We start from the raw sequence: 57,671 nt of genomic DNA on the forward strand, positions 1-57,671 counted from the left end.
GCGTGGCTACGGATGCCACCGGCACGCCATCACCACCGGGGCTGCGGCGGTCAACGGCGTGGTCGGCGGGGCTGCCGCGGGCAGGCCATGACCACCGGGGCTGCGGAGGCCGACGGCGTGGTCGGCGGGGCTGCCGCGGGCAGGCCATGACCACCAGGGCTGCGGAGGCCGACGGCGTGGTCGGCGGGGCTGCCGCCGGCCGGGGCAGGCGTAAGGTGCCCGAGGCGTTCGCGGCGCGACAGGTGCGTCCCGCGCCGCACGCCGTCCACGCGGGCCCACCCGCACGCCACGACACCCAGGGGGACACGTATGACCGGCACCGCCGCCACCGCCCGGGCCCAGCTCGCCGACGCCCGGGTCTACCTCTGCACCGACGCGCGCAAGCGGCAGGGCGATCTCGGGGAGTTCCTCGACGCCGTGCTGACCGGCGGGGTCGACATCGTGCAGTTGCGGGACAAGGGCATGGAGGCCGCCGAGGAACTGGAGCACCTGGCCGTCTTCGCCGACGCCTGTGCCCGGCACGGCAAGCTCCTCGCGGTCAACGACCGTGCGGACGTCGCCCACGCCGCCGGCTCCGACGTCCTGCACCTCGGCCAAGGCGACCTCCCGGTCCCCGCGGCCCGCGCGCTCCTCGGCGACGACGTCCTGATCGGCCGCTCCACCCACGCCGAGTCCGAGGCCGCCGCGGCCGCCGTCCAGCAGGGCGTGGACTACTTCTGCACCGGCCCGTGCTGGCCGACCCCCACCAAGCCCGGCCGTCACGCGCCCGGCCTGGACCTCGTCCGGTACACCGCCGGTCTCGGCACCGACCGCCCCTGGTTCGCCATCGGCGGCATCGACCTCGGCAACCTCGACCAGGTCCTGGAGGCGGGCGCCCGGCGCGTCGTCGTCGTACGGGCGATCACCGAGGCCGACGACCCGGGAGCCGCGGCGGCCGAGTTCGCGAAGCGGCTGCGGGAGGCATAGGGCCGGTCCGAACGACAGGCCGGGGCGAGACGGTTGTCCAAGGGATGGACAACAAGTGGACAATCCGGTCAAATCGCGGCCCGCGGTTGGGGGACCGACCTCCCCTGGCTAACCTGCCCGTATGGCCCTCGGCACCGCATCCATCAGGTCGGACCACGCCCGCACCGTCCGCGACATGCTCGCGGCCGGCAAGACGACGTACTCGTTCGAGTTCTACGCCCCCAAGACCCCGAAGGGCGAGCGGAACCTGTGGAACGCGCTGCGCCGGGTCGAGGCGGTGGCGCCCGACTTCGTCTCCGTGACCTACGGCGCGGGCGGTTCCACCCGCGCGGGCACGGTCAAGGCGACCGAGGCGATCGCCTCCGACACCACCCTCACCCCGATCGCCCACCTCACCGCGGTCGACCACTCGGTGGCCGACCTGCGCAACATCATCGGCCAGTACGCCGACGCCGGGATCCGCAACATGCTCGCCCTGCGCGGCGACCCGCCCGGCGACCCGATGGGCGACTGGGTGCCGCACCCCCGCGGCCTGGCCTACGCCGCCGAACTCGTCGAACTGATCAAGGCCTCCGGTGACTTCTGCGTGGGTGTCGCTGCCTTCCCGGCGATGCATCCGCGCTCCCTCGACTGGGACACCGACGTCCGCCACTTCGTCGACAAGTGCCGGGCGGGCGCGGACTACGCCATCACGCAGATGTTCTTCCAGCCGGAGGACTACCTCCGGCTGCGCGACCGGGTCTCGGCCGCCGGCTGCGACACCCCGATCATCCCCGAGGTCATGCCGATCGCGAGCGTGAAGACGCTGGAACGGATCGGGTCGCTCACCAACGCCGCGTTCCCGGCCGCCCTGAAAGAGCGGATCCTCACAGCAAAAGACGATCCGGCCGCTGTACGCTCCATTGGTATCGAATTCGCCACGGAGTTCTGTGCGCAGCTGCTCGCCGAGGGGGTGCCCGGCTTGCACTTCATCACGCTCAACAACTCCACCGCGACACTGGAAATCTACGAGAACCTTGGCCTGCACCACTCACCGCAGGCCTAGACCGTTCGCACCGGTATACGACACACTGCGTAGCGGCCACTGGGAGAGGGGCGTACATGGGCTGGGCGGTCCTCTACATCGCGTTCGGCATCGTCGCGCTGTGGCTGCTGGGCGAGGTGCTGCTGCAGTACAAGGCGCGGCTGCGCTGGCGGCTGCTGGCCTTCGTCGGGTTCCTCGGTGTCGTCGTCGGTGTTCTGATCCCGTCGGTCGTCGTGATCGGCCTCGGCGCGGCCGCCTTCGCGGTCGGCCAGACCTACGTCACCCTGTCCTTCCGCAGCGGCTTCGCGTCCGGCTGGGCCATGAGCGCGCCCGCGCTGGGCGGCGGCAAGCGCCGCCCCCGTGAGCGCGGCCGCCAGGAGCCCACCCTGGAGGTCTCCGGCCTGGAGGCCGAAGGCGGCTACGACGGCGAGGCCGGTGCCTACCGCCGCGACCCCGCCCCCCACGGCCAGGACGACGACTACGACCGGGACGACGTCTTCACCCCGGCCCGCCCCCTCCACCAGCCGGCGTCCGCCGAGGCCACCGCCGTCTACGAGCCGCAGCCCATGCCCGAGGACACCGGCTCCTACGGCGTCTACGACCACGGGTACCAGTCGGGGGGACAGCAGTCCCACGACCAGTACGCGGCCCAGGCCGCCGACCAGTCCTACGGCTACGACTACTCCGGCCACGGCCAGCAGCAGGGCTACGACGCCACCGATCAGCAGCAGTACGCCGCCTACTCCGACCCGTACATCGGCTCGTCGAACTACGGCCAGGGCACGTACGACAGCACGTACGGCGACCAGCAGTACTACGACCAGCAGAGCTACGGCCAGCAGAGCTACGGCCAGGACCAGTACTCCGGCACCTACGGCGGCGACAGCCCGCCCGACGGGGTGTGGGTCCCGCAGCAGCGCAACACCGACGAGTACGGGCAGGAACTGCCGCCGGAGCAGCCGTACCCGTACCAGAGCGGTGGGCAGCAGCCGCAGGGGAACGGGTACGACGAGCAGTACCGTTTCTGAGAGCAGTACCGTTTCTCGAGCCACTTGAGCCCGAGCCCTTCCGGGGCACTGTGCTCATTGCGAGCCGCGGAACTCCGGCCCTTCCACGATCAGTCCCGCCACCAGCGCGCCCGACATGCCCGCGTGCGGCAGTCCGCCGCCGGGGTGGGCCCAGCCGCCCACCGTGAACAGGCCGGGCACCCGCGTGGTGTTGGACGGATGCAGCAGCCGCCCGCCGCCCGCCGCCAGGGCCGGCACGGGCACCGCGCCACCCTCCGCACCCGTCGTGTCCGCGATGTCGGCCGGGGTGCGCACCTCGTGCCAGAGGAGGCGGTCACGCAGGCCCGGTACGGCGCGTTCGGCGACGGTGATCATCCGGTCGGCGAGGTCGGCGAGGTCGGCGTGAGTCCGGCCGGGCCGCGTGGGCACCACCGTCGTGAGCGTGACCGCCTCGTGGTCCGCCGGGGCGGTGCGCGGGTCGTCGGGCCGTAGCACCGTGACCGTGGGACGGGAATCTCCGGCCGCCGTGCCGAACAGGGCGTCCAGCTCGGCCTCACGGTCCTGGGCGTGCACCACCGTGCGGTGTGCCGTGCCCTCGGGGCGGGCACCGCGCAGGGCCAGCAGGAGGGTCAGCCGAGAAGCGGCCGCCGGCTGCGGCGGCACTTCGCCGTCTCCCCGTACGACGGTGCCCGCCGTCAGCCGGGCCAGTGCGCCGGGCGCGACACCGGCCACCACGAAGTCCGCCTCCGCGACCGACCCGTCGGCGAGTTCCACCCCCGACACCCGGCCGTCCTTCTCCGGCACACCGATGACGTCGGCGCCGAAGTGAAACTCGACCCTCCGGGCCAGACACCGCTCGTACACCGCCCGCGCCAGCTCGCGCAGGCCCCCGCGCACGTACCAGGTGCCGAAGGCGTGCTCCAGGTACGGCAGGACGGCCGCGCTCGCCGGGGTGACCCGGGGGTCCAGACCGTGGCCGAGAGCGTGACTTTCCAGGAGGGCCGCGAGCCGGGGGTCGCGCAGCTCCCAGGCGCCGATCTCGGCGAGTGTGCCGGCCCGGCGGGTGCGCAGCAGCCGCTTGTGGGGCACGGCCGGGTAGGGCTCGCGCTCGGCCAGCACCTGCCAGTTCGGCCACAGCGGCTCCTCCAGCAGCGGCCGGCGGGTCCGGTCCCAGGCCTCGCGGGCCCGGACCAGGAAGTCGCCCCAGCGCTTCCCCGCGTCGGCGCCGAGCCCCTCGTCCAAGGCGGCGACGACGCCCGCGCGTGAGGCGTTCGGCAGCGAGACCTCGGTGCCGTCCGCGAACACGTGCCGGGCCGACGGGTCGACCTGGACCAGCTCGACACAGGACTCCAGCGGCTCCTTGCCGGTCTTGACGAACAGGTCGCGGTAGACGGCGGGCAGCGGCAGCAGGGCGGGGCCCGTGTCGAAGGAGAACCCGTCACGCTCGAAGCGGCGCAGGGCTCCGCCGTAAGTGTCCGTCCGCTCGTACACCGCCACCCGGTGGCCCGCGACGGCCAGCCGGGCGGCAGCCGTCAGCGCGCCCATGCCGGCGCCGATCACCGCAATACGTGCCATGCCAGGGACTTTATCGGCCCCCATCGACAGACCCCGCCGACAGCCCCACCGGCCGCCCTCGCCGAGGGCCCTGTACGCACGGGCGCGGAGGCGGACGTCACCAGGCGGCGACCGAGCGTTGTGGGTCTCTGTGCGCAGGACTGAGTACGTATACCTAGCCGGGGAGTTGAGTACGCGCGCGGATGGGGGACGACCTGCAAGGACGAGAGAGTGGAGACACGGAGAGGGGCACGGCTCCGGCACCGGCGACACGGGGCGCCGGAACGGAGCCGGCCCACGATCCGCTCCTTCCGCCGACGGTGTCGGCGGGAGCGAGGCACGGGGGAGAGCCGGGGGACGACCGCACGGGGGTCCTGCGGGGGGAACGTACGGGGGAGCAGGAAAAACGGGGGAGCACGGAAGGCGCCGGTTCGAGGTGGCCCGCGGGGGACGCGGCCACACCGGACCGGCGCTTTCACATGCGCACGCGACGGTGGGTCAGCGGCAGCCGCTCACCCGCCCCTGGAGCAGCCGCGACAGGGCCGCGTGGACGTCGTCCAGGGAACGCTCGGGCTGGAACGACTTCCAGTCGAGCGCGGCGACCAGGACCATGCCGACCAGTGCGGCCGCCGTCAGCGGCACGTCGATCTCCTCGCTGAACTCACCGCCCGCGACGCCGTCCCGCAGCACGTCCTCCACGACCGCGACGGCCTGCTGGCGGACCACCATCAGGGTGGACTGCCAGGTCCGGTTGGTGCGCCACAGCTCGGCGACGTACAGCTGGGTGAAGGCCGGGTAGCGGTCGATGAAGACCAGCCCCGCGCGGATCATCGCGTCCAGGGCGTCGACCTTGCCGCCGCCCTCCAGCGCGGTCCGCTCGGCCGCCTCGCGCAGGGAGGCGGTCAGCAGACCTACCCCGTGCCGCAGCAGTTCCTCGAAGAGGACGGACTTGCTCGCGAAGTTGTAATAGACCGTGCCCTTCGCGACCCCGGCACGCTCGGCGATCTCGTCCACGGTCGTGGCGGAGAACCCCTGCTCGGCGATGAGCGTGACGGCCGCCTCGTAGAGCTTCTGCCGGGTGGCCTCGCGGCGCGTGCTGCCGCCCGACGCGGCACTGCTGCTTTCCATGGCCCTGATTGTCACAGGAACCTTTCCGGGGGACGTGACGGTGGGGAGGCCGGCGGGCACGGCGGTGGGGCTCACAGGCTCAGCTCCGGGTGCAGCCGGTCCAGCGTCCACACCTGACGGCGGCGGGCCGCCACGGCGGTCAGCGCGAGGGCGCCCGCGGTGAACGCCGTCAGCACCACGCACGCCTGCCACACCGGTTCGAGTCCACCGCCGGTGATGAGCCGCCTGAGTGCCTCGACGACGTAGCTCATCGGCAGGAACGGGTGGAGCGCGTTGAAGAACCCGGGGCTGGTCTGCACGGGGTACGTGCCGCCCGCCGAGGTCAGCTGGAGCATCAGCAGCGCGAGGACCAGGATCCGGCCCGCCGCCCCGAAGCGCGCGTTCAGCCACTGCACGATCGCCGCGAAGCACGCCGTCACCAGGAACAGGAAGCCCACCGTCCCGGCCGCCCGGGCCATCTCCAGGCCGACCGCCCAGTGCAGCACCGACATCAGCGCCGCCGTCTGCAGCACCCCGATCGCCACCACCGGCAGCCAGCCCGACAGTGCGATGCGCCACGCCGGGGCGCCCGCGGCCAGCGCTCGCCGGTTCATGGGCGCGATCAGCATGTACGCCACCATCGCACCCACCCACAGGGACAGCGGGATGAAGTACGGTGCGAACCCGGTGCCGTAGTTGGGCGCCTTGTGCAGGTCCTGGGAGGCGAGCCGCACGGGGTCGGCCATGACCTCGGTGCGCCGGTCGCGGTCCTGCTCGTCGTAGTCGGGGATCTTCTCCGCCCCGTCGTGCAGGCCGCCGGCGAGCTTCCCGGAGCCGTCGACGAGCTTGAAGATGCCGCCGTTGAGGTCGTCCGCGCCCGTCTTCAGCTTGCCGACGCCCTTGTCCAGGCCGACGGCCCCGGTCTTGGCCGTGCCGATGCCCTTGTGCAGCTTCTTCGCGCCGGCGGCGACCTCGGCCGCCCCGTCGTTCAGCGCGTTGATCTTCTTGACGGCGTCGGTGAGGTCCTCGGAGAGGCGCGGTGCGCGGTTCGCGAGGGCCTGGGACTGCTTCTGGAGGGTGGCGAGGTTCTTGTCGAGCTTGTCGAGGTCGCCGTTCTGGTCCGCGATCAGCGTGTTGAGGTCGTCCGCGATGGTGGTCACGTCGGCGGCCGCGTCCTTGGCCTTCTTCAGGTCGGAGCAGGCCGCGTCGGGCAGGACGGGATCGTCACAGCGCCGGGCGTAGACGTCGTTCAGCGTGCCGGAGGCCGCCCGGGCGCCCTTGGCGGCGGTCGGGGCCGTCTTCACCAGGGTGTCCAGGTGCTTGCGGATCACCCCGGAGGAGTCGGCGACCAGCTGGGCGGTGTCCCCGATGGTCTTCTCGTTGCCCTTGAGGAAGGGGCCGACCTTGTCGGCGGTGCCGTTGACCCGGTCGGCGAGCTTCTGTGTGCCTTCCGCGACCTGTTTCGAGCCGTCCTCCAGGTCGCCCGCGCCCGTGTGGAGCTTCTTCAGGCCGGTGGCGAGCTTGCCGCTGACGCCCTTGGCGTCCTTCAGGCCGTCGGCGAGGTCCTTGGAGCCCTTCTCGGCCTTGTCGATACCGCCGTTGAGCCGGTCGGCGCCCTCCGCCGCCTTCACGGTCTTGCCGTGGATGTCGGAGAACGACACGAAGATCTTGTCCAGGAACGACCGGGACGTCTTCGTGGACGCCGCCTGCCGGACCTCGCTGAAGACCGTCCGGGAGATCTGCCCGACGATGTAGTTGTTCGCGTCGTTCGTGTGCACCTGGAGGGCGCCGGTCTCCGGGCTGTTCCCCGAGCTGGAGGCGATCCGCTCGCTGAAGTCGGCGGGCAGGGTGAGCGACAGGTAGAAGGTGCCGTCCTCGACGCCCCTGCGGGCCTCGGCGGCACTCACTTCCTGCCAGTCGAAGGTCTTGCTGTCGTGCAGGCCCTTCGTGATGTCGTCGCCCGCCGTGATCTTCTTCCCGTCGGCGGTCGCCCCCTTGTCGTCGTTCACCAACGCCACCGGGATCTTGTCCAGACGGCCGTACGGGTCCCAGAACGACCACAGGTACAGCGCGCCGTACAGCAGCGGCAGCACCAGCAGCGCGACCAGAGCGGCGCGCGGCAGCTTCCCGCGCCCGAAGCGGCGCAACTCAAGCGCGGCCAGTCTCGGCGAGCGCATCGGCCGTCTCCTCTCCCTGGTCAGCCTGGTCAGCCTGGTCAGTTTGGTCAGCCTGGTCCGGCTCATCGGCCTTCTCGGCCTGGTCCGGCTGGTCGGTCGTCTCGGCCTCGCCCGGCCGGTCGTCCCCGGGGGCCGGGTTTTCATGGCTCTGCGCGGTGGAGACCCTGACTGCACCCTCGGGGGCCTCGCCGAACACCGCCACCACCGTCGTCCCCGCGTCGGCCAGGGACCTGAGCAGCGCCCGGACCTCCTCCCGCTCACCGTCCGAGAGCTTGAGGTCGGCGTCGTCGACGCCGAGCAGCCGCGGCCCGCCGACGAGCGCGAGCGCGATCGACAGCCGCAGCGCCTCCAGGCGCTCCAGATCCCGTACGGCCGTGCGCGGCCCCTTGGGCAGGGACTCCAGGTCGAGCCCGGCCGCCTCCAGCGCGGCGTCGACGCGCCGTCGGGCCTCGGCCGCCCGCTCGCCGCGGGGCCGCAACAGCCCGCGCAGCGATGCGCCGAACCGCCGCTGCAGCAGCGCCCGTTCCCGCAGGTGCTCGCCGACGGTCAGTGCGGGGTCGAGGTCGGTGACCCCGGGGACGTGCGCCAGCGCGCTGATGCCGCGCACGGCCGCCATCTGCTTCGGCAGCCTCGCGTCGCCCACGGCTGCCGTGCCCTCCGAGACCTTCATCCGCCCCGTCAGCGCCAGCAGCAGGCACGTCCGGCCGGACCCGGACGGGCCCTCGACCGCGACGAGCGCACCCGGCTCGGCGTCGACGGAGACCTCGCGGACCGCCCACCCCCGTGGCCCCTTGATCCCGAGGCCGTCGGCGGCGATCCGCACCCCTCCCGCCTGTTCCCCCACGAGACTCCCCTGAATTTGAACTGACTGGTCAGTGCAAAAACTACTCCGAACCTACGAGCGAAGCAAAACAGCAGGTCAGAACGGATTGTCAGTGCCATACCTCACGATGGGTCACATACGGCACTCCGTGACCGGACGTGCCGTCACCCAGACGACAGGAGGTTCGTCATGGCCAGCTATCACGCAGCAGCCGCCCGCCGGCGCCGCGCCACCGGCCCTGCCCCCTCACTGACCGGCCCGGCGAGCGACGTGCACCCCGTGCTGCGCCGGGCCACGGCCCCGCCCGCCGCCCTCGACCTGCTCGCCCAGGCCCGCGCCAGCCTCGACGAGGCCACATCCCTGGAGACAGCGAACGAGCGCTACTCGAGGGCCCACCTCGCCGCCCTGCGCACCGCCGCGGCGGTGCTCGCGGCCCGGGGCCGCCCGGAGACCTCGCCCCGGGCCCGGGCCAAGATCCGGAGCGCCTGGGAAGTGCTCCCCGAGATCGCACCCGAACTGACCGAGTGGAGCGCGCTGTTCGCCTCCGGCGCCAGGCGCCGCGCCCGCGCCGAAGCCGGCATCGAGGGCGCGGCCACCGGCCGGGACGCCGACGACCTGATACGCGACGTGGCGATGTTCCTGCGCCTCGTCGAGCGGATGCTGGTCCTCCAGCCGGTCCTCCCACAGCCCCGCCCGGACCACGACCGGCCGGAGGGCCCCGGCGCGGGGAGTGACATGCCGGACGCGGGTTGACCGAGCCGCGCGGCAGGGATTCGGCGGTGCCCGGGTCCGGCGGTGGTTTGGGTCCGGCGGTGGTCCGGGTCGGGCGGTGTTCCGGGTCGGGCGGTGTTCCGGGTCCGGCGGTGTTCCGGGTCCGGCGGTGGCGGGCGGCGTCCGTGCGGGACGAGGCGCCGCGCTGCAAAGCCCGGGTCGTGGGCATCCCGGGACCGGGTCATCCGCACGCCCCGGCCTAGGCAATAGGGTGGGGGACGCCTGAAGTCTTCCCTCCCCGTGGCAGGGGCCGGGGAAGACGCCCCGTTCGCGCCGCCGTGCAAGAGGCGGTGCCGCGCCGAGGAGTCAACTGCCGTGTCGGACCCGATGCGCCCCCGCGCCTCACTCCGTACCGCCGTGGTCTGGGAGGTCCTCCAGGACGCCCTGGACCGCCGGGTCAAGGCCGCGGGTCGGGAGTCGCTGGACGTCCTCGACACCGGAGGCGGCAGCGGCAACTTCGCGGTGCCCGTCGCCCGCCTCGGCCACCGGGTCACCGTCGTCGACCCCAGCCCCAACGCCCTGTTCGCCCTGGAGCGCCGGGCCGCCGAAGCCGGCGTGGCCGACCGCGTCAAGGGTGTCCAGGGCGACGCCCACGGCCTCTTCGACGTGGCCGAGCGCGGTGGCTACGACGTGGTGCTGTGCCACGGCGTCCTGGAGTACGTGGACGACCCGGCCGAGGGCGTCCGCAACGCGGTGGCGGCCCTGCGCCCGGAGGGCGTCCTCAGCCTGCTCGCCGCCGGACTGGGCGGTGCCGTGCTGTCCCGCGCCCTCGCCGGGCACTTCAAGGAGGCCCGGCAGGCGCTCGACGACCCGAACGGACGATGGGGCGCGGGTGACCCCGTGCCGCGCCGCTTCACCACCGAGCAGCTCACGGGACTGGTCGAGGGAGCGGGCCTGCGCGTAGGTGCCGTGCACGGCGTTCGGGTCTTCGCCGACCTCGTGCCCGGCGTCCTCGTGGACACCGAGCCCGGAGCCCTGGAAGCACTGCTGAAACTGGAGGAGGCGGCCGCCGAGCTCCCCGCGTTCCACTCGGTGGCCATGCAGCTGCACGTCCTGGGTGAGACCGGTGAGGCGGCTGAAACAGGTGGGACCGGTGGGACCGGCGAGACCGATGGGGCGGTCGAGGCCTGAGCCTCCTCCTGAGGCACCACCGCTGATCAGCGCGTTGGCTGCGCATGGAGTACGCCACAGGCCCCCCGAATGGGGACGACGCGCCGTATGATCGAGGGAGACCGTTCCGGCATGACGGGTCGGCCGCCGGGGAATGGAAGCCTCAGCGAGCCGGATCCCCATGGCGGGTCCCGGTTGGTCAATTGGCGCAGAGGGGCGGGTTTCACGGGGGCGATTCCCTGCCTATCCTGAAGGGACCCCCCGGGTCGCCCCGGCGACTGCACGATGAGGAGGACTCCGTGCCGCTCTCGGAGCACGAGCAGCGCATGCTCGAGCAAATGGAGCGAGCGCTGTACGCCGAAGATCCCAAGTTCGCGACAGCGCTTGAGGGAAGCGGGCTGCGCACGTACACCCGGCGACGGGTCTACCAGGCGGTCGCGGGCTTCCTCGTAGGTATCGCGCTCCTCATGGCTGGAATGGTCGCCAAGCAGGTCTGGCTCAGCGTCGTGGGCTTCCTCGTCATGCTGGGCTGTGCGGTGCTCGCCGTGACCGGCTGGCGCAAGGCCCCCAAGCCGGGTGAGCAGGCGTCCGGTGCCGCCGGACACCAGGCCCGCCCCCAGGGTCGGCAGCGCCGCTCGGTGATGGACCGCATAGAGCAGCGCTGGCAGAAGCGCCGCGACGAACAGGGTGGCCATTAGCCCCCAGCGCAACCTCTCCAGGACCACATGAACACGTAGGTCAGGGGGTGACCACCGACCCGGTGGTCACCCCCTGACGTTTGCGTATGCCATGGTTCGGCCCTGCCAGGCCTCGGCAAGGCCGATTCTCGGCCCGCAGCGCCCAAGGCCGATTCTCGGCCTGCGGCGCCCTCAGCCTGCGGCGCCCTCAGCCTTGCTGCCCGAGGCCTTCCGCCACGTCGGCCGCAGCGCCACGGCGCGCTCCCGGACCCTCGTCCACCAGGCCGACGCCGCCCACACCACACGCGCGGTGGAGCGGGGGGCCAGAAGCGCGCGGAGCCTGGCCGGCCGGCCGGCCGCCGCGCCGAGGCCCGCCGTGGCACGGCGGACGTCGTCCGTGAGGCCCGCCACGGGACGCGGGTGCGGTGCGTACAGCACCTGCTCCACCGCGTTCGCCACCCGGTGCACCGAGGCCGCGGCCGTCGCGTCGAGATCGCCGAGGCGGACCATACGGGCGGCCGCCTTGCGCGGTGTCTGTGACTCGTCCGGCGTGATGCCGAAGTCCCACGCCGTGTCGGTCAGCTCCTGCCAGACGGCCAGGGTGTGCGGCCCCGTGTCCGCCTCGCCGCGGCCGTGCGCCCCCAGCCGTGCCGACCGTGTCCGCAGCCGCCACAGCATCGGTGCCAGGGGGAGCGCGAGAACGGCGAGACCGGCCAGGGCCCACACCAGGAACGCGTACCACTTCGGGCCGTCGTCGTCCGTGGGCAGCGCCGCCTGCGGTGATTCGCTCGCGCAGCCGCCCAGCTTCTTCTGCTCCGGCGTGCAGCTGTCACTCGCCGAGGGCGCGGTGGAGGGCGCGGCCGACGCCGACTGGGAGGGACGCGAGGGGTCCGGCACAGAACTGCCGGGGTTGTCGGGCAGGGTGTACGACGGTATCGAGCCGCGGTTCGGAGTCGGCTCGAAGCGGGTCCATCCCACGCCCTCGAAGTACAGCTCGGGCCAGGCGTGCGCGTCCCGCAGCCCCACCGACACCGAGCCGTCCGCCTGCGGGGAACCGGGTGCGAAGCCCACCGCGACCCGTGCCGGTATGCCCAGGGAACGGGCCATCGCCGCCATCGCGAAGGAGAAGTGCACGCAGAAGCCCTGCTTGTCCTTCAGGAAGCGGGCGATCGCCTGTGAGCCGCTGCCGACCTGCACCTGCGTGTCGTACTCGAAGCCGCCGGTCACGGCGAACCAGTCCTGGAGCTTGACCGCCTGGTCGTACGGGTTGGCCGCGCCCGCGGTGACCTTGCGGGCGGTGCGGGCCACCACCGACGGCAGCGAGTCGGGCAGCTTCGTGAAGTCGCGCTCGATGTCCCCGGGCGCCGGTCCCGCCGCGGCGAGCTGCTCCGCCGTCGGCTGCACGTTCAGGCTCTTGACCTGGTACGTCAGGCCGCGCGTGTTCTGCCCGTGGTCGCCGACCAGGGTCATGCCCTGCGGCTCGTACCGCCAGTTGCCGCTGATGCGCACGCCGCTCGGCGGGTACGGCATGGGCAGCCAGTCCTGGGCGTACCAGCCGGCCGCCGTGATCGTGGTGTCGAACTCCGTGCGCTTGACGTCCGGGCTGAGGCCGACCGGGGCCGGGAAGGTGCCGTCGGGGACGGCGGTGATGGACCGCCGGGACGGCTTCCACGTGGTGCCGTCGAAGTCGTCCAGGGACACGATCCGCAGATACAGGTCCGAGACGTCCGCCGTCTTGGTCCGCACGGACAGGACCTGCTGGTCCTCGTCCGCGTTCAGGCTGTCCCGCAGCGACACCAGCGGGTTGACGGCGGAGATCGTGCCCCCGCCGCCGGATCCGCCGCCCGCGCCCGCTCCCACGGTGTCCAGCAGGCCGCCGTTCATCGCGGGCAGGCCGAGCGGCACCACCAGGGCGATGCCCAGCGCGACGACGCCTATGCGCCGGCCGGTGCGGACCGGGGCGACCGCACCGCTCGGCTCCCCGCCCGCCGTGCGCGGGGCACCGCCGAAGACCCTTCCCCACTGCGAGAGCCGGTCCCGCCCCTCGGCCAGCAGCAGCATCAGATAGCCGGCCGCCGCCACCACGAACCACAGCCAGTCCGTGCCCCCGTCGGACAGCCCCGCCGCCACGGAGTACAGGGCGAGCAGGGGCAGCCCGGCCGGAGCGGCGCTGCGGAAGGTCACCGCGAGGGTGTCCACCAGCAGTCCGATGATCAGGACCCCGCCCAGGAGCATCAGCCGTATGCCGTCGGACTCCAGGGGCGCCGGGATCGCGTACCGCGCGATGTCGTCACCGCCCTGCTGGAGCAGGAGCGTGAAGCGGTCGAAGGCCTGCGGCCCCGGGATCAGCCCGGCCAGGGCCTGCTCACGGGCGAACACGAAGGTCAGCAGCATCACGGTGACCACGGCCTGCGCCGCCACCGTCAGCGGCCGGGCCAGTGGCACCCGGCGGGCGGCGGCTCCCACGCCCGACTGCAGCGCCAGCAGGAAAGCCGCCTGCACGATCCACGTGGCCGGCCGGACGAGGGGCAGCAGGGCGCACGCGGCCATCAGTGTGGCCGCCCAGGCGCCCAGCGTCAGTCGTACCCGCCCGCTCATCACGGTCCCTCCCCGCCGCTCGCGGCGGCCACACCCCTGCGCTCCCGGTCCGCCAGCCGCCACAGCTCGTCCATGGAGGCACCCCGCGGCACGCGCAGAGCCGTCCAGCCCGCCTCGCGCAGCATGCGCAGCCGGTCTCCGCTCCCGTCCAACGGGCCGGACACGTCGCTCGGTTCCCGCACCCAGGTGCCGCTGTCCAGCACGAAGGCGACCGCCCCCGGGCTGCGCTGCCGCATCCGGCCCAGCACGGCCGCCTGCTCCTCGTCCAGGTCGCCGAGGAACGCCACCAGCAGCCCCTCGTTCCCACTGCGCAGCACGTCGTAGGCCCGGGACAGGCCCGCGCCGTCGGAATGGTCGATCACCGCGAGGGTGTCCATCATCAGCCCGGCCGCGTCCGCCGACTCCTGGCTCGCGCCCGCGAAGCCGTCACCGCCCTCGCCGGGCACCGCGTTTCCGGTGTCCGTCAGCAGCCGTACCGAGTAGCCCCGTTCGAGCATGTGCACCAGCACCGAGGCGGCGCCCGACACGGCCCACTCGAAGGGCGAGTCCGGCCCCGCGCCCTGGTAGGCGATGCCGCGGGTGTCCAGCAGCACCGTGCAGCGGGCGCGTTGCGGCTGTTCCTCGCGGCGCACCATCAGCTCGCCGTAGCGGGCGGTGGAACGCCAGTGCACGCGCCGCAGGTCGTCGCCGTAGCGGTAGCCGCGCGGGATGACATCGTCCTCGCCGGCCAGCGCGAGCGAACGCTGCCGCCCGTCGCCGTACCCCTTCGCCTCGCCGCCCAGGCGCACCGGGGCCAGCGGCTCCACGCGCGGGATGACCGTGAGGGTGTCGTACGTCGAGAAGGACCGGGTCAGCTCGCACATGCCGAACGGGTCGGTCAGGCGCAGCTGGAGCGGGCCCAGCGGGTAGCGGCCGCGCAGGTCAGAGCGCACCCGGTAGGACACCTCGCGCCGGCCGCCCGCCTCCACCCGGTCGAGCACGAAGCGGGGCCGCGGACCGAGCACGTACGGCACCTTGTCCTGGAGCATCAGCAGGCCCGTGGGCAGCCGCGAGACGTTGTCCATCCGCAGGTGGACCCGGGCCTCGCTGCCCGCGGGCACGCGCGCGGGGGAGAGCCGGCGGCTGCCCGCGACCCGGTAGCGGGTGCGGTACAGCACCGCCGCGCACACCAGCGGCAGCACCGCCAGCAGCAGCCCCACGCGCAGCAGGTCGCTCTGACCGAGCACGTAACTGCAGATCGCGGCCGCGACGCCGGCGGCCAGGAAGGAACGTCCGCGGGTGGTCAGACCGGCCAGAGCGGTGCGGACGCCGCCCTTCTCGCCCCGGTCGGCTTCCGCCCGGCCCGCCCCCGCGGTGGTCATCACAGCCTCCGCGGCTGCTGCTGGGGATAGGCGGGCGCCGTACGGCCCAGGCCGCCGAAGCCGCTCTGCTGCTGCGGCCCCGCCGGCACCGGGGTGCGCTGCAGGATCTCCTCGACGACCTGCTCGGCCGTGCGCCGGTTGAGCTGGGCCTGGGCGGTGGGCAGCAGGCGGTGGGCCAGGACGGCGACGGCGAGGGCCTGCACGTCGTCCGGCAGCGCGTACTCCCGGCCGCTGAGGGCCGCGGACGCCTTCGCCGCGCGCAGCAGGTGCAGCGTCGCGCGCGGGGAGGCGCCGAGTCTCAGGTCGGGGTGCGTGCGCGTGGCGCCGACCAGGTCGACGGCGTAGCGCCGGACCGGCTCGGCGACGTGCACCCCGCGCACCGCCTCGATGAGCTTGAGGATCTCGTCCGCGTGGGCCACGGGCTGGAGGTCCTGCAGCGGCGAGACGCCGCCGTGCACGTCCAGCATCTGCAGCTCGGCCTCCGCGCTCGGGTAGCCGACCGAGACCCGGGCCATGAAGCGGTCGCGCTGGGCCTCCGGCAGCGGGTAGGTGCCCTCCATCTCGACCGGGTTCTGCGTCGCCACCACCATGAAGGGGCTGGGCAGCTCGTAGGTCTTGCCGTCGATGGTGACCTGGCGCTCCTCCATCGACTCCAGGAGCGCGGACTGCGTCTTGGGAGAGGCGCGGTTGATCTCGTCGCCGATCACCACCTGCGCGAAGATCGCGCCCGGCTTGAACTCGAAGTCACGGCGCTGCTGGTCCCAGATGGACACACCCGTGATGTCCGACGGCAGCAGGTCGGGCGTGAACTGGATGCGCCGCACCGAGCAGTCGATGGACCGCGCCAGCGCCTTGGCCAGCATCGTCTTGCCGACACCCGGGACGTCCTCGATCAGCAGATGTCCCTCGGCGAGCAGCACGGTCAGCGAGAGCCGTACGACCTCGGGCTTGCCCTCGATCACGCCTTCCACCGACTGCCGTACGCGCTCCACCACAGCGGTCAGATCGTCCCCCACCCGCGAGAAATCTCGGGCTGGGGGACCCCCATGGCTCGCTCGATCGTCATAGGTCGTCACCCGGCGCTCCTCGGCCTTTCCCGTGCTCCCAGGAAGCACGGAATACCCCATTTTCCCGGGCCGACGCCGCATGACGCGGACCGGCCCACCCCGAACCACGGACACCACGCGTGAAAGGTTCCGCGTGACGTCACTCCCGCATTCTTGCTGCCGTTACCGTTTCGTGTCACTCGACTGTGGACAACTGGCCGCGATATGTCGGTCTTACGGCCATTCGAACGCGTGACTGACAGGATTCCGACAGCTGCGGCGGGGTGGCGGGCCGGGGTGGTCGCGTCCGCCGCGCAGGTCAAGAGGCCGGGTCGACCTCACGCAGCAGGCCGGTCCGCACGTCGTAGACGAATCCGCGCACGTCGTCGGTGTGCGGCAGGAAGGGCGAGGTGCGCACCCGCTGCATGGACTGCCGTACGTCCTGGTCGGCGTCCTGGAAGGACTCCACCGCCCACGACGGACGCTGTCCGACCTCGGCCTCCAGATCGCCGCGGAAGTCCTCGGTGAGCGTCTCCATGCCGCAGCCGGTGTGGTGGACGAGGACGACGCTGCGCGTGCCCAGCTTGCGCTGGCTGATGGTGAGGGAGCGGATCACGTCGTCGGTGACCACGCCGCCCGCGTTGCGGATGGTGTGGCAGTCGCCGAGCTGCAGGCCCAGCGCGCCGAGCGTGTCGAGACGGGCGTCCATGCAGGCCACGACGGCCACGTGCAGGGCCGGCGCGGCCTCCATCCCGGCGTGCCCGAAGGAAGCGGCGTACCGGGCGTTCGCCTCGACGATACGGTCGGTGGCCGTGCCTCCGGCTGCTATGGCGCTCTCCGAACCCGTGGGTACCGATGCAGAAGTCGTCATAGGCATGACGTTACTGGTCACACCCGGTCCAGGCCTCCTGTGGAAGTGAACAAAGAATGCCTCCGCGGGGTGGTTGTGAGGTACCCCACAAGGGTCCTGTCCTGGTCGGCGGGCGAACGGCGGCGACGCGCAGGCCGGTTGATTGACCGGGCGACACCGTGGACTAAAGTGACGCGAAGCGGGAGGCGAGACTCTCCCCGCTGGACTGAATTCTTCGGAGATGACGGCGACGACCCGGCGATCTCCCCGCGTGCGCGGCGCGTACGTACGGCTCGGCCTTCTCCCGCTCCCGGTCGGCTGACGCTTCCGGCGCCGGCAGGCCACATGTCCACGAGCGGGCGGGGACCCGGCGGTGCGTACGGCCGTGCCGGATCTGAGAGGGCCCTTTGAGCCAGAGTCGACACGTCCCGGTGATGCTCCAGCGGTGCCTGGATCTGCTGGCACCCGCCCTGGAAAGCCCGGACTCCGTGGTCGTCGACTGCACCCTCGGCCTCGGCGGCCACAGTGAGGCGCTGCTCGCGAGGTTCCCCGAAGCCCGGCTCGTCGCCCTCGACCGCGACAAGGAGGCCCTGCGCCTGTCCGGCGAGCGTCTCGCCCCCTACGGCGAGCGCGCCACCCTCGTCCACGCCGTCTACGACGAACTGCCCGAGGTGCTCGACAGGCTCGGCATCGCGCGCGTGCAGGGCGTCCTGTTCGACCTGGGCGTCTCCTCCATGCAGCTCGACGAGGCCGACCGCGGTTTCGCCTACGCCCAGGACGCTCCCCTCGACATGCGCATGGACCAGACGACCGGCGTCAGCGCCGCCGAGGTCCTCAACACCTACCCACCGGGCGAACTCGTGCGCATCCTGCGGGCCTACGGCGAGGAGAAGCAGGCCAAGCGGATCGTCAGCGCGATCGTCCGGGAGCGGGAGAAGGAGCCGTTCAGCAACAGCGCGCGCTTGGTCGAGCTGATCCGCGACGCCCTTCCGCAGGCCGCCAAGCGCACCGGCGGCAACCCGGCCAAGCGCACCTTCCAGGCCCTGCGCATCGAGGTCAACGGCGAGCTCTCCGTGCTGGAACGCGCGATCCCCGCCGCCGTGAAGGCGCTCGACGTGGGCGGGCGGATCGCCGTGCTGTCGTACCACTCGCTGGAGGACCGGCTGGTCAAGCAGGTCTTCGCGGCCGGCGCAGCCACCACCGCGCCGCCCGGACTGCCCGTCGTCCCCGAGCGCTACCAGCCGCGGCTCAAGCTGCTCACCCGCGGTGCCGAACTCCCCACCGAAGAGGAGATCGCCGAGAACCGGCGGGCGGCACCGGCGCGACTGCGCGGGGCCCAGCGCATCAGGGAGGACGTCGAGTGACGCGTGTGCAGGCCGGACCGAGGGAGCGTGCGTGAGCGGCAAACCCGAACTGAAGGGGAGGGCGGCCCGACTCGCGCGGCTCCTCCCGACCGGCCCCGGGCAGGCGGCCCGCACGCCTTTCGTCCTCCTGGTCGTCCTCCTCCTCGGCGGCGGTCTCATCGCCCTGCTGGTACTGAACTCGGCCCTCAGCGAGGGCGCGTTCCAACTCGACGAACTCCAGCGCGGAACCAAGAACCTCACCGACGAGGAGCAGGCCCTCCAGCGGGACGTCGACGCCTACTCCGCCCCCGACGCCCTGCAGCGCCGCGCCCGCGAGCTCGGCATGGTGCCCGGCGGCGACCCCGCCTTCCTCGACCCCGACGGCACCGTCAGAGGCGTTCCCAGCGCCGCTCCCGGTGTCCGGCAGCCCGCAGCGCACACCCCTCTGGTCCTCGCCCCCGAGGCCATGCCCAACGGCCTCACCCCGACCCCCGGCAGGTGACGGAAGTGTCCGACAGGCAACCGCCGCGTCGCCGCGTGCCCGGCCCCGCAAGGCCCGCCCGCCCCGACGCCCGGCGCCGCCCCGGCCCCGGCGCCCGTCCGGCCCGGCGCCCGGGGCAGGGCCGTCCGGCGGCGTCCAAGCCGCTGCGGCTGGGCAGCCCGCGCCCCCGCCTGCGGCTGGTGGGACTCGCGCTGACCCTGGTCCTGACCGCCTTCGTCGTGCGGTTGTTCCAGGTGCAGGCCGTCGACGCGAGCACATACGCCGCCAAGGCCGAGCAGAACCGGTACGTCGGGCAGGTGCTGGCCGCGGACCGGGGCGAGATCACGGACCGGTCCGGTGTGGCCCTCGCGACCAGCGAGGACGCCTACGACATCACCGCCGACCCCACGATGTTCGCCCCCGGCATGCTGAAGATCGCGGACGGGCCCGAGCAGGCGGCCGCACTCCTCGCGCCGATCCTCGGCCAGGAGCAGGAGGACCTGGTCAAGAAGCTGCGGCCGAAGAACACCGCCCTGCGCTACGTCAAGCTGGCCTCCCGCCAGACCCCGCAGGTCTGGAAGCAGATCAAGGACCTCAAGTCGGCACTCGCCAAGAAGGCCGAGACCGACAAGTCCACGCCCAACGTCCTGTCCGGCGTCTTCTCCGTCGCCACCAGCAAGCGCGTGTACCCCGGCGGCGACCTGGCCGCCGGGATACTGGGCTGGGTCAACGGCGAGGGCAAACCCGGCGGCGGCATCGAGCTGCAGCTGAACAAGCAGCTCGCCGGCAAGGACGGCAAGATCCGCTACGCGCAGTCCGGCGGCCGTCTCGTGCCCACCGCGGGCTCCACCGAGACACCCGCCGTCCCCGGCAGCGACGTCGAGCTCACCATCGACCGCGACATCCAGTGGGCCGCCCAGAACGCCATCAGCGAGCAGGTGAAGGAGTCCGCGGCCGACCGCGGCTACGTCATCGTCCAGGACACCCGCACCGGGCAGGTCCTGGCCATGGCCAACTCGCCCGGCTTCGACCCGAACGACCTGTCCGACGCCGATCCGGCCGCGCTCGGCAACGCCGCGGTCCAGGACGCCTTCGAGCCCGGCTCCACCGCCAAGGTCATGTCGATGGCGGCCGTCCTCCAGCAGAACGTCGCCACACCCGGGACCCACGTGGTCGTGCCCAACCGGCTGCACCGCGGCGACCGGCTCTTCAAGGACGACATCGACCACCCGACCTGGTACCTCACGCTCAACGGCGTCCTCGCCAAGTCCAGCAACATCGGCACGATCCTCGCCACCGGACAGCTCGGAAAAACGCAGGCCCAGGCCAACAAGGTCCTCTACGACTACCTGCGCAGGTTCGGCCTCGGCAGCTACACCGGGCTCGGCTTCCCCGGCGAGACCAAGGGCATCCTCGCCCCGCCCGACAAGTGGTCGACCTCGCAGCAGTACACGATCCCTTTCGGCCAGGGCGTCTCCATCAACGCCATGCAGGCGGCCTCCGTGTACTCGACCATCGCCAACGGCGGCGTCCGCATCCAGCCCACCCTCGTACGCGGCACCAGGGGCCCCGACGGTCGGTTCACGCCCGCTCCGAAGCCCGGGAAGAACCGGGTCGTCAGCGAGAGAACGGCGAAGACCCTCGCCCAGATGCTGGAGTCCGTCGTGGACGACGAGGAGGGCACCGGCACCAAGGCGCGCATCCCCGGCTACCGCGTCGCGGGCAAGACGGGTACCGCCAACCGAGTGGATCCGGCCACCGGCAAGTACCACGGCTACACCTCGTCGTTCGCCGGGTTCGCGCCCGCCGACAAGCCCCGTGTCACCGTCTACTGCGCCATCCAGAACGCCACCCGGGGCAGCTACTTCGGCGGGCAGATCTGCGGGCCCGTCTACAAGAAGGTCATGGAGTTCGCACTGAAGTCCCTCCAGGTCCCGCCGACCGGCGCCCAGGCCGCGAAACTGCCCGTCTCCTTCAAGCAGTGATCAAGGCCGACCCGCCCTGATCACCCCACCGAGCCACCAGGACCACCTCCGTGACGACGATCACCCCCGACCCCGGCAACCAGAGCAGCACCGGCCCCTCACTTCGCCCGGAGCCGGGTACGCCCGGTACGCTCACCGCCGTGCCACACGCTGATCAGTCCCAAACCACCCAGAAGGGCCATCCCGTGACATACCCCGGGCCGCCCAGGCCGGTTCAGGTCTCCGCCACACCCCTCGCGGAACTCGCCGGTCAGCTGGGTGCTTCCACGCCGGAGAGCGCCGCCGAGGTCACGGGCATCACCCACGACTCGCGAGCCGTGCGCCCCGGCGACCTGTACGCCGCCCTCCCGGGAGCCCGGGTGCACGGCGCCGACTTCGTCAACCAGGCCGCGGGCCTCGGCGCCGCCGCCGTGCTGACCGACCCGACGGGCGCCGAGCGCGCCGCCGCGTCCGGCCTGCCGGTCCTGGTCGTCGACGACCCACGCGCACAGATGGGCGAACTGGCCGCCACGATCTACGGCCACCCCGGCCGGGACCTGCTCCAGATCGGCATCACCGGCACCTCCGGCAAGACCACCACCGCCTACCTCGTCGAAGGCGGCCTGAAGACGGTTCGGTCCACCGGCCTCATCGGCACGGTCGAGATGCGCATCGGCGACGAGCGCATCAAGTCCGAGCGCACCACCCCCGAGGCCACCGACCTCCAGGCCCTGTTCGCCGTCATGCGCGAACGCGGGGTGGACGCGGTCGCCATGGAGGTCTCCAGCCACGCCCTGGTCCTCGGCCGGGTCGACGGCTGCGTCTTCGACATCGGCGTCTTCACCAACCTCAGCCCGGAACACATGGAGTTCCACTCGGGCATGGAGGACTACTTCCAGGCCAAGGCGCAGCTGTTCACGCCGGCCCGCGGCAAACTCGGCGTGGTCAACGTCGACGACGAGTACGGCCGCAGGCTGGCGAAGGAAGCGACCGTCCCGGTCGTCACCTACTCCGCCGAGGGGCACCCCGACGCCGACTGGCGCGCCGAGGACGTCCAGGTCGGCCGGCTGGACTCGACGTTCACCGTCATCGGCCCCAAGGGCGAGCGGATCAGCGCCAAGTCACCGCTGCCCGGGCCGTTCAACGTGGCCAACACCCTCGCCGCGATCGTCGCCCTCGCCGTCGCCGGGCTCGACCCGCAGGCCGCCGCCGACGGCGTCGCCGCCGTCCCGGGCGTCCCGGGCCGCCTGGAGCGCGTGGACGCCGGGCAGCCCTACCTCGCGGTCGTCGACTACGCACACAAGACCGACGCCGTCGAGTCCGTGCTGCGCGCCCTGCGCAAGGTCACCGAGGGCAGGCTGCACATCGTCCTCGGCTGCGGCGGCGACCGGGACAAGACCAAGCGCGAGCCCATGGGCGCCGCGGCGGCCCGGCTCGCCGACACCGCCACACTGACCTCCGACAACCCCCGCGGCGAGGACCCCCTCGCGATCCTCGCCACGATGCTCCAGGGCGCGGCGTCCGTGCCCGCGCACGAGCGCGGCGAGGTGCAGGTCTTCGAGGACCGGGCCGCGGCGATCGCCGCCGCCGTGGCCCGTGCCGAGCCCGGCGACACCGTGCTGGTCGCGGGCAAGGGCCACGAGCAGGGCCAGGACATCGCCGGGGTGGTCCGTCCCTTCGACGACCGCCAGGTGCTCCGCGAAGCCATCCAGAAGACCCAGGGATGAAAATCCAGAAGACCCAGGGGATGAACTTGTGATCGCCCTCTCCCTCGCCGAGATCGCAGAAGTCGTCGGCGGGCAGACGCACGACATACCGGATCCGTCCGTCCAGGTCACCGGCCCGGTGGTCCGGGACTCCCGAGAGGCGGGCCAGGGAAGCCTGTTCGTGGCCTTCGCCGGGGAACGGGTGGACGGCCACGACTTCGCGGCGGCGGTCGTCGAGGCGGGAGCGGTGGCCGTGCTCGGCACCCGGCCCGTCGGCGTCCCCGCGATCGTCGTGGACGATGTCCAGAGCGCCCTCGGTGCCCTCGCGCGGCACGTCGTACGGCGTCTCGGGACGACCCTCGTCGCCCTCACCGGCTCGGCGGGCAAGACCAGCACCAAGGACCTCATCGCGCAGGTGCTGCAGCGCAAGGCGCCGACGGTCTTCACGCCCGGCTCGCTCAACAACGAGATCGGGCTGCCCCTGACCGCGCTCAGCGCCACCGAGGAGACGCGGTTCCTCGTCCTCGAGATGGGCGCCCGCGGCATCGGGCACATCCGCTACCTCACCGGCCTGACGCCCCCCAAGGTCGGTCTCGTCCTCAACGTCGGCAGCGCCCACATCGGCGAGTTCGGCGGCCGCGAGCAGATCGCGCAGGCCAAGGGCGAATTGGTGGAGGCACTGCCGTCCGAGGCCGACGGCGGCACCGCGATCCTCAACGCGGACGACCCCTTCGTACGGGCCATGGCCTCCCGTACGAAGGCGAAGGTGGTCTATTTCGGAGAGTCCGGCGAAGCGGACGTTCGCGCCGAGAACGTGCGACTCACGGACACCGGACAGCCCTCGTTCAGGCTTCACACACCCTCCGGTGCAAGCGATGTGACCATGCGCCTGTACGGTGAGCACCACGTGTCGAACGCGCTCGCCGCGGCCGCCGTCGCCCACGAGTTGGGCATGTCCGCTGACGAGATCGCCGTCGCGCTCTCCGAGGCGGGCTCCCTCTCCCGCTGGCGGATGGAGGTCACCGAGCGCCCGGACGGCGTGACGGTCGTCAACGACGCCTACAACGCGAACCCCGAGTCCATGAAGGCCGCGCTGCGCGCGCTGGCGGCCATGGGCAAGGGACGCCGTACGTGGGCGGTGCTCGGCAAGATGGCCGAGCTCGGGGACGAGGCTCTCGCCGAGCACGACGCGGTCGGACGGCTCGCCGTCCGGCTCAACGTCAGCAAGCTCGTCGCGGTCGGTGGCAGGGAAGCCGCCTGGCTGCAACTGGGCGCATATAACGAGGGTTCGTGGGGTGAGGAGTCGGTGCACGTGTCCGACGCACAGGCGGCGGTCGACCTGTTGCGCAGCGAGTTGCGCCCGGGGGACGTCGTACTCGTGAAGGCGTCCCGTTCGGTCGGTCTGGAGAGCGTGGCGCAGGCGCTGCTCGAGACCGGTGCCGAGGGTGAGGTTTCCGCCCGATGATGAAGCAGATCCTGTTCGCAGGAGTCATTGGCCTCTTCCTGACCCTGGTCGGGACCCCGCTGCTGATCAAGCTGCTCGCCCGCAAGGGCTACGGCCAGTACATCCGTGACGACGGCCCGCGTGAGCACGCCAGCAAGCGCGGTACGCCGACCATGGGCGGTATCGCCTTCATCCTGGCCACGGTCGCCGCGTACTTCCTGGCCAAGGTGATCACGGGCTATCTGGACCCGGACGTCGACGCGGCGCCGACCTTCTCGGGCCTGCTGGTGCTCGGCCTGATGGTCGGCATGGGCCTGGTCGGCTTCCTCGACGACTACATCAAGATCGTCAAGCGGCGTTCGCTCGGTCTGCGCGCCAAGGCGAAGATGGCCGGCCAGCTGATCGTCGGCGTCAGTTTCGCGGTGCTGTCGCTGCAGTTCGCGGACAACCGCGGCAACACCCCGGCCTCCACGAAGCTGTCGTTCATCACGGACTTCGGCTGGACGATCGGCCCCGTGCTGTTCGTGGTCTGGGCGCTGTTCATGATCCTCGCCATGTCGAACGGCGTGAACCTGACCGACGGTCTGGACGGTCTGGCCACCGGTGCCTCGGTGCTCGTCTTCGGCGCCTACACCTTCATCGGTGTCTGGCAGTTCCAGGAGTCCTGCGCCAACGCGCGGACGCTGACGAACCCGGGCGCCTGCTTCGAGGTGCGCGACCCCCTCGACCTCGCGGTGGTGGCCTCCGCGCTGATGGGCGCCTGCCTCGGGTTCCTGTGGTGGAACACCTCGCCGGCCAAGATCTTCATGGGCGACACCGGTTCGCTCGCGCTCGGCGGTGTGCTCGCCGGCCTCGCGATCTGCTCCCGCACCGAGCTGCTGATCGCCCTCCTCGGCGGCCTGTTCGTCCTGATCACCATGTCGGTGGTCATCCAGGTCGGCTCCTTCAAGCTCACGGGCAAGCGCGTCTTCCGGATGGCGCCACTCCAGCACCACTTCGAACTCAAGGGCTGGTCCGAAGTGCTCGTCGTGGTCCGCTTCTGGATCATTCAGGGCATTTGTGTCATCGTCGGACTCGGCCTCTTCTACGCAGGATGGGCAGCGGACAAGTGACCTCCTCGGAGCCCTTCGACTTCCAGGGCAAGCACGTCACCGTCGCCGGGCTCGGCGTCTCCGGCGTCCCGGCGGCCAAGGTGCTGCACGGCCTCGGAGCGATCGTCACGGTCGTCAACGACGGCGCCGACGAACGCGCGCGGGCGCAGGCGGCCGACCTGGAGGCGCTCGGCGTCACCGTGCGCCTCGGCGACGGCGAGACTCTGCCGGAGGGCACCGACCTGATCGTCACCGCGCCCGGCTGGCAGCCGGACAAGCCGCTGTTCGCGGCGGCGGAACAGGCGGGCGTCCCGGTCTGGGGCGATGTCGAACTGGCCTGGCGCCTGCGCGGACCCGACGCCGCCGACTGGCTCGCCGTCACGGGCACCAACGGCAAGACCACCACCGTCCAGATGCTCGCGTCGATCCTGAAGGCGGCGGGCCTGCGCACCGCCGCCGTCGGCAACATCGGCGTCTCCCTGCTGGACGCGGTGCTCGGCGAGGAGCAGTACGACGTCCTGGCCGTGGAGCTGTCCAGCTACCAGCTGCACTGGGCGCCCTCCCTGCGCGCCCACTCGGCCGCCGTGCTCAACCTCGCCCCCGACCACCTCGACTGGCACGGCTCCATGGAGGCGTACGCCGCCGACAAGGGCCGTATCTACGAGGGCAACCGCATCGCCTGCGTCTACAACGTGGCCGACAAGGCCACCGAGGACCTGGTCCGCGCGGCCGACGTCGAGGAGGGCTGTCGGGCCGTCGGTTTCACCCTCGGTACGCCCGCGCCCTCCCAACTGGGCGTGGTGGAGGGCATCCTGGTCGACCGCGCCTTCGTCGAGAACCGGCAGAAGAACGCGCAGGAGCTCGCCGAGGTCGCCGACGTGAACCCGCCGGCCCCGCACAACATCGCCAACGCCCTCGCGGCCGCGGCCCTCGCCCGCGCCTACGGCGTGCCCGCCAAGGCCGTACGGGACGGCCTGCGGGCCTTCACCCCGGACGCGCACCGCATCGCGCATGTCGCGGACGTGGACGGCGTCGCCTGGATCGACGACTCCAAGGCCACCAACACGCATGCCGCGGAAGCCTCGTTGGCGGCGTACGAACCGATCGTGTGGATCGCGGGCGGGCTCGCGAAGGGCGCCACCTTCGACGAGCTGGTCGCCAAGTCGGCGAAGCGGCTGCGGGGCGCCGTGCTGATCGGCGCGGACCGCGCGCTCATCCGGGAAGCCCTGGCGCGACACGCCCCGGAGGTACCCGTCGTCGACCTCGACCGGACCGACACTGGGGCGATGCGCGCGGCGGTCCAGGAGGCGCGGAAACTCGCTCAGCCGGGCGACACGGTGCTGCTGGCTCCGGCATGCGCTTCCATGGACATGTTCGCCAATTACAACAAGCGCGGGGACGCCTTCGCGGACGCCGTCCGTGAGCTCGGCTCCGCCGACGGCTGACCCGGGTCCGCCTCGCCCGGCGGCGGCGCCGGGCGTACCTGGGAGGGACGCGTGACACGGATGTGGCTGGTGCCCGAGCGGCCTGGGGGCGTGCACCGCGCACCGTTCCCCTCCGGCACGGCAGGGTGAGCCGCGATGCCCACCAGCCGCACCGGACGGCCGCCCACCCCCCGCGCCCCCAAGCGCCCCGTCGCGCCCCGGCTCGCGCGTGAGAACGCCGTCCTGAGCCTCTACACCCGCGCGCGCAGGGGCTGGGACCGGCCGTTGACCGCCTACTACTTGATCCTCGGCGGCAGTCTGCTCATCACCGTGCTGGGACTGGTGATGGTCTACTCGGCCTCCCAGATCACCGCACTGCAGATGTCGCTGCCGGGTTCGTACTTCTTCCGCAAGCAGTTGCTCGCGGCGGGCATCGGCACCGGACTGCTGTTCGCGGCCTCGCGGATGCCGGTGAGACTCCACCGGGCGCTCGCCTACCCCATCCTCGCGGGCGCCGTCTTTCTCATGGCCCTGGTACAGGTCCCGGGGATAGGGGTGTCGGTCAACGGCAACCAGAACTGGATCTCCCTCGGCGGCTCCTTCCAGATCCAGCCCAGCGAGTTCGGCAAGCTCGCCCTCGTGCTGTGGGGTGCCGACCTGCTCGCCCGCAAGCAGGACAAGAGGCTGCTGAACCAGTGGAAGCACATGCTCGTGCCCCTGGTACCGGCCGCCTTCATGCTGCTCGGCCTGATCATGATCGGCGGCGACATGGGCACCGCGATCATCCTCACGGCCATCCTGTTCGGCCTGCTCTGGCTGGCCGGCGCCCCCACGCGGCTGTTCGCCGGGGTGCTGTCGATCGCCGCCGTCCTCGGCCTGATCCTCATCAAGACCAGCCCCAACCGCATGGCCCGGCTGCAGTGCCTGGGCGCCACCGAACCCCAGTCGGGGCCCGTCGACTGCTGGCAGGCCGTGCACGGGATCTACGCCCTCGCCTCGGGCGGAATCTTCGGTTCCGGGCTGGGTGCGAGTGTGGAGAAATGGGGCCAACTCCCCGAAGCCCACACCGACTTCATCTTCGCCGTCACCGGTGAGGAACTGGGCCTGGCGGGGACGCTGTCGGTACTCGCCCTCTTCGCGGCTCTAGGCTATGCGGGTATCCGCGTGGCCGGACGCACGGAGGACCCCTTCGTCAGGTATGCCGCGGGAGGCGTGACCACCTGGATCACGGCCCAGGCCGTGATCAACATCGGTGCGGTGCTCGGTCTGCTGCCGATCGCCGGCGTCCCCCTCCCGCTGTTCTCCTACGGGGGATCCGCCCTGCTGCCGACCATGTTCGCCATCGGGCTGCTGATCGCCTTCGCGCGTCAGGACCCCGCTGCGCGGATGGCGCTTGCGATGCGGCAACCCCGCTTTGGTAGAAAGCGGGGGGCGGGGGGCACCGGTTCCGGTCGGAGTCCCCGGAGATGGAACACGATGCGACGGCGCGCCTCGGCGGCGCGTTCGTCCGGAGAGCGGTGAATTTCGGTGCATGTCGTACTCGCCGGCGGAGGAACCGCGGGCCACATCGAGCCCGCGCTCGCCCTCGCGGACGCCCTGCGCAGGCAGGACCCGAGCGTGGGCATCACGGCCCTGGGCACGGAGCGCGGCCTCGAGACCCGTCTCGTACCCGAGCGCGGGTACGAACTCGCGCTGATCCCCGCCGTTCCGCTGCCGCGCAAGCCCACCCCCGAGCTGATCACGGTCCCCGGCCGGCTGCGCGGCACCATCAAGGCGACCGAACAGATCCTGGAGCGCACCAGGGCGGACGCCGTGGTCGGCTTCGGCGGCTACGTCGCCCTGCCCGGCTACCTCGCGGCCAAGCGCCTGGGTGTGCCGATCGTGATCCACGAGGCCAACGCCCGCCCGGGCCTGGCCAACAAGATCGGCTCGCGGTACGCCAGCCAGGTCGCCGTCTCCACGCCCGACAGCAAGCTGCGGGGCGCCCGCTACATCGGCATCCCGCTGCGCCGCTCCATCGCCACCCTGGACCGGGCCGCCGTACGCCCCGAGGCCCGGGCCGCGTTCGGGCTCGACCCGAACCTGCCCACGCTGCTGGTCACCGGCGGTTCCCAGGGCGCTCGCCGCCTGAACGAGGTCGTTCAGCAGGTCGCGCCCTGGCTCCAGCAGGCCGGGATCCAGATCCTGCACGCGGTCGGCCCGAAGAACGAACTGCCGCAGGTCCACCAGATGCCGGGGATGCCCCCCTATGTCCCGGTAAGTTACCTGGACCGGATGGACCTCGCGTACGCCGCGGCCGACATGATGCTCTGCCGCGCGGGCGCGATGACCGTCGCCGAACTCTCCGCCGTCGGGCTCCCGGCCGCCTACGTCCCGCTGCCCATCGGCAACGGCGAACAGCGGCTCAACGCCCAGCCGGTGGTCAAGGCCGGCGGCGGACTGCTGGTCGACGACGCGGAACTGACTCCCGAGTGGGTCCAGCAGAACGTCCTGCCCGTGCTCGCCGACCCGCACCGGCTGTACCAGATGTCCCGCGCCGCCGCCGAGTTCGGCCGCCGGGACGCCGACGACCTGCTCGTCGGCATGGTGTACGAGGCGATCGCCGCCAACCGTGCACACCGATAGGACTGTATGACGGAAGGCAGGGGAGCGTGGCCGGATCGACCACCGCCGAACGCGGTGAACGCCAGCAGGAGTCGTCCGGCCCGCCGCCCCGCCCGCGGTCGAGGCGTGCCCGGCTCCGTGCGATCGTCCTCCTGGGCCTCGCCCTGGTCTTCCTCGGCATCCCGACGGTCTGGCTGTTCTACGGCTCCGACTGGCTGCGAGCCGAGCACGTCTCCGTCTCCGGGACCCGCGTCCTGACACCGGCTCAGGTCGAGGCGGCGGCCGAGGTTCCGTTCGGGAAGCCGCTGATTTCCGTCGACACCGATGCGATCGAGACGCGACTGCGCCGGAAATTGCCCCGAATTGACGCGGTTGACGTGGTCCGCTCCTGGCCCCATGGAATCGACCTGAAAGTGGTTGAGCGGACTCCGGTTCTGATTGTCCAAAAGGGCGGAAAGTTCATCGAAGTGGACGATGACGGTGTCCGCTTCGCCACGGTTTCCGAAGCCCCGAAAGGCGTCCCGGCGCTGGAATTGACGCTCACCCGGTCCGGCTCCGCCGCCGCGAGCCTGCGCCGCTTCGGCGAGCCCCGGCTGGTGCGCGAGGCCGTCCGCGTCGCCCGCGCGCTTCCGGCCGCCGTCGCGCGCGAGACACAGACCGTCAAGGTCCGTTCCTACGACGCCATCTCGCTGGAGCTGAGGGACGGTCGCACGGTCGTCTGGGGAAGCAGTGAGAAGGGCGCCGCGAAGGCCCGTACGCTCACCGCTCTGATGAAAGCCTCGCCCGATGCGGGGTACTTCGACGTGAGTGTCCCCACCGCACCCGCGTCATCGGCGAGTTGACGCACATCCGAGCAGGCCAGCACCCTGGTTGGGCAGTGCTACGGCTGATCACATAGGGTGAAAAGAAAAACGGGAGGTTCGGCGTGTTCGTTGAACGCGCGCCACTTGTCGACTTAGTGTCCTGTTCAGAAGACTCCAAGGAACGGACACACTGGTAACCCTAAACTTCAGGGTTAGGGTTCGGGTCGGCGAAACGGACCGTCCCATTCGGCATCAGTCGTCGGGTCGCGGGGCGCAGGGCGTCACGCTGATTCGGCGACACGTAACTCGAGGCGAGAGGCCTTCGACGTGGCAGCACCGCAGAACTACCTCGCAGTCATCAAAGTCATCGGTGTCGGCGGCGGTGGTGTCAATGCCATCAACCGGATGATCGAGGTCGGTCTCAAGGGCGTCGAGTTCATCGCCATCAACACCGACGCGCAAGCTCTGTTGATGAGCGACGCCGACGTCAAGCTGGACGTCGGCCGTGAACTCACCCGCGGACTCGGCGCCGGAGCCAACCCGGCCGTGGGCCGCAAGGCCGCCGAGGACCACCGCGAGGAGATCGAGGAGGTCCTCAAGGGGGCCGACATGGTCTTCGTGACAGCCGGTGAAGGCGGCGGCACCGGCACCGGCGGCGCGCCCGTCGTGGCCAACATCGCCCGCTCGCTCGGTGCCCTCACCATCGGCGTGGTCACGCGCCCGTTCACCTTCGAGGGGCGGCGCCGCGCGAACCAGGCGGAGGACGGCATCGCCGAACTCCGCGAAGAGGTCGACACCCTCATCGTCATCCCGAACGACCGGCTGCTGTCCATCTCGGACCGCCAGGTCTCGGTGCTGGACGCCTTCAAGTCGGCCGACCAGGTCCTGCTCTCCGGTGTCCAGGGCATCACCGACCTCATCACCACCCCGGGCCTCATCAACCTCGACTTCGCCGACGTCAAGTCGGTCATGTCCGAGGCCGGCTCGGCCCTGATGGGCATCGGCTCGGCCCGCGGTGACGACCGCGCGGTGGCCGCCGCCGAGATGGCGATCTCCTCGCCGCTGCTGGAGGCGTCCATCGACGGCGCCCGCGGTGTGCTGCTCTCCATCTCCGGTGGCTCGGACCTCGGTCTGTTCGAGATCAACGAGGCCGCCCAGCTGGTGAGCGAGGCGGCCCACCCCGAGGCCAACATCATCTTCGGTGCGGTGATCGACGACGCCCTCGGCGACGAGGTGCGGGTCACCGTGATCGCGGCCGGCTTCGACGGCGGTCAGCCGCCCGCCAAGCGGGACAACGTCCTCGGCTCGTCCTCGGCCAAGCGCGAGGAGCCGGCCCCGGCACGGCAGACCGAGAGCCGTCCGTCCTTCGGATCACTCGGCAGCGTGACCCCGAAGGAGGACCCGGAGCCCGCGCCCGAGCCGGTCAAGGACATCCCGGTCGCCCCGCCGGTCCCGCCGGCGCCGCGGACCTACTCGGACAGCGCGGCCGAGGAACTGGACGTACCGGACTTCCTCAAGTGATCCTTCAGTCGTGATAGGACAGCGCGAAAGCGCGAGCGGCGCGCACTTCGGCTTCACCGACCGGTGGGGCGGGGTGAGCGCCGCTCCGTATGAGGAGCTCAACCTCGGAGGTGCGGTCGGTGACGATCCCGACGCCGTACGCACCAACCGGGACCTGGCCGCCAAGCACCTGGGCGTCGAGCCGGACCGTGTCGTCTGGATGAACCAGGTGCACGGGGCCGACGTGGCGGTGGTGGACGGACCGTGGGGACCGTCGACCGGGATCCCGTCGGTCGACGCGATCGTCACCACGCGCCGGGGGCTCGCCCTCGCCGTGCTCACCGCCGACTGCGTGCCGGTGCTGCTCGCCGACCCGGTCGCCGGAATCGTCGCCGCGGCCCACGCGGGCCGGCCGGGCATGATCGCCGGAGTCGTGCCGGCCGCACTGCGCGCGATGACGGAACTGGGCGCCGAGCCCTCCCGGATCGTCGCCCGCACCGGGCCCACCGTCTGCGGCCGGTGCTACGAAGTGCCCGAGGCGATGCGCGCCGAGGTGTCCGCCGTGGAGCCGGCGGCGTACGCCGAGACCAGTTGGGGCACGCCGGCGGTCGATGTGAGCGCCGGAGTGCACGCCCAGCTCGAACGGCTAGGAGTGCGTGACCGGGAGCAGTCGCCGGTGTGCACGCTGGAGTCGCGCGATCACTTCTCGTACCGCCGCGACCGGACCACCGGTCGGCTCGCGGCTTATGTGTGGCTGGACTGACAGGACATGACGGACCGTAAGGACGAACTCGCCGCGAATCTGGCGAAGGTGGAACGGCGTATCGCCGACGCGTGCGCGGCCGCGGGGCGGGCGCGCGACGAGGTGACCCTGATCGTGGTCACCAAGACCTACCCCGCGAGCGACGTGCGGATCCTCGCGGAACTCGGTGTGCGGCACGTCGCCGAGAACCGCGACCAGGACGCGGCCCCCAAGGCCGCGGCCTGCGCGGATCTGCCCCTCACCTGGCACTTTGTCGGTCAACTCCAGACCAACAAGGTGCGCTCGGTGGTCGGTTACGCGGATTTCGTGCAGTCCGTCGATCGTTCCAAGCTCGTCACAGCTTTGTCGAAGGAGGCCGACCGGACCGGGCGCGAACTGGGATGCCTCCTCCAGGTCGCGCTCGACGCCGGTGAGAGCGCCCGGGGCGAGCGGGGCGGCGTCGCCCCCGGCGGCATCGGGGAGTTGGCCGATCTCGTGGCCGGCGCGCCGGGGCTCCGGCTCGACGGACTGATGACCGTCGCGCCGCTCACCGGCGAATACGCCGGGCGCGAACTGGCGGCCTTCGAGCGGTTGGTGGTTTTGTCGACCGACCTGCGCAGGAGTCATCCGGCTGCCACCATGGTCTCGGCAGGGATGAGTACGGACCTCGAACAGGCCGTGGCGGCCGGAGCGACACATGTGCGCGTCGGCAGCGCGGTACTCGGAGTCCGCCCCAGGCTCGGGTAACGTCGCCAAGAAGTCGGACCACAGCAGAAAATATGGTCATTGCCGCCGAAAGGCGGATTCAAGGACCACGTGGATCGCGGGCACTTGGCAGTCGTCAGCCGATCCACCACAGAGCGGAGGACTCAGAGCATGGCCGGCGCGATGCGCAAGATGGCGGTCTACCTCGGCCTCGTGGAGGACGATGGGTACGACGGCCGCGGATTCGACCCCGACGACGACTTCGAACCCGAACTGGACCCGGAGCCCGAGCGGGACCACCGACGGCACGAACCGTCCCACCAGCCGCACGTCTCACATCAGCCCCAAAGGGACGAAGAGGTACGAGTCGTACAGCCGCCCGCGCCTCGCGAACCGGCCGCCCGCTCCGCTTCGCTACCCGCGGAATCCAGCCGCCCGGCGCGCATCGCGCCCGTGGCGTCCATCACACAAGAACGCGCAAATCTGGAGAAGAACGCACCGGTGATCATGCCCAAGGTCGTGTCCGAACGAGAGCCTTACCGGATCACCACGCTTCACCCACGGACCTACAACGAGGCCCGTACCATCGGGGAACACTTCCGTGAAGGCACCCCGGTGATCATGAATCTGACTGAGATGGACGACACAGATGCGAAGCGACTTGTCGACTTTGCGGCCGGTTTGGTGTTTGGTCTTCACGGCAGTATCGAGAGGGTGACGCAGAAGGTGTTCCTGTTGTCGCCTGCTAACGTCGATGTCACGGCGGAGGACAAGGCCCGCATCGCAGAGGGCGGGTTCTTCAACCAGAGCTGAGACGCACCACCGGAAACAGCAGCACGGATCAGGAACAGGGGAGAGGGAAGCACCAGTCATGAGCGTGGTCTTGCAGGTTCTCTACATCGCGCTGATGGTCTTCCTCATCGTGCTCATCTTCCGGTTGGTCATGGACTACGTCTTCCAGTTCGCCCGCTCGTGGCAACCCGGCAAGGCGATGGTGGTCGTTCTGGAGGCCACTTACACTGTCACCGATCCACCGCTCAAGCTTCTGCGGCGGGTCATCCCGCCGCTGCGTCTCGGGGGCGTGGCGCTCGACCTGTCCTTCTTCGTACTGATGATCATCGTCTACATCCTGATCACGCTCGTGCGGAACGCGATGTGAGCGATGTGACAGATACGGTCTTGCCGACTGCCGACGACAACGTTGAGGTGAAGAAATGCCGTTGACCCCCGAGGACGTGCGGAACAAGCAGTTCACGACCGTCCGCCTCCGAGAAGGCTATGACGAGGACGAGGTCGATGCCTTCCTCGATGAGGTCGAAGCCGAACTGACCCGCCTGCTCCGCGAGAACGAGGACCTGCGCGCCAAACTGGCCGCGGCCACGCGCGCTGCTGCGCAGAACCAGCAGAACATGCGCAAGCCTCCCGAGCAGCAGGATCAGCAGCAGCAACAGCAGCAGCAGGGTATGCGCGGTCCGGGTGGTCCCGTCCCCGCCGGCATATCGGGCCCGCCGCAGCAGCAGATGGGTGGCCCCATGGGTGGTCCGCCCCAGCTGCCGAGCGGTGCCCCGCAGCTGCCCGCCGGTCCCGGCGGTCAGGGTGGACCCCAGGGTCCCGGTCCGATGGGCCAGGGTCCGGGTCCGATGGGCCAGCCCCCGATGCAGCAGCAGATGGGCGGCCCGATGGGCGGCCCCGGCCCCATGGGCGGCCCGATGGGCGGCCCCGGTCAGGGAGGCCCCGGTGGCGACAGTGCCGCCCGTGTCCTCTCGCTGGCCCAGCAGACCGCCGACCAGGCGATCGCCGAGGCTCGTTCCGAGGCCAACAAGATCGTCGGCGAGGCGCGCTCGCGCGCCGAGGGTCTGGAGCGTGACGCCCGTGCCAAGGCCGATGCCCTGGAGCGGGACGCGCAGGAGAAGCACCGCGTCGCGATGGGCTCCCTGGAGTCCGCCCGCGCCACGCTGGAGCGCAAGGTCGAGGACCTGCGCGGCTTCGAGCGCGAGTACCGCACGCGCCTGAAGTCGTACCTGGAGTCGCAGCTGCGCCAGCTGGAGACCCAGGCCGACGACTCGCTGGCTCCGCCGCGCACCCCGGCGACCGCGTCCCTCCCGCCGTCCCCGGCGCCTTCCATGGCTCCGGCCGGCGCGAGCGCCCCGTCCTACGGCGGTGGCAACCAGACGATGGGCGGCGGACCCTCGCCGTCCGGTCCGTCCTACGGCGGTCAGCAGCAGATGTCGCCGGCGATGACCCAGCCGATGGCGCCGGTCCGTCCGCAGGGCCCGTCCCCGATGGGTCAGGCGCCCTCGCCGATGCGGGGCTTCCTGATCGACGAGGATGACAACTGACGGCCTGATGGCCAGTAGTACGGCATAGACGTCGGCAGCGTTCAGGGCGAGGCCCCGGGTTCCCACCCGGGGCCTCGCCCTTTTGCTCCGTGCGTTCGTCACCGCGCACCCGTGTTCGTGCGTACGCAACGCCGAAGGCCCGGGCCCGCCAAGATCTTTGGCGGGCCCGGGCCTTCGGGCTGTCCGGCCTGAGTCCTACGCCTTGCGCAGGCGGAACGTCAGGGACAGGCCCTCGTCGGTGAAGGGCTCGCCGTAGGTGTCGTCCGCCTCGCCCTGGGCGAAGTCCGTTGCCAGGACCTCGTCGGCGATCAGACCGGCGTGCTCGGCCAGTGCTTCGGTGACGGCCGGGTCGGTCGCCGTCCAGCGCAGCGCGATGCGGTCGGCCACGTCGAGGCCGCTGTTCTTGCGGGCCTCCTGGATCAGGCGGATCGCGTCCCGGGCCAGGCCCGCCCGACGCAGCTCCTCGGTGATCTCCAGGTCCAGGGCGACCGTCGCGCCCGAGTCGGAGGCCACCGACCAGCCCTCGCGGGGGGTCTCCGTGATGATGACCTCGTCGGGCGCCAGCGTGACGGTCTCGCCGTCGACCTCGACCGACGCGGTGCCCTCGCGCAGGGCCAGGGACAGGGCGGCCGCGTCCGCGTTCGCGACGGCCTTGGCCACGTCCTGGACGCGCTTGCCGAACCGCTTGCCCAGGGCGCGGAAGTTGGCCTTCGCCGTGGTGTCGACCAGGCTGCCACCGACCTCGCTCAGCGTCGCCAGGGACTCGACGTTCAGCTCCTCCGTGATCTGCGTGCGCAGTTCGGAGCCCAGCGCGTCGAAGCCGGTCGCCGCGATCAGCGCGCGGGACAGCGGCTGACGCGTCTTGACGCCCGACTCCGCGCGCGTGGCACGCCCCAGCTCCACCAGGCGGCGCACCAGCACCATCTGCTTCGACAGCTCCGGGTCGATGGCGGTGAGGTCCGCCTCCGGCCAGGACGACAGGTGGACCGACTCGGGGGCGCCCGGGCTGACCGGGACGATCAGGTCCTGCCAGACCCGCTCGGCGATGAACGGGGTCAGCGGAGCCATCAGCTGCGTGACCGTCTCGACGACCTCGTGCAGCGTGCGCAGGGCGGCCTTGTCGCCCTGCCAGAAGCGGCGGCGCGAGCGGCGCACGTACCAGTTGGACAGGTCGTCGACGAACGCGGACAGCAGCTTGCCGGCGCGCTGGGTGTCGTAGGCGTCCAGGGCCTGGGTGACCTGGTCGGTGAGCGCGTGCAGTTCGGACAGCAGCCAGCGGTCCAGGACCGGGCGCTCGGCCGGGGCCGGGTCGGCCTCGGACGGGGCCCAGCCCGCAGTACGGGCGTAGAGGGCCTGGAAGGCGACCGTGTTCCAGTACGTCAGGAGCGTCTTGCGGACGACCTCCTGGATCGTGCCGTGGCCCACGCGACGGGCCGCCCACGGGGAGCCGCCGGCCGCCATGAACCAGCGGACCGCGTCGGCGCCGTGCCGGTCCATGAGCGGGATCGGGTCCAGGGTGTTGCCCAGGTGCTTGGACATCTTGCGGCCGTCCTCGGCGAGGATGTGCCCGAGGCAGACGACGTTCTCGTAGGACGACTTGTCGAAGACGAGCGTGCCGACGGCCATCAGCGTGTAGAACCAGCCGCGGGTCTGGTCGATGGCCTCGCAGATGAACTGCGCCGGGTAGCGGGCTTCGAACAGTTCCTTGTTCTTGTACGGGTAGCCCCACTGCGCGAACGGCATCGAGCCCGAGTCGTACCAGGCGTCGATCACCTCGGGCACGCGCGTGGCCGTCTTGCCGCAGCCGCCCTGCGGGCAGGCGAAGGTGACCTCGTCGATGAACGGGCGGTGCGGGTCCAGGCCCGACTGGTCCGTGCCGGTCAGCTCGGACAGCTCCGCGAGGGATCCGGCGCAGGTGAGGTGGTCGTCCTCGCAGCGCCAGATGGGCAGCGGGGTGCCCCAGTAGCGGTTGCGGGACAGCGCCCAGTCGATGTTGTTGTTCAGCCAGTCGCCGTAGCGGCCGTGCTTGACCGTGTCCGGGAACCAGTTGGTGCCCTCGTTCTCGGCGAGGAGGCGGTCCTTGATCTCCGTGGTGCGGATGTACCAGGAGGGCTGCGCGTAGTAGAGCAGCGCGGTGTGGCAGCGCCAGCAGTGCGGGTAGCTGTGCTCGTACGGGATGTGCTTGAAGAGCAGGCCGCGCTCGTCGAGGGCGGCGGTGAGCTTCTCGTCGGCCTTCTTGAAGAAGACGCCGCCGACGAGCGGGACGCCCTCCTCGAAGGTGCCGTCCGGGCGGACCGGGTTCACGACCGGCAGGCCGTAGGAGCGGCAGACCTTGAGGTCGTCCTCACCGAAGGCGGGGGACTGGTGGACCAGACCCGTGCCGTCCTCGGTGGTGACGTACTCGGCGTTGACCACGAAATGGGCCTCGGCCGGGAACTCCACCAGCTCGAAGGGGCGCTGGTACGTCCAGCGCTCCATCTCGGCGCCGGTGAAGGTCCGGCCGGTGGTCTCCCAGCCCTCGCCGAGGGCCTTGGCCACGAGCGGCTCGGCGACGACGAGCTTCTCCTCGCCGTTCGTCGCCACGACGTAGGTGACCTCGGGGTGGGCGGCGACGGCGGTGTTGGACACCAGGGTCCAGGGGGTCGTCGTCCACACCAGGAGCGCGGCCTCGCCGGCCAGCGGGCCGGAGGTGAGCGGGAAGCGGACGAAGACCGACGGGTCGACGACCGTCTCGTAGCCCTGCGCCAGCTCGTGGTCCGACAGGCCCGTGCCGCAGCGGGGGCACCAGGGGGCGACGCGGTGGTCCTGGACCAGCAGGCCCTTGTTGAAGATCTCCTTCAGCGACCACCAGACGGACTCGATGTACTCGGGGTCCATCGTGCGGTACGGGTCCTGGAGGTCGGTCCAGTAGCCCATGCGGGTCGTGAGCGCCTCGAAGGCGTCCGTGTGCCGGGTCACCGACTCGCGGCACTTCGCGTTGAACTCCGCGATGCCGTAGGCCTCGATGTCCTGCTTGCCGGAGAAGCCGAGCTCCTTCTCGACGGCGAGCTCCACCGGGAGGCCGTGGCAGTCCCAGCCGGCCTTGCGGGCGACGTGGTAGCCGCGCATGGTGCGGAAGCGGGGGAAGACGTCCTTGAAGACGCGGGCCTCGATGTGGTGGGCACCGGGCATGCCGTTGGCGGTGGGCGGGCCCTCGTAGAACACCCACTCGGGGCGGCCCTCGGACTGCTCCAGGCTCTTGGCGAAGATCTTCTGCTCGCGCCAGAAGTCGAGCACGGCGTGCTCGAGGGCGGGCAGGTCGACCTGGGCGGGCACCTGGCGGTACGTCGGCGATGTCATCAGCGGGCTTCCTCCGGCGGACTTGCTGCCTTCCGTCCGGAGGGACGAGAGCTACGTCTGCCTGCGCCGCCTTCGGCGCGCTCCCGCGGTACCACCCTCCTTGGCCCTCCGGCACGGGGTGTGCGCCGGCGAGCCCCCTCATTGGGGTCGCGATGCCGGGTCTACCGGCCGTCGCTCACTGGCTCCGGCTTTCTTCCGGCGGCTCCGGGGTGATCTTCACGTCGCGCTCGCCCCCGGGCTTCCACCGTCCCCGGGTCGCTCTGGGCTGCGTACGCCGCTACTCGTCCCCATCCACGCTTTTCGCTCCGCCCAGTGTACGGCGCCGCGCGGACAGCGGCCGACCGGTTTTCGAGACGGTGGGGATGGGGTGCCGCGTGAGGTGCGATATGGGGTTTGATGACCCGAATAGCACGGTATAGGTGTTCGGATCCTGGGACGTCCGGCTCGGCGGATTACCGGGCGGGGAGCTGGGCACAACGGATGCAGGTTCGCCGCGCGGCGTGCGCGAGGCGGGCGAATCGAGCGGTGTGCCCCGTTGCCGCGGGACTCGAGTCGATTTATCGTCCCAGCACGATTCGCGAGCAAGATCACAATATGTGAAGGGGCCGCGGCCATGGTGGCGAAGAAGACCGCCGTACAGCAGCCGGCGTCCGGCACGTCCGCGAAGGCCTCCGGCGGCGCTGCGAAGGACGTGGGCGGGAAGAAGTCCACGCAGGGGGGATCGGCGGAGCGGGGGCCGGCCGAGCGGGCTGGGGGGAAGCGGACGGCAGGGAAGAAGCCGTCGGCCGGGAAGGTCACCTCGGCCGAGAAGGCGAGCGTCGGGAAGACGAGCGTCGGGAAGACGAGCGTCGGGAAGACGAGCGTCGGGAAGACGAGCGTCGGGAAGGCGGCCGGCGCGAAGGCGGCCGGCAGGAAGGCCGCCGTCAAGAAGGCCCCGGGCGAGAAGGGCGCCGGAGCGAAGGCGGCAGGCGCTGAGGCCGCCGCCAAGAAGGCCCCGGGCGTGAAGGGCGCCGGAGGCAAGAGCACCACCACGAAGAGCGCGGCCGGGAAGGGCGCTGCCCCGACCGGCGCGGTCACACAGGACACGGCCGCGACCAGCACGGCCAAGAAGGCGGGTGCGGCCGAGGCCGCGCAGCAGACGGGAGCGACGACGGTGGTTGCGAAGAAGACTCCTGGCCCGGCCACGGCGGCGAAGACCGCCGTTCCCAAGGCACGGGTCGCCGCGGCGGAGCCCGGCGAGCTCGCGGTACGCCCCGGCGAGGACCCCTGGACGGCGGAGGAGGTCGAGGAGGCGCGGTCCGAGCTGACCTCCGAGGAGACCCGGCTGCGTGAGGAGATCACGTCGTCGGAGCGGTCCCTCGCGGGCCTGATGCGGGACTCCGGGGACGGCGCGGGCGACGACCAGGCGGACACCGGCACCAAGAACATCACCCGCGAGCACGAGCTGGCCCTGGCCGCCAACGCGCGCGAGATGCTCCTCCAGACCGAGCGCGCCCTGGAACGCCTGCACGCGGGCACCTACGGCCTGTGCGAGAACTGCGGCAGCCCCATCGGCAAGGCACGTATGCAGGCCTTCCCGCGGGCCACGCTCTGCGTGGAGTGCAAGCAGAAGCAGGAGCGCCGGTACTGACCGGCCGCCGAATGCCTCCTGAGCACGTAGGACGCGCAGGGCGTGCCGTACCCTCGTCCTCAGTCAGGCACCTAGGTTGAGGGACTCACGTGGCAGAGGCGGAGCGCATCATCGGTACGCCGGACACACCGGACGCGGCCGGGGGCGGCAAGGAGCGGCCCGACGCCGAGGGCACCCCGGCCGGGGAGCCCGGCACCGACCCGGCGGCCGGGTCGGGAACGTCCGGTACCGGCGAGCCGGAGGCCACCGCCGGGCGGCCCCGGGGCAAGCGCCGGATCGCGGTGCTGTTCGCCGTCGCCGCGTTCGCCTACGCCCTCGACCTGATCAGCAAGCTGATCGTGGTCGCCAAGCTGGAGCACCACCCGCCCATCGAGATCGTCGGGGACTGGCTGAAGTTCGAGGCGATCCGCAACGCGGGCGCGGCCTTCGGCTTCGGCGAGGCCTTCACCGTGATCTTCACCATGATCGCGGCGGCGGTGATCGTGGTGATCGCCCGCCTCGCCCGCAAGCTCTACAGCCTGCCCTGGGCGATCGCGCTCGGCCTGCTGCTCGGCGGTGCGCTGGGCAACCTCACCGACCGGATCTTCCGGGCGCCGGGCGTCTTCGAGGGGGCGGTCGTGGACTTCATCGCGCCCAAGCACTTCGCCGTCTTCAACCTGGCCGACTCGGCGATCGTGTGCGGCGGCATCCTGATCGTGCTGCTGTCGTTCAAGGGCCTCGACCCGGACGGGACCGTCCACAAGGACTGAGCGCGCGTACGGCCCCGTCGTGGCCGTCCGGCATACTCGACGGGTGAGCACGATTCCCGAGATCCGTACCCTGCCCGTGCCCGACGGCCTGGAGGGCGAGCGCGTCGACGCCGCCATCTCCCGCATGTTCGGCTTCTCCCGTACCAAGGCGGCCGAGCTCGCCGCCGCGGGGAAGGTCACGGTCGACGGGTCGGTGGTCGGCAAGTCGGAGCGCGTGCACGGCGGCGCCTGGCTGGAGGTCGAGATGCCGCAGGCGCCCGCGCCGGTGCAGATCGTCGCCGAGCCGGTCGAGGGCATGGAGATCGTGCACGACGACGACGACGTGGTCGTGATCGTCAAGCCGGTCGGTGTCGCCGCGCATCCCAGCCCGGGCTGGACCGGGACGACCGTGATCGGTGGGCTCGCCGCCGCCGGGTACCGCGTCTCTACCTCCGGCGCCGCCGAGCGCCAGGGCATCGTGCACCGGCTCGACGTGGGCACCTCGGGGCTGATGGTCGTGGCCAAGTCGGAGCGGGCGTACACCTCGCTCAAGCGCCAGTTCAAGGAGCGCACGGTCGACAAGCGGTACCACACGCTCGTCCAGGGCCACCCCGACCCGACCAGCGGCACCATCGACGCGCCCATCGGCCGGCACCCCCAGCACGACTACAAGTGGGCCGTCACCGCCGAGGGCAAGCCGTCCGTCACGCACTACGACCTCATGGAGGCGTTCCGCGCGGCCTCCCTGCTCGACGTGAAGCTGGAGACCGGCCGCACGCACCAGATCCGCGTCCACATGGCCGCGCACCGGCACCCCTGCGTCGGCGACCTCACCTACGGAGCCGACCCGACGCTCGCCAAGCGCCTCGGCCTGACCCGGCAGTGGCTGCACGCGGTACGGCTCGGCTTCGAGCACCCCGGGGACGGGCAGTGGGTGGAGTTCTCCTGCGACTACCCGGAGGACCTGCAGAAGGCCCTCGACCAGGTCCGCGAGGAGACCTGGGCGTGAGCACCCCGTACGTGGTGCGGGTCGCCGAGGACCCGGCCGATCGGGAGGCGTGCTTCGCGGTGCGCAAGGAGGTCTTCGTCGGCGAGCAGGGCGTGCCCGAGGACATCGAGTACGACGCGTACGACGCCGGCGCGGTCCATGTGCTGGCGGTCCGTGAGGACGGTGTGGCGCTCGGGACCGGTCGGTTGCTGCACGGGGAGGCGGCCGTCGCGCAGACCGGCGGGGCCCCGTCCGTGGGCTCCCTCGGCAGGCTCGCCGTGGCGGGCCCCGCGCGCGGACTCGGTGTCGGCGCCGCCCTGGTGCGGGCCATCGAGGACGTGGCACGCGCGCGAGGGCTGACGGCCGTGGACCTGCACGCGCAGACGCACGCACTCGGTTTCTACGAGCGGCTCGGGTACGAGCCCTATGGGCCCGAGTACTTGGAGGCGGGCATTCCGCACCAGGGGATGCGGCGTTCGCTTTAGCCCCACGTGGTGGGTGCCGAAACGGTTTGTCCCGGGAGTTGCGTGGCAGGCTTGAGGTCAGTCGTGTGAACATTTGACCTTCCGGAGCGCTGACCGTGGATCAGTTGGCCCTGCTGTTCGTGCTGCTGCTCGGGGCCGTGATCAGTGTCCCCGTCGGGGACCGGTTCAAGGTGCCCGCCCCGGTGCTGATGACGCTCCTGGGGATAGTCCTCGCGTTGCTCCCGTTCGTGCCGAACGTCGAGATCGCGCCGGACCTGATCCTGCCGCTGCTGCTGCCGCCCCTGCTGTACGCCGCCGTGCGGCGCACGTCCTGGCGGCAGTTCGCGGCGAACAAGAGGCCGATCTTCCTGCTCGCCGTGGCGCTGGTGTTCGTCACCATGGCCTGCGTGGCCGCCGTGGCCGACGCCATCGTGCCGGGGCTGCCGCTCGCCGCGGCGTTCGCGCTGGGCGCGCTGGTGGCCCCGCCGGACCCGGTCGCGGCGACCGCCGTGGCCGGGCAGTTGGGGCTGCCGCGCCGGCTGGTGTCGATCCTGGAGGGCGAGGGACTGTTCAACGACGTGACGGCCATCGTCCTCTACCACGTGGCGATCGCCGCGGCCGTCAGCGGGACGTTCTCGCCCTGGAAGGCCGGGCTCGACCTGGTGTTGTCGGCCGTGGTGGCGGTGGCCGTGGGGCTCGCGCTGGGCTGGGGCGCCAACAAGCTGATGGAGGTGCTCGGCGACGCGACCCTGCAGATCGGGCTGACCCTGCTGGTGCCGTACGCCTCGTACGTCATGGCCGAGGAACTGCACGGGTCCGGAGTGCTCGCCGTGCTCACCACCGCGCTGTTCCTCGCGGAGTACGGCTCCGACGCCGACGACGTCATGACGCGGCTGGCCGGGCACACCTTCTGGAACATCGTCGACACCCTCGTCACCGGAGTGGCGTTCGGGCTGGTCGGTCTTGAGCTGCACAACGCGATCCGCACGGCCTCCGGGCGGTGGGGCGAGCTGCTCTGGTGGGCGGCGGTGGTGGTGGTCGTCGTCGTGTTCGCCCGGCTGCTGTGGCTGCTGCCGGCGACCTGGCTGACGAAGCGGCTGCACGCGCGGCGGGACTACGACGAGGACATCCCGGTGAGCTGGCGCGAGACCGTGGTGATGTGGTGGTCGGGGATGCGCGGAGTGGCCTCGGTGGCGCTGGTGCTGGCCATTCCGCTGGAGACCGACTCGGGGGTGCCGTTCCCCAGCCGGGACGAGATCATCTTCATCGCGTTCGGGGTGATCATGGCGACACTGGTGCTGCAGGGCCTGACGTTGCCGTGGCTGGTGCGGCGGCTCGGGGTGAAGGCCGACACGGATCAGGAGAAGGAGTTCGCCAAGGCGCTCGCCATCCGGGCGGCCAAGGCGGCGAAGCAGCGGCTGCGGGAGATCGAGGGGAGCGAGGAGCTGCCGGAGGAGCTGTCCGAGCAGATGCTGCGGCGGGCTTACGACATCGGCGTGCGGATCAGTCCCGAACTCGCCGAGGACGAGCGCCGGGAGGCGTACCGGGAGGGGGCCCGGCGGGTGAAGCGGGTGCGGCGGATCCAGCAGGAGATGCTGAGCGCGGCGCGGCACGAGGTGCTGGCGGCGCGCAGCGAGCCCGGGGCGGATCCCGAGGTGGTCGACCGGGTTCTGCGGCACCTCGACGTCCGTAGCCTGCGGTGAGCCGGCCGCTCCGGCTGCCGGTTTGACGGCGGGCGGCCGGGGCGTCGTAGGGTCGTCCACATGGCACGGAATGTAGTAATCAGTGGCGGAGGTACGGGAATTGGGCTCGCGGCGGCCCGGGTGTTCGCCGCCGGCGGGGACCGGGTGCTGCTGCTCGGGCGGCGGGCCGAGGTGCTGGAGAAGGCCGAGGTGCCCGGCGCGCTGACGTACGCGGCCGATCTCGCCGAGCCGGAGGACGTGCGCGGTGTCGCCGCCTTCGTGGAGCGCGAGCTGGGGCCCGTGGACGTGCTCGTGCACAGTGCCGGTGGCAGCGGACTGCTCGAACCGGAGGCCCCGGAGGGCGATCCCCTCGCGGCCGTCGCACACACCTGGAACGTGAACTTCCGGCTCAACACTCTGACCGCGGTCCTGCTCACCGAGGCGCTGAAGCCGCGGCTCGCCGAGCCCGGTGGCCGGGTGCTGTTCCTCAGCTCCATCGCCGCCTACCGGGGATCCGGAAGCGGGGCGTACGCGGCGGCCAAGGCGGGGCTGCATCCCTATGCCCACGATCTGGCCCGGGAGCTGGGGCCGCGCGGCATCACCGCGAACGTGGTCGCGCCCGGGTACATCGAGGACACCGAGTTCTTCGGTGACGCGATGGCCGAGGAGCGCCGCAACCGGCTCATCGGCGAGACGTCGAACGGGCGGGCCGGGACCCCGGGGGACGTCGCCGAGACCCTGCACTGGCTGGCGTCCCCGGGCGCCGGGCACATCACCTCGCAGATCATCCAGGTCAACGGCGGCGCCGAGCGCGGCCACTGACCCGATAGTCAGGTCGACGGCGGCGCCGAGCGCGGCCACTGACCCGATAGTCAGGTCGACGGCGGCGCCGAGCGCGGCCACTGACCCGACAGTCAGGCAGTCAGGTCGACGGCGGCGTAGGGCGCGGCCACTGACCCGACAGCACGGAGGAGGGCTGCCCGCGGCGCGGGCAGCCCTCCGGTCGTCCGTACGGGCGTCGGCCCGTGCCGTCAGTGCCCCGGCCGTCCGGAGCCGTTTCCGTGATAGCGGCGCTGCTGGGCCGGCACGGCCTCCGGGGACGGGCGGTGGCCGTTGCTGCGGGAGGACGGCGGGAGGATCGCGTCCGCCGTGTTGACCCGGGGCAGCGCGTACGGGTGCTCGTCCGCCAGCCAGCTGAGCATCTGCTCGCGGACCGTGACCCGCACCGTCCAGATGTCGTCCGCGTCCTTGCCCGTCACCAGGGCCCGCACCTCCATGGTGCTCGGGGTGCTGTCCGTGACGGTCAGGTTGTAGGCACGGCCGTCCCAGGCCGGGCACTCGCGCAGGATGTCGCGCAGCTTCTCGCGCATCGCTTCCACCGGCGCGGAGTGATCGACGTGCCAGAAGACAGTGCCGGTCATCTGCGGGGTGCCGCGCGACCAGTTCTCGAACGGCTTGGACGTGAAGTACGACACCGGCATGGTGATGCGGCGCTCGTCCCAGGTGCGGACGGTCAGGAACGTCAGTGTGATCTCCTCGACCGTGCCCCACTCGCCGTCCACGACCACGGTGTCGCCGATGCGCACCATGTCGCCGAAGGCGATCTGCAGCCCGGCGAACAAGTTGCCCAGCGTGGACTGGGCGGCGACACCGGCGACGATGCCGAGGATGCCCGCCGAGGCCAGGAGCGAGGCGCCCGCGGCCTTGAACGCCGGGAACGTCAGCAGCATCGTGGCCGCGGCCACCACGGCGACGATCGCGGAGACCACCCGCATGATCAGCGTCACCTGGGTGCGCACCCGGCGCACCCGGGCCGGATCGCGCTGGGCGTGCCCGTTGGCGTAGCGGCTGTAGGACGTCTCGACGATCGCGGCCGCGATCCGGATGACCAGCCAGGCGGCGGAACCGATCAGCAGCAGTGTCAGCGTCCGGCCGATGCCGTCCCGGTGGTTCTCCAGCAGTTGCGCCTCGTCGTACGAGCCTCTCAGCAGGGCCGCGAACAGCACGAGCTGGTACGGGATGCGGCCACGGCGGAGAGAACCCCACAGGGGGGTCTCGTGGTGCCGTGCGTCGGCCTTGCGCAGCAGGAAGTCGGTCGCCCAGCCGATCACCAGCGTGAGCACGACCGAGCCACCGACCACGATCAGCGGTCGTAGCAGGTTCTCCATGCCACCGAACCTAACCGGCTCCCGGGGGGCATGAACATGTGACTTCCGTTGCGTCATGGGTAGTGCCGCGATCCCGGCTCGTCACACCCGGCTGGCACCATGGCCTCATGAACATCATGCTCTTTCACTCGACCTTCGGGCTGCGGCCCGCGGTGCTCCGGGCCGCTGACCGACTGCGCTCGGCCGGACACGAGGTGTGGACACCCGACCTCTTCGAGGGACGCACCTTCGAGGAGGTCGAGGAGGGCATGGAGCACAAGGAGAAGATCGGCAAGGAGGAGCTGCTGAAGCGGGCCGTGCTGGCCGCCGCGCCCTACTCCGAGCGCGGGCTGGTGTACGCCGGGTTCTCGCTCGGCGCCTCCATCGCGCAGACCCTCGCCCTCGGCGACGAGAAGGCGCGCGGCCTGCTCCTCCTGCACGGCACGTCGGACATCGCGCCGGACGTCACGGCCCCGGACCTGCCGGTCCAGCTGCACGTGGCGGAGCCGGACCCGTTCGAGACGGACGACTGGCTGAGCGCCTGGTACCTCCAGATGGGCCGCACCGGCGCCGACGTCGAGGTGTACCGGTACGCCGGGGCCGGCCACCTCTACACCGACCCCGACCTGCCGGACTACGACGAGGAGGCCGCCGAGGCCACCTGGCGGGTGGCGCTCGGCTTCCTCGAAACCCTGTAGCGGCGGTTACACCGGGTCGTAGGTGCGCTCGACCTTCTGCGTGCCGCTGCGGGTGCGGTACGAGCGGGACCACTTGGCCGTCGCGTCGCGCTTCGCGCGGTCGGAGATGACGTAGAAGTCCATCTGCGCGCGCTCGGCCGTGATGTCCAGGACGCCGAAGCCGTGCCGGTCGGTGTCGACCCAGTGGACATGGCGGTTGGCGGCGCGGATGACCGGCGCGGCGACCGCGGAGACCGTGCCCTCCGGGACCTTCACGATGTCGTCGAGGTTGTCGGAGGTGACCGACGTGACGACGAACTCCGTGGCGGCCGACGGGGACAGCGGATACGTCCCGGCGTCCACCGGCACGTCGTTGGCCCAGGCCATGTGGATGTCGCCGGTGAGGAAGACCGTGTTGCGGATCGCGTTCGTCCGCAGATGCGCCAGGATCTCGCGGCGGTCGTCGGTGTAGCCGTCCCACTGGTCGGTGTTGAGGGCGAGGCCCTCCTGGGGCAGGCCCAGCAGCTTGGCCAGCGGCTTCAGCAGGTCGGCGGAGAGCGAGCCGATGGCGAACGGCGAGATCATCACCGAGTTGCCGACCAGGCGCCAGGTGGTGTCGGAGGACGTCAGCCCCGCCTTGAGCCAGTCGAGCTGGGCGCGGCCGGTGAGCGTGCGGTCCGGGTCGTCGACCTCGCCGTTGCCGACCTTCACCTGCTGCGAGCGGAAGGAGCGCAGGTCCAGCAGCGAGAGGTCGGCCAGTTTGCCGAAGCGCAGTCGGCGGTAGGTGGTGCCCGCGATCGCCGGGCGCACCGGCATCCACTCGAAGTAGGCCTGCTTGGCGGCGGCCTGACGGGCGGACCAGGTGCCCTCGGCGCCCTCCGTGTGGTTCTCCGCGCCGCCCGCGAAGGCGTCATTGGCGAACTCGTGGTCGTCCCAGATCGCGACGACCGGGGCCGTGGCGTGCAGCGCCTGGAGGTCCGGGTCGGTCTTGTAGCGCGCGTGCCGGATGCGGTAGTCGGCGAGCGTGACGATCTCGTGGGCCGGGGCGTGCGGGCGGACGACCTTGCCGCGGGTGCCGTACTCACCGGTGCCGTACTCGTAGATGTAGTCGCCCAGATGCAGCCAGGCGTCCAGGTCGCCGCGGGCCGCGAGGTGCCGGTAGGGGGAGAAGTAGCCGGCCTCCCAGTTGGCGCAGGAGACGACGCCGAAGCGCAGGCCCGTCACGGCCGCGTCGTGCGCGGGGGCGGTGCGGGTGCGCGCGGTGGGGGAGTCGGTGCCACCGGCGGAGAAGCGGAACCAGTAGTCGGTGCCCGGCTCGAGGCCGCGGATGTCGGCCTTCACGGTGTGGTCGGAGGCGGCCGTGGCGGTGGTGGTGCCCTTGGCGACGACGGTGGTGAACGCCTTGTCCGCGGCGACGACCCAGTTCACCTCGGTGTCCGGGCCGACTCCGGAGCCGGGTATCGCCTCGGGCACCGGCGTGACGCGGGTCCACAGCAGGACGCCGTCCGGCAGCGGGTCACCGGAGGCGACGCCGTGCAGGAAGGCGGGCGCCTGGTCGACGGCGCGCGCGGGCAGGGTCGCCGCCAGCGGGCCGGCCAGGACAGCGGTCGCCGCCGCGGCCTTGACGACCGTACGGCGGCGCGGGGTGAGGGAGTTGATGCCCTCTGACGTATTCGATGATCTGTATCGACTGGTCACGACCGATCAGGTTACTGGTCGGTATGGGCCGGAGCGGGCGAACTCCGGAAGTTCGCCCGCTCTTCACATGCCGACCGGTCCCTGACCAGCCGTCACTTCTTGAGGGCCTCGCCCACGACCCGGTTGAAGTCGGCCACCGTCATCAGCGGTGTGCCCTGGCTGTCGGCGGTGAGCTGCTTGCCGTCCATGACGAAGCCCGGGGTGCCCTGCACGCCGTCCTTGTTGTCGTCGAAGGTCTTGGACATGGCCATCGCCCAGGCGTCGTACGTGCCCTTCTCGACAGCGTCCTGGAACTTCTTGTTGTCCTTCAGCTCGGGGACGGTGTTCGCGACCTTGATGAGGTAGCTGTCGTCCTTGAACTTGTCGGTCGTCTCCTCCGGGTGGTACTTCGCCGAGTACAGCGCGGCCTTGTAGTCGAGGAACGCCGTGTCGCTCACGTTCAGCGCGGCGCCCAGGGCGCTCAGCGCGTTCTTGGAGCCCTCGCCGTTGTCCTTGTTGTCGATGAAGGTGGCGCCGATGAACTGCATCTTGAACTTGCCGTCGTCGATGTCCTTCTTCACGGTCGGGCCGACGGTCTGCTCGAACTGGGCGCACACGGGACAGCGCGGGTCCTCGTAGATCTTCAGCGTCTTCTTCGCCGAGTCCTTGCCGATGACGACCGTGGTGCCGTCGGTGCCCGTGGTGTTGGCCGGCGTGACGACCTTCTCGTCCTTGACCGCCTCCCAGTGGGTGGGCTTGTTGGCCTGGACGACGGCGTAGCCGATGCCGCCGGCTATCGCCAGGACGCCGACGATCGAGCAGGCGACGATGACCTGCCGCTTCGTCTTCGCCCGCTTGGCCTCGCGCTCACGCTCGACGCGCAGCCGCTCGCGGGCCGCCGTCTTCGCCGACTGGCTGTTGCGCTTGCTCATGGTGATGTTCTCCGTAGGGGACGCGCACACCTGTGTGTGCGGGATACGTAGGGGGGACTGCCGGTGCTCGAAAGTGCCGCAGTGCGGCGAAGGTGCCGCCCGCGACGGCGGGCGCCTTACGCGAAGGCGAGTGCCTTACGCGAAGGCAGGTGCCTTCTCAATGCGCGAAGGCGGGTGAGCAGGGCGGTCCACGCCGTCCCAGGGAGTACGCGAGGATCCGGTCGCGGGCGGTGGGCGTGCGGTCGGCGGCACGCGCCGGCAGACGCCGCCCGGCCGGGGTCCGCTCCACCGCGACCGCGGCGACCGCCAGCAGCAGCGGCCGGAACGTGGTCGCCGTCACCGCCCGCAGCAGCTGGGCCAGGGCCCGCTCGCCGCGGCGCAGCCAGACGGCGGCGAGAAGCCCGACGCCGATGTGCGCGCCGAGCAGCAGCCAGGCGGTGGCCGGGTCGGCATGGGCGACCGCGGCGGCGAGCCGGTCGGTGCCGGTGGCCCCGGCCATCCTGGCCAGGGGCGTGCCGACCTCGCCGCCGCAGAGCACGTCCAGGCCGACCGAGCGCAGGGGACCGGCGATCGGGCCGCCCGCCCGGCCGTAACAGGCGTGCTGCCCGGTGGTGAACACCGTGTCGGCGGCCAGTTCCAGCGGGATCAGCAGGCCCGCGATCCTCCCGAAGGAGCGCTCGCGGCCCGCCAGGGCGAACGCGATCGCGAACACGGCGGCGGCGACCGCGGCCACCGTGCTCACCGGCAGCGGGGCCCCGGACAGCAGCACGTGCGACGCGGTGCTGAGCGTCACGACCACGGCCGTGAACAGCGCCGCGCGTACGGCTCTGAGCTGGATCCCGGATATGTCCATAGCGAGAGGAGAGTCTGTCATGGGGGACGGTAAGGGACCCCTAAAGGATGCCTGTGAGTGAGCCGTCGGCCAAGGACCGACGTCCGGGCCGCCGCCGGAGCCGCTACAGGCCCGGGATCCGTCCATTGCGGAACAGGTCCACGAAGGTCTGGTGGTCGGCACGCGCGCGGGCGCCGTAGCTGTGCGCGAAGTCGACCAGCAGGGGTGCGAAACCCTCCTCGTCGGCCGCGATCGCCGCGTCGATGGCCCGCTCCGTGGAGAACGGCACCAGGGACTCGCCGGACTGGTCGTCCGCCGCCGCGTGCATCGTGGCCGTCGCCCGGCCGAGGTCGGCCACCACCTGGGCGATCTCCTCCGGGTCGTCGATGTCGCCCCAGTCGAGGTCGACCGCGTACGGCGAGACCTCGGCGACCAGCTGGCCCGCGCCGTCCAGCTCGGTCCAGCCCAGCCACGGGTCGGCGTGCGCCTGGAGGGCGCGCTGGGAGATGACCGTGCGGTGCCCCTCGTGCTGGAAGTAGTCGCGGATCGCCCGGTCCGTGACGTGCCGGGAGACCGCCGGGGTCTGGGCCTGCTTGATGTAGATCACGACATCGTTCTCCAGGGCGTCGCTGTGCCCCTCCAGCAGGATGTTGTACGACGGCAGCCCCGCCGAGCCGATGCCGATGCCGCGCCGGCCGACGACGTCCTTCACGCGGTAGGAGTCGGGGCGGGTCAGCGAGCTGTCCGGCAGCGTCTCCAGGTAGCCGTCGAAGGCGGCGAGCACCTTGTAGCGCGTGGCCGCGTCCAGCTCGACGGAACCGCCTCCCGCGGCGAAGCGGCGTTCGAAGTCGCGGATCTCCGTCATCGAGTCCAGCAGGCCGAAGCGGGTCAGCGAGCGAGCGTCACGCAGCGCGTCCAGCAGCGGGCCCTGCGCCGTGTCCAGCGTGAACGGCGGCACCTCGTCGCTCTTCGCCCCCGTCGCCAGGGCGTGGATCCGCTCGCGGTAGGCGACCGCGTAGATGGTCACCAGCTCCGAGATCTGCTCGTCGCTGAGCGCCTTCGCGTACCCGATCAGCGCGATGGAGGCGGCCAAACGCTTCAGGTCCCAGGTGAAGGGGCCGACGTAGGCCTCGTCGAAGTCGTTGACGTTGAAGATCAGGCGGCCGTTGGCGTCCATGTACGTGCCGAAGTTCTCCGCGTGCAGGTCGCCGTGGATCCACACGCGCGAGGTGCGCTCGTCCAGGTACGGCCCGCCCCGCTTCGACCCGAACTGATCAGATTCGGTGAGGTCGTGGTAGAACAGGCCGGCCGTGCCCCGGTAGAACGCGAAGGCCGAGGCCGCCATCTTCCGGAACTTCACGCGGAACGCGGCCGGGTCGGCGGCCAGGAGTTCGCCGAAGGCGGTGTCGAAGACGGCGAGGATCTCCTCACCGCGGTGCTCGCCGTCGAGCTGCGGGAACGACATCGCTGGGTGCCTCCTGGTGCATGCGTGTCAGGGCGGCAGGTCCGCCCTGAAGCCTAACGTGCGGCGGTCCGTGGGAGTGCCCGCGAACCCTCGCACGAAGGTACGCGGGTCAGCCCTCGAGGTGTCAGTGCCGAGGCATAGACTTCGACGCTGTCCCCCAGACTGTCCGCAGCCTGCCGGGCCCCATGTGTCGTATGTTTCCTCTGGAGGCCGCAGCCGTGTCAAAGCCGCCGTTCACGCACCTGCACGTCCACACCCAGTACTCGCTGCTGGACGGTGCCGCGCGGCTGAAGGACATGTTCAACGCGTGCAACGAGATGGGCATGACGCACATCGCCATGTCCGACCACGGCAACCTGCACGGGGCGTACGACTTCTTCCATTCCGCGCAGAAGGCCGGAGTCACCCCGATCATCGGGATCGAGGCGTATGTCGCGCCCGAGTCCCGGCGCAACAAGCGCAAGATCCAGTGGGGCCAGCCGCACCAGAAGCGGGACGACGTCTCTGGTTCCGGTGGTTACACCCACAAGACGATGTGGGCCGTGAACAGCACCGGCCTGCACAACCTCTTCCGGCTCTCCTCCGACGCGTACGCCGAGGGCTGGCTGCAGAAGTGGCCCCGGATGGACAAGGAGACCATCGCCCAGTGGTCCGAGGGGATCGTCGCCTCCACCGGCTGCCCCTCCGGCGAGGTCCAGACCCGGCTGCGCCTCGGCCACTTCGACGAGGCCCTGAAGGCCGCCGCCGACTACCAGGACATCTTCGGCAAGGACCGCTACTTCCTGGAGCTGATGGACCACGGGATCGAGATCGAGCACCGGGTCCGCGACGGCCTCCTGGAGATCGCCAAGAAGCTCGGCATCCCCCCGCTGGTCACCAACGACTCGCACTACACGTACGCGCACGAGGCGAGCGCCCACGACGCGCTGCTGTGCATCCAGACCGGCAAGAACCTGTCCGACCCCGACCGCTTCCGGTTCGACGGCACCGGCTACTACCTGAAGTCCACCGACGAGATGTACGCCATCGACTCCTCGGACGCCTGGCAGGAGGGCTGCGCCAACACCCGGCTCATCGCCGAGATGGTCGACACCACGGGCATGTTCCAGAAGCGCGACCTCATGCCCAAGTTCGACATCCCCGAGGGGTACACCGAGGTCAGCTGGTTCCGCGAGGAGACCCTGCGCGGCATGCACCGCCGCTTCCCGGACGGCATCCCGGACGACCGCATGAAGCAGGTCGAGTACGAGATGGACACCATCATCTCGATGGGCTTCCCGGGCTACTTCCTCGTGGTCGCCGACTTCATCATGTGGGCCAAGAAGCAGGGCATCGCGGTCGGCCCCGGCCGAGGCTCCGCGGCCGGCTCGATCGTCGCCTACGCCCTCGGCATCACCGACCTCGACCCCATCCCGCACGGCCTGATCTTCGAGCGGTTCCTCAACCCCGAGCGCATCTCCATGCCCGATGTCGACATCGACTTCGACGAGCGCCGGCGCGTCGAGGTGATCCGCTACGTGACGGAGAAGTACGGCGCCGACAAGGTCGCCATGATCGGCACGTACGGCACCATCAAGGCCAAGAACGCGATCAAGGACTCCGCGCGCGTGCTGGGCTACCCGTACGCGATGGGTGACCGCCTCACCAAGGCCATGCCCGCCGACGTCCTCGGCAAGGGCATCAACCTCGACGGCATCACCAACCCCGAGCACCCCCGCTACTCGGAGGCGGGCGAGATCCGGGCGATGTACGAGAACGAGCCGGACGTGAAGAAGGTCATCGACACCGCCAAGGGCGTCGAGGGCCTGGTCCGGCAGATGGGCGTGCACGCCGCCGGCGTGATCATGTCCAGCGAGACCATCACCGACCACGTGCCCGTCTGGGTCAGGCACACGGACAAGGTCACCATCACCCAGTGGGACTACCCGAGCTGTGAGTCGCTCGGCCTGCTGAAGATGGACTTCCTCGGCCTGCGCAACCTGACGATCATGGACGACGCCGTCAAGATGGTGAAGTCCAACAAGGGGATCGACATCGATCTCCTGAGCCTCCCGCTCGACGACCCCACGACCTTCGAACTGCTCCAGCGCGGCGACACCCTCGGAGTCTTCCAGTTCGACGGCGGCCCCATGCGCTCCCTGCTCCGGCTGATGAAGCCGGACAACTTCGAAGACATCTCCGCCGTGTCGGCCCTGTACCGCCCGGGGCCGATGGGCATGAACTCCCACACCAACTACGCGCTGCGCAAGAACGGCCAGCAGGACATCACGCCCATCCACAAGGAGCTCGAAGAGCCCCTCAAGGAGGTCCTGGACGTCACCTACGGCCTGATCGTCTACCAGGAGCAGGTGCAGAAGGCCGCCCAGATCATCGCCGGCTACTCGCTCGGCGAGGCCGACATCCTCCGCCGCGTGATGGGCAAGAAGAAGCCCGAGGAACTGGCGAAGAACTTCGTCCTCTTCCAGGAGGGCGCCCGCAAGAAGGGCTTCAGCGACGAAGCCATCCAGGCCCTGTGGGACGTGCTTGTCCCCTTCGCCGGCTACGCGTTCAACAAGGCGCACTCCGCCGCGTACGGACTCGTCTCCTACTGGACGGCGTACCTCAAGGCGAACCACCCCGCCGAGTACATGGCCGCGCTGCTCACGTCCGTGAAGGACGACAAGGACAAGTCGGCCGTCTACCTCAACGAGTGCCGGCGCATGGGCATCAAGGTCCTCCCGCCGGACGTCAACGAGTCGATGTCCAACTTCGCGGCCCAGGGCGACGACGTGATCCTCTTCGGCCTCTCCGCCGTGCGCAACGTCGGCACGAACGTGGTCGAGTCGATCATCAGGTGCCGCACGTCCAAGGGGAAGTACGTCTCCTTCCCGGACTACCTCGACAAGGTGGAGGCGGTGGTCTGCAACAAGCGCACCACCGAATCGCTGATCAAGGCCGGCGCCTTCGACGCGATGGGCCACACCCGCAAGGGCCTCACCGCGCACTACGAACCGATGATCGACAACGTGGTCGCGGTCAAGCGCAAGGAGGCCGAGGGGCAGTTCGACCTCTTCGGCGGCATGGGCGAGGCCGAGACCAGCGAACCGGGCTTCGGACTCGACGTGGAGTTCTCGCCCGACGAGTGGGACAAGACCTATCTGCTCGCCCAGGAGCGGGAGATGCTCGGTCTGTACGTCTCCGACCACCCGCTGTTCGGCCTGGAGCACATCCTGTCCGACAAGGCGGACGCGGGCATCTCCCAGTTGACCGGCGGCGACTATTCCGACGGTTCCGTGGTCACCATCGGCGGCATCATCTCCGGCCTGCAGCGCAAGATGACCAAGCAGGGCAACGCCTGGGCCATCGCCACCGTCGAGGACCTCGCCGGTTCGATCGAGTGCATGTTCTTCCCCGCGACCTACCAGCTCGTCTCGACGCAACTCGTCGAGGACGCCGTGGTGTTCGTCAAGGGCCGCCTCGACAAGCGCGAGGACATCCCGCGGCTCGTGGCGATGGAGCTGATGATCCCGGACCTGTCGAACGCGGGCACCAACGCACCCGTGGTCCTCACCATCCCGGCCACCCGCGTCACCCCGCCGCTGGTCAGCCGCCTCGGCGAGGTCCTCAGCCACCACAAGGGCGACAGCGAGGTCCGGATCAAACTCCAGGGACCGACCAAGACGACCGTGCTGCGGCTGGACCGGCACAGGGTGAAGCCGGATCCGGCGCTCTTCGGTGACCTGAAGGTGCTGCTCGGACCGTCCTGCCTGGCGGGGTGAGGCCGTCCTGCCTCGCCCGGTGAGACCGTCCTGCGCGGCCGGGTGAGGCGGGGCTCTTGATGCGCTTGAGGGGCGTACCCGGAACCGGGTACGCCCCTCGTGCATGTGCGTGGGCTCAACACCCCGTCACACAGGCGTCAGTTGTGGCCGAAGCTGCGCTTTCGCTTGGCCGACGCCATCTCGCCGGGGGTCGCCTCGACCTCGGGCTGGGGCTCCGTCTGCGAGGCGGGGCTGCGGTCGGCCCGCTGGCCACGCTCGGTCGGACGCTGCTGCTTACGGTCACGGTTCTTGTTCTTGGCCATGGTGATGCCTCCTGTGGGGGACTAGGGGCCAGGGCCGGGACCAGATTCACACAGGCCGACAACGATCGCATGTCGGACAATTACCGTGCGTGACAGGGGTGGTCGGGGCCGGAGGTCCGGAAACGCCACGCCGAAGATCGAGTTCCGGCCGTTAACCTCCGCGCCGTCGGGCAGACTCGAAGCGAGCCCGAAGCAAACCTCCTGGGAAGAGGGTGAGTCGCGTGGACCGCTGCATCGTCCTGGTGGACGCTGGGTATCTGCTGGGAGCCGCGGCGAGTCTCCTCGCCGGGGAGCCCTCGCGGTCCCGCATCACCGTCGACCACACCGCCCTCATCCAGGGGCTGCGTGAGCGCGCCGAATCCGACACCCAGCAGCCGCTGCTGCGCATCTACTGGTTCGACGGCGCCCCCGACCGCGTCCCGCAGCCCGAGCACCGCAGGCTGCGCGTGATGCCCCGGGTCACCGTCCGGCTCGGCGCCCTGACCCGCAGCGACGGCCGCTGGGCGCAGAAGGGCGTGGACGCGGCGATGCACGCCGAGCTCACCGAACTGGCCCGCAACCGCGCCTGCTCCGACGTCGTCCTCGTCACCGGCGACGGCGATCTGCTGCCCGGCATGATGGCCGCCAAGGAGCACGGCGTCGCCGTCCACCTGTGGGCCGTCCAGGCCGCCGACGGCGACTACAACCAGTCCGAGGACCTGGTCGCCGAAGCCGACGAGCGGCGCGTGCTGGACCGTACGTGGATCACCAAGGCCGTCCGCGCCAAGGACGTCACCGGGGTGTGCGCGCCGCAGCCCGCGCCCCGGCCCGAGATCGCCGCCATTCTCTCCGCGCCGCTGCCCGAATCCGCGCTCGGCACCGCGCCCGACAGGTCCGCCCCACAGCCCCGGCACCAGGAGGACGGCCCCGGGCGGAACGGCTCCGAGGAGCGGGTGCCCGCCCCCAAAGGCGTTCCCACGCCCAAAGACCTGGCCGCCCTGCGCGCCCCCGGCGCCCAGCCCGCCCAGCAGCCCGCCTCCGCCACCCTCCGGTGGTCCTCCGACAAGGGCTGGGTCGACCGGCCCACGGCCGAGCCCCCCGAGGCCGCCTCGATGCCGACGCTCGCCCAGCTGACCACGGCCGAGCAGCGCTGGGCCGACCGCGAGGAGGACATCACCACCGTCGGCGGTGACCCCTTCGAGGTGGGGCAGGTCTTCGCCCGGCGCTGGGTGGAGCGCCTCGGCGACCAGACCCACCTGCCGAAACTGTCCGGGATGTACCCCCGCATCCCGCACCGCGTCGACGGGGAGCTGCTGCGCTACGCGGCCCGCTTCGGCCTGCTCGCCCACAAGGACGACCAGATCGACGAGCGGGACCGGTACGCCATCCGGGCCGGTTTCTGGCGGGAGATCAGCGTGCGCACGGGCGTGGAGCACCCGCCCGTCGAGGCCTGAGTTCTTTGCCGACGGATTTCCCGGTACGGACCGACCCGAGAGCGGACCGGGGTCGCCGACCCCGTAGTCTCGTCCCTTGTGAGTAAGCGCGCGGCACAGGCATTTCGGCACGATGGTGACGTCGTGTGCGCGGTGCGCGGGCTGACCAAGACCTATCCGGCGGTCCGGGCCCGGCGCGGCACTCCCGCAGCGCCCGAGGTCCGGGCCACGGACGACGTGACGCTGGACATCCGCCGCGGGGAGATCTTCGGCCTGCTCGGTCCGAACGGCGCCGGCAAGTCCACCCTCGTGCGCCAGCTCACCGGGCTGATGCGCCCCGACCGCGGCGGTGTGGAGATCCTCGGCCACGACATCGTGCGCCACCCCGAGCGGGCCGCGCGGATCCTCGCCTACCTCGGGC

At 71.1% G+C, this 57,671-nt stretch carries 47 protein-coding genes (1 of these 47 only partly in view); 32 read left to right on the forward strand and 15 right to left on the reverse strand.

The features are described 5' to 3' along the window. Positions 1-309: 309 nt before the first annotated feature. The 3 genes from thiE (at position 310) to ACFY5B_RS15930 (ending at position 3,018) form a co-directional block, all read left to right on the forward strand. Positions 310-966 (forward strand): thiamine phosphate synthase, encoded by a 657-nt coding sequence (thiE, locus tag ACFY5B_RS15920; RefSeq protein WP_389969307.1) that lies wholly within the window; start codon positions 310-312, stop codon positions 964-966. A 121-nt stretch (positions 967-1,087) separates the two neighbouring features. After that, complete coding sequence (gene metF, locus ACFY5B_RS15925; protein WP_355826525.1) at positions 1,088-2,011, forward strand: methylenetetrahydrofolate reductase [NAD(P)H]; 924 nt, start codon at positions 1,088-1,090, stop codon at positions 2,009-2,011. A 56-nt stretch (positions 2,012-2,067) separates the two neighbouring features. Further along, the gene (locus tag ACFY5B_RS15930; RefSeq protein WP_389969309.1) at positions 2,068-3,018 is read left to right on the forward strand and encodes a hypothetical protein; all 951 of its coding nucleotides are present in this window, start codon (positions 2,068-2,070) and stop codon (positions 3,016-3,018) included. Positions 3,019-3,072: 54 nt separating this feature from the next. Here ACFY5B_RS15930 and ACFY5B_RS15935 read toward each other — a convergent pair whose 3' ends face one another. From ACFY5B_RS15935 to ACFY5B_RS15950, 4 genes are all read right to left on the reverse strand, one after another. After that, the gene (locus ACFY5B_RS15935; protein ID WP_389969311.1) at positions 3,073-4,572 is read right to left on the reverse strand and encodes a phytoene desaturase family protein; all 1,500 of its coding nucleotides are present in this window, start codon (positions 4,570-4,572) and stop codon (positions 3,073-3,075) included. A gap of 477 nt (positions 4,573-5,049) precedes the next feature. Next, entirely contained in the window at positions 5,050-5,679 is a 630-nt protein-coding gene (locus tag ACFY5B_RS15940) for a TetR/AcrR family transcriptional regulator (RefSeq protein WP_389969313.1), read from the reverse strand. Positions 5,680-5,750: 71 nt separating this feature from the next. Beyond that, a complete protein-coding gene (locus ACFY5B_RS15945; RefSeq protein WP_389969315.1) occupies positions 5,751-7,835 on the reverse strand; it encodes a YhgE/Pip family protein in 2,085 nt (694 codons plus the stop codon). Next, the gene (locus ACFY5B_RS15950; RefSeq protein ID WP_389969317.1) at positions 7,807-8,679 is read right to left on the reverse strand and encodes an ATP-binding cassette domain-containing protein; all 873 of its coding nucleotides are present in this window, start codon (positions 8,677-8,679) and stop codon (positions 7,807-7,809) included. Before ACFY5B_RS15950 ends, ACFY5B_RS15945 begins: the two co-directional genes overlap by 29 nt. Before the next feature lie 168 nt (positions 8,680-8,847). Between ACFY5B_RS15950 and ACFY5B_RS15955 the strand changes: the two genes are divergently transcribed. The 3 genes from ACFY5B_RS15955 to ACFY5B_RS15965 all read left to right on the forward strand — a co-directional run bounded on the left by ACFY5B_RS15955 (position 8,848) and on the right by ACFY5B_RS15965 (position 11,237). Continuing rightward, positions 8,848-9,411 (forward strand): SAV_6107 family HEPN domain-containing protein, encoded by a 564-nt coding sequence (locus tag ACFY5B_RS15955; protein WP_389969319.1) that lies wholly within the window; start codon positions 8,848-8,850, stop codon positions 9,409-9,411. 333 nt (positions 9,412-9,744) lie between these two features. After that, on the forward strand, positions 9,745-10,560 hold the full coding sequence (locus ACFY5B_RS15960) for a methyltransferase (protein ID WP_389969321.1): 816 nt from the start codon (positions 9,745-9,747) through the stop codon (positions 10,558-10,560). Between the two features lie 278 nt (positions 10,561-10,838). Further along, positions 10,839-11,237, forward strand: a complete 399-nt coding sequence (locus ACFY5B_RS15965) for a DUF3040 domain-containing protein (protein ID WP_104779342.1) — start codon at positions 10,839-10,841, stop codon at positions 11,235-11,237. A gap of 171 nt (positions 11,238-11,408) precedes the next feature. On the opposite strand, the gene ACFY5B_RS15970 is transcribed toward ACFY5B_RS15965, so the two are convergent. The 4 genes from ACFY5B_RS15970 to ACFY5B_RS15985 form a co-directional block, all read right to left on the reverse strand. Beyond that, a complete protein-coding gene (locus ACFY5B_RS15970) occupies positions 11,409-13,814 on the reverse strand; it encodes a transglutaminaseTgpA domain-containing protein (RefSeq protein ID WP_389969323.1) in 2,406 nt (801 codons plus the stop codon). Further along, complete coding sequence (locus ACFY5B_RS15975) at positions 13,814-15,175, reverse strand: DUF58 domain-containing protein (protein WP_389969325.1); 1,362 nt, start codon at positions 15,173-15,175, stop codon at positions 13,814-13,816. Before ACFY5B_RS15975 ends, ACFY5B_RS15970 begins: the two co-directional genes overlap by 1 nt. After that, a complete protein-coding gene (locus ACFY5B_RS15980; protein ID WP_389969327.1) occupies positions 15,175-16,251 on the reverse strand; it encodes an AAA family ATPase in 1,077 nt (358 codons plus the stop codon). Before ACFY5B_RS15980 ends, ACFY5B_RS15975 begins: the two co-directional genes overlap by 1 nt. 289 nt (positions 16,252-16,540) lie before the next feature. Then, positions 16,541-17,092, reverse strand: coding sequence for a beta-class carbonic anhydrase (locus ACFY5B_RS15985; protein WP_389969329.1), 552 nt, complete (start codon positions 17,090-17,092; stop codon positions 16,541-16,543). Between the two features lie 386 nt (positions 17,093-17,478). On the opposite strand from ACFY5B_RS15985, the gene rsmH reads away from it, so the two are divergent. The 16 genes from rsmH to ACFY5B_RS16065 all read left to right on the forward strand — a co-directional run bounded on the left by rsmH (position 17,479) and on the right by ACFY5B_RS16065 (position 35,217). Continuing rightward, positions 17,479-18,435, forward strand: a complete 957-nt coding sequence (gene rsmH / locus ACFY5B_RS15990; RefSeq protein ID WP_389969331.1) for a 16S rRNA (cytosine(1402)-N(4))-methyltransferase RsmH — start codon at positions 17,479-17,481, stop codon at positions 18,433-18,435. A 31-nt stretch (positions 18,436-18,466) separates the two neighbouring features. Further along, the gene (locus ACFY5B_RS15995; protein WP_389969333.1) at positions 18,467-18,916 is read left to right on the forward strand and encodes a septum formation initiator family protein; all 450 of its coding nucleotides are present in this window, start codon (positions 18,467-18,469) and stop codon (positions 18,914-18,916) included. Positions 18,917-18,921: 5 nt separating this feature from the next. After that, positions 18,922-20,880, forward strand: coding sequence for a peptidoglycan D,D-transpeptidase FtsI family protein (locus ACFY5B_RS16000; RefSeq protein ID WP_389969335.1), 1,959 nt, complete (start codon positions 18,922-18,924; stop codon positions 20,878-20,880). Between the two features lie 185 nt (positions 20,881-21,065). Next, positions 21,066-22,586 (forward strand): UDP-N-acetylmuramoyl-L-alanyl-D-glutamate--2,6-diaminopimelate ligase, encoded by a 1,521-nt coding sequence (locus ACFY5B_RS16005; RefSeq protein WP_389969337.1) that lies wholly within the window; start codon positions 21,066-21,068, stop codon positions 22,584-22,586. Positions 22,587-22,614: 28 nt separating this feature from the next. Next, a complete protein-coding gene (murF, locus tag ACFY5B_RS16010) occupies positions 22,615-24,030 on the forward strand; it encodes a UDP-N-acetylmuramoyl-tripeptide--D-alanyl-D-alanine ligase (RefSeq protein WP_389969339.1) in 1,416 nt (471 codons plus the stop codon). After that, positions 24,030-25,121, forward strand: a complete 1,092-nt coding sequence (gene mraY, locus ACFY5B_RS16015; RefSeq protein ID WP_389969926.1) for a phospho-N-acetylmuramoyl-pentapeptide-transferase — start codon at positions 24,030-24,032, stop codon at positions 25,119-25,121. The genes murF and mraY overlap by 1 nt, the downstream gene beginning before the upstream one ends. Further along, positions 25,103-26,545: a UDP-N-acetylmuramoyl-L-alanine--D-glutamate ligase gene (murD, locus tag ACFY5B_RS16020; protein WP_389969341.1), complete on the forward strand. Its 1,443-nt coding sequence runs from the start codon at positions 25,103-25,105 to the stop codon at positions 26,543-26,545. Before mraY ends, murD begins: the two co-directional genes overlap by 19 nt. Before the next feature lie 135 nt (positions 26,546-26,680). Beyond that, entirely contained in the window at positions 26,681-28,045 is a 1,365-nt protein-coding gene (ftsW, locus tag ACFY5B_RS16025; protein ID WP_389969343.1) for a putative lipid II flippase FtsW, read from the forward strand. Between the two features lie 6 nt (positions 28,046-28,051). Further along, positions 28,052-29,149, forward strand: a complete 1,098-nt coding sequence (murG, locus tag ACFY5B_RS16030; RefSeq protein ID WP_389969345.1) for an undecaprenyldiphospho-muramoylpentapeptide beta-N-acetylglucosaminyltransferase — start codon at positions 28,052-28,054, stop codon at positions 29,147-29,149. Positions 29,150-29,175: 26 nt separating this feature from the next. Continuing rightward, entirely contained in the window at positions 29,176-29,970 is a 795-nt protein-coding gene (locus ACFY5B_RS16035; RefSeq protein ID WP_389969347.1) for a cell division protein FtsQ/DivIB, read from the forward strand. A 288-nt stretch (positions 29,971-30,258) separates the two neighbouring features. After that, positions 30,259-31,452 (forward strand): cell division protein FtsZ, encoded by a 1,194-nt coding sequence (gene ftsZ / locus ACFY5B_RS16040; protein WP_184912396.1) that lies wholly within the window; start codon positions 30,259-30,261, stop codon positions 31,450-31,452. Positions 31,453-31,462: 10 nt separating this feature from the next. Further along, positions 31,463-32,194 (forward strand): peptidoglycan editing factor PgeF, encoded by a 732-nt coding sequence (gene pgeF / locus ACFY5B_RS16045; RefSeq protein ID WP_389969349.1) that lies wholly within the window; start codon positions 31,463-31,465, stop codon positions 32,192-32,194. 6 nt (positions 32,195-32,200) lie between these two features. Further along, positions 32,201-32,920 (forward strand): YggS family pyridoxal phosphate-dependent enzyme, encoded by a 720-nt coding sequence (locus ACFY5B_RS16050; protein WP_389969351.1) that lies wholly within the window; start codon positions 32,201-32,203, stop codon positions 32,918-32,920. Positions 32,921-33,049: 129 nt separating this feature from the next. Next, on the forward strand, positions 33,050-33,691 hold the full coding sequence (locus ACFY5B_RS16055; RefSeq protein WP_062926338.1) for a cell division protein SepF: 642 nt from the start codon (positions 33,050-33,052) through the stop codon (positions 33,689-33,691). Between the two features lie 58 nt (positions 33,692-33,749). Beyond that, entirely contained in the window at positions 33,750-34,037 is a 288-nt protein-coding gene (locus tag ACFY5B_RS16060) for a YggT family protein (protein ID WP_033312669.1), read from the forward strand. Positions 34,038-34,092: 55 nt separating this feature from the next. Continuing rightward, positions 34,093-35,217, forward strand: a complete 1,125-nt coding sequence (locus ACFY5B_RS16065) for a DivIVA domain-containing protein (protein WP_389969353.1) — start codon at positions 34,093-34,095, stop codon at positions 35,215-35,217. A gap of 195 nt (positions 35,218-35,412) precedes the next feature. On the opposite strand, the gene ileS is transcribed toward ACFY5B_RS16065, so the two are convergent. Next, on the reverse strand, positions 35,413-38,556 hold the full coding sequence (gene ileS / locus ACFY5B_RS16070) for an isoleucine--tRNA ligase (protein WP_389969355.1): 3,144 nt from the start codon (positions 38,554-38,556) through the stop codon (positions 35,413-35,415). Between the two features lie 613 nt (positions 38,557-39,169). Between ileS and ACFY5B_RS16075 the strand changes: the two genes are divergently transcribed. The 6 genes from ACFY5B_RS16075 (at position 39,170) to ACFY5B_RS16100 (ending at position 44,870) form a co-directional block, all read left to right on the forward strand. Continuing rightward, entirely contained in the window at positions 39,170-40,186 is a 1,017-nt protein-coding gene (locus ACFY5B_RS16075; protein ID WP_389969357.1) for a TraR/DksA family transcriptional regulator, read from the forward strand. Between the two features lie 89 nt (positions 40,187-40,275). Continuing rightward, complete coding sequence (lspA, locus tag ACFY5B_RS16080) at positions 40,276-40,935, forward strand: signal peptidase II (RefSeq protein ID WP_389969359.1); 660 nt, start codon at positions 40,276-40,278, stop codon at positions 40,933-40,935. Between the two features lie 43 nt (positions 40,936-40,978). Continuing rightward, positions 40,979-41,923, forward strand: coding sequence for an RluA family pseudouridine synthase (locus tag ACFY5B_RS16085; protein ID WP_389969361.1), 945 nt, complete (start codon positions 40,979-40,981; stop codon positions 41,921-41,923). After that, entirely contained in the window at positions 41,920-42,387 is a 468-nt protein-coding gene (locus tag ACFY5B_RS16090; RefSeq protein WP_389969363.1) for a GNAT family N-acetyltransferase, read from the forward strand. The genes ACFY5B_RS16085 and ACFY5B_RS16090 overlap by 4 nt, the downstream gene beginning before the upstream one ends. Positions 42,388-42,482: 95 nt before the next feature. Next, positions 42,483-44,069, forward strand: coding sequence for a Na+/H+ antiporter (locus tag ACFY5B_RS16095; RefSeq protein ID WP_389969365.1), 1,587 nt, complete (start codon positions 42,483-42,485; stop codon positions 44,067-44,069). 60 nt (positions 44,070-44,129) lie between these two features. After that, positions 44,130-44,870 (forward strand): SDR family NAD(P)-dependent oxidoreductase, encoded by a 741-nt coding sequence (locus ACFY5B_RS16100; protein WP_389969367.1) that lies wholly within the window; start codon positions 44,130-44,132, stop codon positions 44,868-44,870. Between the two features lie 209 nt (positions 44,871-45,079). On the opposite strand, the gene ACFY5B_RS16105 is transcribed toward ACFY5B_RS16100, so the two are convergent. After that, on the reverse strand, positions 45,080-46,216 hold the full coding sequence (locus tag ACFY5B_RS16105) for a mechanosensitive ion channel family protein (protein ID WP_389969369.1): 1,137 nt from the start codon (positions 46,214-46,216) through the stop codon (positions 45,080-45,082). Between the two features lie 38 nt (positions 46,217-46,254). On the opposite strand from ACFY5B_RS16105, the gene ACFY5B_RS16110 reads away from it, so the two are divergent. Then, on the forward strand, positions 46,255-46,893 hold the full coding sequence (locus tag ACFY5B_RS16110) for a dienelactone hydrolase family protein (protein WP_389969371.1): 639 nt from the start codon (positions 46,255-46,257) through the stop codon (positions 46,891-46,893). A 6-nt stretch (positions 46,894-46,899) separates the two neighbouring features. On the opposite strand, the gene ACFY5B_RS16115 is transcribed toward ACFY5B_RS16110, so the two are convergent. From ACFY5B_RS16115 to ACFY5B_RS16130, 4 genes are all read right to left on the reverse strand, one after another. Further along, positions 46,900-48,570: an alkaline phosphatase D family protein gene (locus ACFY5B_RS16115; RefSeq protein WP_389969373.1), complete on the reverse strand. Its 1,671-nt coding sequence runs from the start codon at positions 48,568-48,570 to the stop codon at positions 46,900-46,902. Between the two features lie 92 nt (positions 48,571-48,662). Further along, a complete protein-coding gene (locus ACFY5B_RS16120; protein WP_388245603.1) occupies positions 48,663-49,481 on the reverse strand; it encodes a thioredoxin domain-containing protein in 819 nt (272 codons plus the stop codon). Positions 49,482-49,638: 157 nt separating this feature from the next. Then, a complete protein-coding gene (locus ACFY5B_RS16125; RefSeq protein WP_389969928.1) occupies positions 49,639-50,334 on the reverse strand; it encodes a hypothetical protein in 696 nt (231 codons plus the stop codon). A gap of 103 nt (positions 50,335-50,437) precedes the next feature. Further along, a complete protein-coding gene (locus tag ACFY5B_RS16130) occupies positions 50,438-51,778 on the reverse strand; it encodes a DUF2252 domain-containing protein (protein WP_389969375.1) in 1,341 nt (446 codons plus the stop codon). A 218-nt stretch (positions 51,779-51,996) separates the two neighbouring features. Between ACFY5B_RS16130 and dnaE the strand changes: the two genes are divergently transcribed. Further along, complete coding sequence (gene dnaE, locus ACFY5B_RS16135) at positions 51,997-55,536, forward strand: DNA polymerase III subunit alpha (protein ID WP_389969377.1); 3,540 nt, start codon at positions 51,997-51,999, stop codon at positions 55,534-55,536. A gap of 137 nt (positions 55,537-55,673) precedes the next feature. On the opposite strand, the gene ACFY5B_RS16140 is transcribed toward dnaE, so the two are convergent. Then, positions 55,674-55,838, reverse strand: coding sequence for a hypothetical protein (locus ACFY5B_RS16140; protein WP_167526560.1), 165 nt, complete (start codon positions 55,836-55,838; stop codon positions 55,674-55,676). A 221-nt stretch (positions 55,839-56,059) separates the two neighbouring features. On the opposite strand from ACFY5B_RS16140, the gene ACFY5B_RS16145 reads away from it, so the two are divergent. Further along, positions 56,060-57,271 carry an NYN domain-containing protein gene (locus ACFY5B_RS16145; RefSeq protein WP_389969379.1) on the forward strand — a complete coding sequence of 404 codons (1,212 nt, stop codon included), beginning with the start codon at positions 56,060-56,062 and terminating at the stop codon, positions 57,269-57,271. Positions 57,272-57,394: 123 nt separating this feature from the next. After that, positions 57,395-57,671, forward strand: the 5' end (the start) of a protein-coding gene (locus ACFY5B_RS16150; RefSeq protein WP_389969381.1) for an ABC transporter ATP-binding protein. Its footprint extends 698 nt past the window's final position; the window shows 277 of its 975 coding nt (coding positions 1-277); it begins with the start codon at positions 57,395-57,397; its stop codon lies off the right edge, out of view.

Origin of the sequence: Streptomyces sp. NPDC013187 (assembly GCF_042899705.1) — a bacterium.
GTDB classification, from domain to species: Bacteria; Actinomycetota; Actinomycetes; order Streptomycetales; family Streptomycetaceae; genus Streptomyces; species Streptomyces hawaiiensis_A.

Bases quoted from the DNA above. Each gene is read 5' to 3' on its own strand.
- ACFY5B_RS16130 (WP_389969375.1), bottom strand. From the start codon at position 51,778: ATGTCGTTCCCGCAGCTCGACGGCGAGCACCGCGGTGAGGAGATCCTC.
- ACFY5B_RS15975 (WP_389969325.1), bottom strand. From the start codon at position 15,175: ATGACCACCGCGGGGGCGGGCCGGGCGGAAGCCGACCGGGGCGAGAAG.
- metF (WP_355826525.1), top strand. From the start codon at position 1,088: ATGGCCCTCGGCACCGCATCCATCAGGTCGGACCACGCCCGCACCGTC.
- ACFY5B_RS15945 (WP_389969315.1), bottom strand. From the start codon at position 7,835: ATGCGCTCGCCGAGACTGGCCGCGCTTGAGTTGCGCCGCTTCGGGCGC.
- ACFY5B_RS15970 (WP_389969323.1), bottom strand. From the start codon at position 13,814: ATGAGCGGGCGGGTACGACTGACGCTGGGCGCCTGGGCGGCCACACTG.
- thiE (WP_389969307.1), top strand. From the start codon at position 310: ATGACCGGCACCGCCGCCACCGCCCGGGCCCAGCTCGCCGACGCCCGG.
- murD (WP_389969341.1), top strand. From the start codon at position 25,103: ATGGGCAGCGGACAAGTGACCTCCTCGGAGCCCTTCGACTTCCAGGGC.
- ftsW (WP_389969343.1), top strand. From the start codon at position 26,681: ATGCCCACCAGCCGCACCGGACGGCCGCCCACCCCCCGCGCCCCCAAG.
- ACFY5B_RS16050 (WP_389969351.1), top strand. From the start codon at position 32,201: ATGACGGACCGTAAGGACGAACTCGCCGCGAATCTGGCGAAGGTGGAA.
- ACFY5B_RS15940 (WP_389969313.1), bottom strand. From the start codon at position 5,679: ATGGAAAGCAGCAGTGCCGCGTCGGGCGGCAGCACGCGCCGCGAGGCC.
- ACFY5B_RS15935 (WP_389969311.1), bottom strand. From the start codon at position 4,572: ATGGCACGTATTGCGGTGATCGGCGCCGGCATGGGCGCGCTGACGGCT.
- ACFY5B_RS16140 (WP_167526560.1), bottom strand. From the start codon at position 55,838: ATGGCCAAGAACAAGAACCGTGACCGTAAGCAGCAGCGTCCGACCGAG.
- ACFY5B_RS16105 (WP_389969369.1), bottom strand. From the start codon at position 46,216: ATGGAGAACCTGCTACGACCGCTGATCGTGGTCGGTGGCTCGGTCGTG.
- ACFY5B_RS15985 (WP_389969329.1), bottom strand. From the start codon at position 17,092: ATGACGACTTCTGCATCGGTACCCACGGGTTCGGAGAGCGCCATAGCA.
- ACFY5B_RS16100 (WP_389969367.1), top strand. From the start codon at position 44,130: ATGGCACGGAATGTAGTAATCAGTGGCGGAGGTACGGGAATTGGGCTC.
- ACFY5B_RS16125 (WP_389969928.1), bottom strand. From the start codon at position 50,334: ATGGACATATCCGGGATCCAGCTCAGAGCCGTACGCGCGGCGCTGTTC.
- ACFY5B_RS16060 (WP_033312669.1), top strand. From the start codon at position 33,750: ATGAGCGTGGTCTTGCAGGTTCTCTACATCGCGCTGATGGTCTTCCTC.
- ACFY5B_RS16120 (WP_388245603.1), bottom strand. From the start codon at position 49,481: ATGAGCAAGCGCAACAGCCAGTCGGCGAAGACGGCGGCCCGCGAGCGG.
- ACFY5B_RS15930 (WP_389969309.1), top strand. From the start codon at position 2,068: ATGGGCTGGGCGGTCCTCTACATCGCGTTCGGCATCGTCGCGCTGTGG.
- ACFY5B_RS16065 (WP_389969353.1), top strand. From the start codon at position 34,093: ATGCCGTTGACCCCCGAGGACGTGCGGAACAAGCAGTTCACGACCGTC.
- mraY (WP_389969926.1), top strand. From the start codon at position 24,030: ATGAAGCAGATCCTGTTCGCAGGAGTCATTGGCCTCTTCCTGACCCTG.
- ACFY5B_RS15955 (WP_389969319.1), top strand. From the start codon at position 8,848: ATGGCCAGCTATCACGCAGCAGCCGCCCGCCGGCGCCGCGCCACCGGC.
- ACFY5B_RS16055 (WP_062926338.1), top strand. From the start codon at position 33,050: ATGGCCGGCGCGATGCGCAAGATGGCGGTCTACCTCGGCCTCGTGGAG.
- ACFY5B_RS16075 (WP_389969357.1), top strand. From the start codon at position 39,170: ATGGTGGCGAAGAAGACCGCCGTACAGCAGCCGGCGTCCGGCACGTCC.
- ileS (WP_389969355.1), bottom strand. From the start codon at position 38,556: ATGACATCGCCGACGTACCGCCAGGTGCCCGCCCAGGTCGACCTGCCC.